Origin of the sequence: Paenibacillus sp. TC-CSREp1, assembly GCF_050171015.1 — a bacterium.
GTDB classification, from domain to species: Bacteria; Bacillota; Bacilli; order Paenibacillales; family Paenibacillaceae; genus Paenibacillus; species Paenibacillus silvae.
This window is the reverse complement of record NZ_JBNOKM010000018.1, coordinates 1-57,671: the sequence shown is the minus strand read 5'-3', so window position 1 is coordinate 57,671 and position 57,671 is coordinate 1. Positions and strand designations below refer to the sequence as shown.

52 protein-coding genes and 1 tRNA gene (1 of these 53 running past the window's edge) are annotated in these 57,671 nt (G+C 47.6%); 7 read left to right on the top strand and 46 right to left on the bottom strand.

The features are described from left to right. From ACQSGY_RS24645 to ACQSGY_RS24580, 14 genes are all read right to left on the bottom strand, one after another. Positions 1-2,279 carry the 5' portion of a methyl-accepting chemotaxis protein gene (locus ACQSGY_RS24645; RefSeq protein WP_427181325.1) on the bottom strand. It extends 10 nt beyond the left edge of the window, so 2,279 of the gene's 2,289 nt are visible here — the first part of the coding sequence; it begins with the start codon at positions 2,277-2,279; its stop codon lies beyond the left edge, outside the window. A gap of 320 nt (positions 2,280-2,599) precedes the next feature. Beyond that, positions 2,600-3,367: a pentapeptide repeat-containing protein gene (locus ACQSGY_RS24640; RefSeq protein ID WP_427181324.1), complete on the bottom strand. Its 768-nt coding sequence runs from the start codon at positions 3,365-3,367 to the stop codon at positions 2,600-2,602. A gap of 95 nt (positions 3,368-3,462) precedes the next feature. Further along, complete coding sequence (locus ACQSGY_RS24635; RefSeq protein WP_145406084.1) at positions 3,463-4,791, bottom strand: peptidase U32 family protein; 1,329 nt, start codon at positions 4,789-4,791, stop codon at positions 3,463-3,465. A 17-nt stretch (positions 4,792-4,808) separates the two neighbouring features. After that, positions 4,809-5,738 carry a peptidase U32 family protein gene (locus ACQSGY_RS24630; RefSeq protein WP_427181323.1) on the bottom strand — a complete coding sequence of 310 codons (930 nt, stop codon included), beginning with the start codon at positions 5,736-5,738 and terminating at the stop codon, positions 4,809-4,811. Positions 5,739-5,752: 14 nt separating this feature from the next. After that, positions 5,753-6,793, bottom strand: coding sequence for an endolytic transglycosylase MltG (gene mltG / locus ACQSGY_RS24625; RefSeq protein WP_289370203.1), 1,041 nt, complete (start codon positions 6,791-6,793; stop codon positions 5,753-5,755). A gap of 75 nt (positions 6,794-6,868) precedes the next feature. After that, positions 6,869-7,183, bottom strand: coding sequence for a DUF1292 domain-containing protein (locus ACQSGY_RS24620; RefSeq protein ID WP_090915530.1), 315 nt, complete (start codon positions 7,181-7,183; stop codon positions 6,869-6,871). Further along, positions 7,184-7,483: a DUF1292 domain-containing protein gene (locus ACQSGY_RS24615; RefSeq protein ID WP_090915532.1), complete on the bottom strand. Its 300-nt coding sequence runs from the start codon at positions 7,481-7,483 to the stop codon at positions 7,184-7,186. A 12-nt stretch (positions 7,484-7,495) separates the two neighbouring features. Further along, on the bottom strand, positions 7,496-7,912 hold the full coding sequence (gene ruvX, locus ACQSGY_RS24610) for a Holliday junction resolvase RuvX (RefSeq protein WP_184186045.1): 417 nt from the start codon (positions 7,910-7,912) through the stop codon (positions 7,496-7,498). Between the two features lie 125 nt (positions 7,913-8,037). Next, positions 8,038-8,298, bottom strand: coding sequence for an IreB family regulatory phosphoprotein (locus tag ACQSGY_RS24605; RefSeq protein ID WP_090915537.1), 261 nt, complete (start codon positions 8,296-8,298; stop codon positions 8,038-8,040). A gap of 129 nt (positions 8,299-8,427) precedes the next feature. Next, positions 8,428-11,049, bottom strand: a complete 2,622-nt coding sequence (gene alaS, locus ACQSGY_RS24600; protein ID WP_289370197.1) for an alanine--tRNA ligase — start codon at positions 11,047-11,049, stop codon at positions 8,428-8,430. 471 nt (positions 11,050-11,520) lie between these two features. Beyond that, positions 11,521-12,588, bottom strand: a complete 1,068-nt coding sequence (locus tag ACQSGY_RS24595) for an AI-2E family transporter (protein WP_216519164.1) — start codon at positions 12,586-12,588, stop codon at positions 11,521-11,523. Between the two features lie 319 nt (positions 12,589-12,907). Beyond that, complete coding sequence (locus ACQSGY_RS24590; RefSeq protein WP_090915543.1) at positions 12,908-13,117, bottom strand: hypothetical protein; 210 nt, start codon at positions 13,115-13,117, stop codon at positions 12,908-12,910. A gap of 10 nt (positions 13,118-13,127) precedes the next feature. Further along, on the bottom strand, positions 13,128-13,649 hold the full coding sequence (locus ACQSGY_RS24585; protein ID WP_111270139.1) for a PRC-barrel domain-containing protein: 522 nt from the start codon (positions 13,647-13,649) through the stop codon (positions 13,128-13,130). A 164-nt stretch (positions 13,650-13,813) separates the two neighbouring features. Beyond that, a complete protein-coding gene (locus tag ACQSGY_RS24580) occupies positions 13,814-14,965 on the bottom strand; it encodes a cysteine desulfurase family protein (RefSeq protein WP_427181322.1) in 1,152 nt (383 codons plus the stop codon). Between the two features lie 147 nt (positions 14,966-15,112). Here ACQSGY_RS24580 and ACQSGY_RS24575 point away from each other — a divergent pair, with 147 nt between their 5' ends. Continuing rightward, the gene (locus ACQSGY_RS24575) at positions 15,113-15,466 is read left to right on the top strand and encodes a hypothetical protein (RefSeq protein WP_427181321.1); all 354 of its coding nucleotides are present in this window, start codon (positions 15,113-15,115) and stop codon (positions 15,464-15,466) included. Between the two features lie 241 nt (positions 15,467-15,707). Here ACQSGY_RS24575 and cymR read toward each other — a convergent pair whose 3' ends face one another. Then, positions 15,708-16,127 carry a cysteine metabolism transcriptional regulator CymR gene (gene cymR / locus ACQSGY_RS24570; RefSeq protein WP_111270142.1) on the bottom strand — a complete coding sequence of 140 codons (420 nt, stop codon included), beginning with the start codon at positions 16,125-16,127 and terminating at the stop codon, positions 15,708-15,710. A gap of 340 nt (positions 16,128-16,467) precedes the next feature. Between cymR and mnmA the strand changes: the two genes are divergently transcribed. Next, on the top strand, positions 16,468-17,592 hold the full coding sequence (gene mnmA, locus ACQSGY_RS24565; RefSeq protein ID WP_184185742.1) for a tRNA 2-thiouridine(34) synthase MnmA: 1,125 nt from the start codon (positions 16,468-16,470) through the stop codon (positions 17,590-17,592). Positions 17,593-17,748: 156 nt separating this feature from the next. Here mnmA and crcB (ACQSGY_RS24560) read toward each other — a convergent pair whose 3' ends face one another. The 4 genes from crcB (ACQSGY_RS24560) to ACQSGY_RS24545 form a co-directional block, all read right to left on the bottom strand. Next, entirely contained in the window at positions 17,749-18,108 is a 360-nt protein-coding gene (crcB, locus tag ACQSGY_RS24560; protein WP_427181320.1) for a fluoride efflux transporter CrcB, read from the bottom strand. Then, on the bottom strand, positions 18,105-18,506 hold the full coding sequence (gene crcB / locus ACQSGY_RS24555) for a fluoride efflux transporter CrcB (RefSeq protein ID WP_427181319.1): 402 nt from the start codon (positions 18,504-18,506) through the stop codon (positions 18,105-18,107). Before crcB (ACQSGY_RS24555) ends, crcB (ACQSGY_RS24560) begins: the two co-directional genes overlap by 4 nt. A 139-nt stretch (positions 18,507-18,645) precedes the next feature. Further along, positions 18,646-19,953 carry a replication-associated recombination protein A gene (locus ACQSGY_RS24550; protein WP_184185736.1) on the bottom strand — a complete coding sequence of 436 codons (1,308 nt, stop codon included), beginning with the start codon at positions 19,951-19,953 and terminating at the stop codon, positions 18,646-18,648. Positions 19,954-20,005: 52 nt separating this feature from the next. Then, positions 20,006-20,926 carry a LysR family transcriptional regulator gene (locus ACQSGY_RS24545; RefSeq protein ID WP_427181318.1) on the bottom strand — a complete coding sequence of 307 codons (921 nt, stop codon included), beginning with the start codon at positions 20,924-20,926 and terminating at the stop codon, positions 20,006-20,008. A 109-nt stretch (positions 20,927-21,035) separates the two neighbouring features. On the opposite strand from ACQSGY_RS24545, the gene ACQSGY_RS24540 reads away from it, so the two are divergent. Beyond that, positions 21,036-21,779 carry an SDR family NAD(P)-dependent oxidoreductase gene (locus ACQSGY_RS24540; protein ID WP_427181317.1) on the top strand — a complete coding sequence of 248 codons (744 nt, stop codon included), beginning with the start codon at positions 21,036-21,038 and terminating at the stop codon, positions 21,777-21,779. Further along, on the top strand, positions 21,776-22,684 hold the full coding sequence (locus tag ACQSGY_RS24535) for a DMT family transporter (RefSeq protein ID WP_427181316.1): 909 nt from the start codon (positions 21,776-21,778) through the stop codon (positions 22,682-22,684). Before ACQSGY_RS24540 ends, ACQSGY_RS24535 begins: the two co-directional genes overlap by 4 nt. Before the next feature lie 105 nt (positions 22,685-22,789). Here the strand turns inward: ACQSGY_RS24535 and ACQSGY_RS24530 are convergent, their stop codons facing one another. The 11 genes from ACQSGY_RS24530 to ACQSGY_RS24480 form a co-directional block, all read right to left on the bottom strand. Further along, positions 22,790-24,976 carry a HelD family protein gene (locus tag ACQSGY_RS24530; protein ID WP_427181315.1) on the bottom strand — a complete coding sequence of 729 codons (2,187 nt, stop codon included), beginning with the start codon at positions 24,974-24,976 and terminating at the stop codon, positions 22,790-22,792. A 245-nt stretch (positions 24,977-25,221) separates the two neighbouring features. Continuing rightward, a complete protein-coding gene (locus ACQSGY_RS24525) occupies positions 25,222-27,006 on the bottom strand; it encodes an ABC transporter ATP-binding protein (protein ID WP_427181314.1) in 1,785 nt (594 codons plus the stop codon). 87 nt (positions 27,007-27,093) lie between these two features. Continuing rightward, positions 27,094-28,392, bottom strand: coding sequence for an NCS2 family permease (locus ACQSGY_RS24520; RefSeq protein WP_427181313.1), 1,299 nt, complete (start codon positions 28,390-28,392; stop codon positions 27,094-27,096). A 370-nt stretch (positions 28,393-28,762) separates the two neighbouring features. Then, positions 28,763-29,521 (bottom strand): tRNA threonylcarbamoyladenosine dehydratase, encoded by a 759-nt coding sequence (locus ACQSGY_RS24515; protein WP_145406694.1) that lies wholly within the window; start codon positions 29,519-29,521, stop codon positions 28,763-28,765. A gap of 18 nt (positions 29,522-29,539) precedes the next feature. Further along, entirely contained in the window at positions 29,540-31,318 is a 1,779-nt protein-coding gene (gene aspS / locus ACQSGY_RS24510) for an aspartate--tRNA ligase (RefSeq protein ID WP_111270154.1), read from the bottom strand. A gap of 81 nt (positions 31,319-31,399) precedes the next feature. Beyond that, positions 31,400-32,653, bottom strand: coding sequence for a histidine--tRNA ligase (gene hisS, locus ACQSGY_RS24505; RefSeq protein WP_145406692.1), 1,254 nt, complete (start codon positions 32,651-32,653; stop codon positions 31,400-31,402). A gap of 955 nt (positions 32,654-33,608) precedes the next feature. Continuing rightward, positions 33,609-34,055 (bottom strand): hypothetical protein, encoded by a 447-nt coding sequence (locus ACQSGY_RS24500; protein WP_111270156.1) that lies wholly within the window; start codon positions 34,053-34,055, stop codon positions 33,609-33,611. Between the two features lie 99 nt (positions 34,056-34,154). Then, positions 34,155-34,661, bottom strand: a complete 507-nt coding sequence (locus ACQSGY_RS24495; RefSeq protein WP_427181312.1) for a type 1 glutamine amidotransferase domain-containing protein — start codon at positions 34,659-34,661, stop codon at positions 34,155-34,157. Positions 34,662-34,916: 255 nt separating this feature from the next. Beyond that, a complete protein-coding gene (locus ACQSGY_RS24490) occupies positions 34,917-35,084 on the bottom strand; it encodes a hypothetical protein (protein WP_184185710.1) in 168 nt (55 codons plus the stop codon). 101 nt (positions 35,085-35,185) lie between these two features. Next, positions 35,186-35,635: a D-aminoacyl-tRNA deacylase gene (gene dtd, locus ACQSGY_RS24485; protein ID WP_216519142.1), complete on the bottom strand. Its 450-nt coding sequence runs from the start codon at positions 35,633-35,635 to the stop codon at positions 35,186-35,188. A 12-nt stretch (positions 35,636-35,647) separates the two neighbouring features. Beyond that, entirely contained in the window at positions 35,648-37,825 is a 2,178-nt protein-coding gene (locus ACQSGY_RS24480; RefSeq protein WP_184186042.1) for a RelA/SpoT family protein, read from the bottom strand. Between the two features lie 314 nt (positions 37,826-38,139). Between ACQSGY_RS24480 and uraA the strand changes: the two genes are divergently transcribed. Next, complete coding sequence (uraA, locus tag ACQSGY_RS24475; protein ID WP_427181311.1) at positions 38,140-39,456, top strand: uracil permease; 1,317 nt, start codon at positions 38,140-38,142, stop codon at positions 39,454-39,456. Between the two features lie 230 nt (positions 39,457-39,686). Here uraA and ACQSGY_RS24470 read toward each other — a convergent pair whose 3' ends face one another. The 6 genes from ACQSGY_RS24470 to ACQSGY_RS24445 all read right to left on the bottom strand — a co-directional run bounded on the left by ACQSGY_RS24470 (position 39,687) and on the right by ACQSGY_RS24445 (position 46,199). Beyond that, positions 39,687-40,202: an adenine phosphoribosyltransferase gene (locus tag ACQSGY_RS24470; protein ID WP_111270161.1), complete on the bottom strand. Its 516-nt coding sequence runs from the start codon at positions 40,200-40,202 to the stop codon at positions 39,687-39,689. 37 nt (positions 40,203-40,239) lie between these two features. Next, a complete protein-coding gene (gene recJ / locus ACQSGY_RS24465; RefSeq protein ID WP_427181310.1) occupies positions 40,240-42,648 on the bottom strand; it encodes a single-stranded-DNA-specific exonuclease RecJ in 2,409 nt (802 codons plus the stop codon). Between the two features lie 38 nt (positions 42,649-42,686). Next, positions 42,687-43,646: a cation diffusion facilitator family transporter gene (locus ACQSGY_RS24460; protein WP_111268457.1), complete on the bottom strand. Its 960-nt coding sequence runs from the start codon at positions 43,644-43,646 to the stop codon at positions 42,687-42,689. Between the two features lie 73 nt (positions 43,647-43,719). After that, positions 43,720-44,628 carry a protein translocase subunit SecF gene (secF, locus tag ACQSGY_RS24455; protein WP_289370147.1) on the bottom strand — a complete coding sequence of 303 codons (909 nt, stop codon included), beginning with the start codon at positions 44,626-44,628 and terminating at the stop codon, positions 43,720-43,722. Further along, a complete protein-coding gene (secD, locus tag ACQSGY_RS24450; protein ID WP_427181309.1) occupies positions 44,618-45,868 on the bottom strand; it encodes a protein translocase subunit SecD in 1,251 nt (416 codons plus the stop codon). Before secD ends, secF begins: the two co-directional genes overlap by 11 nt. A 91-nt stretch (positions 45,869-45,959) precedes the next feature. After that, positions 45,960-46,199 carry a post-transcriptional regulator gene (locus ACQSGY_RS24445; RefSeq protein ID WP_229729699.1) on the bottom strand — a complete coding sequence of 80 codons (240 nt, stop codon included), beginning with the start codon at positions 46,197-46,199 and terminating at the stop codon, positions 45,960-45,962. Positions 46,200-46,449: 250 nt separating this feature from the next. Between ACQSGY_RS24445 and spoVB the strand changes: the two genes are divergently transcribed. Further along, positions 46,450-48,033, top strand: a complete 1,584-nt coding sequence (gene spoVB, locus ACQSGY_RS24440; protein ID WP_427181308.1) for a stage V sporulation protein B — start codon at positions 46,450-46,452, stop codon at positions 48,031-48,033. 2 nt (positions 48,034-48,035) lie between these two features. On the opposite strand, the gene ACQSGY_RS24435 is transcribed toward spoVB, so the two are convergent. Next, positions 48,036-48,788: a YetF domain-containing protein gene (locus tag ACQSGY_RS24435; protein WP_427181307.1), complete on the bottom strand. Its 753-nt coding sequence runs from the start codon at positions 48,786-48,788 to the stop codon at positions 48,036-48,038. Positions 48,789-48,969: 181 nt separating this feature from the next. Here ACQSGY_RS24435 and ACQSGY_RS24430 point away from each other — a divergent pair, with 181 nt between their 5' ends. Then, entirely contained in the window at positions 48,970-49,365 is a 396-nt protein-coding gene (locus ACQSGY_RS24430) for a TIGR04086 family membrane protein (RefSeq protein ID WP_427181306.1), read from the top strand. Between the two features lie 82 nt (positions 49,366-49,447). Here the strand turns inward: ACQSGY_RS24430 and yajC are convergent, their stop codons facing one another. The 9 genes from yajC to ACQSGY_RS24385 all read right to left on the bottom strand — a co-directional run bounded on the left by yajC (position 49,448) and on the right by ACQSGY_RS24385 (position 57,669). Next, complete coding sequence (gene yajC, locus ACQSGY_RS24425) at positions 49,448-49,759, bottom strand: preprotein translocase subunit YajC (protein ID WP_184185682.1); 312 nt, start codon at positions 49,757-49,759, stop codon at positions 49,448-49,450. A gap of 67 nt (positions 49,760-49,826) precedes the next feature. Then, the gene (tgt, locus tag ACQSGY_RS24420) at positions 49,827-50,963 is read right to left on the bottom strand and encodes a tRNA guanosine(34) transglycosylase Tgt (protein WP_111268450.1); all 1,137 of its coding nucleotides are present in this window, start codon (positions 50,961-50,963) and stop codon (positions 49,827-49,829) included. A gap of 34 nt (positions 50,964-50,997) precedes the next feature. Further along, entirely contained in the window at positions 50,998-52,026 is a 1,029-nt protein-coding gene (queA, locus tag ACQSGY_RS24415) for a tRNA preQ1(34) S-adenosylmethionine ribosyltransferase-isomerase QueA (RefSeq protein WP_145406681.1), read from the bottom strand. 93 nt (positions 52,027-52,119) lie between these two features. Next, positions 52,120-54,201 (bottom strand): SpoIID/LytB domain-containing protein, encoded by a 2,082-nt coding sequence (locus tag ACQSGY_RS24410; protein WP_427181305.1) that lies wholly within the window; start codon positions 54,199-54,201, stop codon positions 52,120-52,122. A 116-nt stretch (positions 54,202-54,317) separates the two neighbouring features. Then, positions 54,318-55,328: a Holliday junction branch migration DNA helicase RuvB gene (gene ruvB, locus ACQSGY_RS24405; RefSeq protein WP_111268447.1), complete on the bottom strand. Its 1,011-nt coding sequence runs from the start codon at positions 55,326-55,328 to the stop codon at positions 54,318-54,320. A gap of 55 nt (positions 55,329-55,383) precedes the next feature. After that, positions 55,384-55,998: a Holliday junction branch migration protein RuvA gene (ruvA, locus tag ACQSGY_RS24400; RefSeq protein WP_427181304.1), complete on the bottom strand. Its 615-nt coding sequence runs from the start codon at positions 55,996-55,998 to the stop codon at positions 55,384-55,386. Then, positions 55,995-56,498: a crossover junction endodeoxyribonuclease RuvC gene (gene ruvC, locus ACQSGY_RS24395; protein ID WP_111268445.1), complete on the bottom strand. Its 504-nt coding sequence runs from the start codon at positions 56,496-56,498 to the stop codon at positions 55,995-55,997. The genes ruvA and ruvC overlap by 4 nt, the downstream gene beginning before the upstream one ends. A 249-nt stretch (positions 56,499-56,747) precedes the next feature. After that, entirely contained in the window at positions 56,748-57,440 is a 693-nt protein-coding gene (locus ACQSGY_RS24390; RefSeq protein WP_427181303.1) for a BofC C-terminal domain-containing protein, read from the bottom strand. A 155-nt stretch (positions 57,441-57,595) separates the two neighbouring features. Continuing rightward, positions 57,596-57,669 (bottom strand) — tRNA-Pro (locus ACQSGY_RS24385). Between the last annotated feature and the right edge of the window lie 2 nt (positions 57,670-57,671).

Here is a 57,671-nt window from a genome sequence, read left to right as displayed (position 1 = left end):
AAACGTGACAATGTGTCTTTCAGTTCATTGGATACACTTTCCAGCTTACCTGACAGACTTACTAGCTGGTTACTGATATTTTGCTGTTCACTGCTCAGTGAAGCAACTTCCTCAGAAGTGGCCGAGGACTCTTCAGCAACCGCGCTGACATTGCTCATCGCTTCAGACAATGTAGCCTGAGATTTGCTCAGTTCTCCAATGGAGCCTGTAACCATACCAAGACGCTCCACAAATGCACCCATCTGCTCCTGTACAGAAGCAAAGATCACATTGGTATCCTTCACCGCATCCATCTGTTCCTTGAATAACGGGTAGGCATCAGACAGGGCCGAAACTGTTTCATTCATCTCTGTCATAATTTTGTCCGTAATCTCTCCGACCATATCAATGGACTGTCTGGATTGGGCTGCAAGCTGACGAACTTCATCCGCTACAACCATGAATCCACGACCTGCCGCTCCTGCACGTGCCGCTTCAATGGTTGCATTCAGAGACAAAATGTTCGTCTGTTTCGTAATATTCTGCATAACGTCCAGCACTTTCAGGACAGAGGATGTGCTTTCTTTCAGGGAATCCACTTTCCTCATCAATGAACCGATCATTTCTTCGGTTTTCTGTGTTTTGGTCATCAGCTGATTCAGATGCTGTGTACCCGTCTGACTGGACTTCTCCACATGGCGGGCTGAATCGCCCATCTCCTCATTGGCAGCAATGACATTTTCCATCTGGCGAGAAATGTTGTCTGTCAACTCATTGCCTCTCTCTGCTTCTGTCGCCAGACTGCCTGCACCACCAGCAATTTCTTCTGTCGCTACAGCGATCTCGGATGCAGATACCGCTGTTTTCTTGGAAGCGTTGCTCAGTTCTGCGGCTGTATCTAACACTTCCTGTGCTGTGCGATTGGTTTGCTCCACCAGACTCGTAATCTGCTCCATCATCGTATTAAATGCAGCGGACAACTGTCCGATCTCGTCCTGTGAAGCGAATGGCGTCCTTACTTTCAGATTACCTTTCGCACCCTCCTGCATCAAATCTTTCAATTTGCTGAGTGGACGTGCAATCATGCGAACCATCCATACACCAATTAACACGGCAATAACAGCATCTACAAGTGCCATCCACAGGGTCAGTGTTAAAATACCCTTTGCGTCCTTCACCAGCATGGAGGTCGGAATCAAACCGATGAGCTTCCATGCAGATGTATCCATCGTACTGTATACAGCCAGCATGTTGGTTGCTTTACCATCTACATCATATTCGGCATTGGTACTTCCTGCTGCTTCCGTTAAATCTTTGACAAAGGCCAGGTCTGTTGCTTTACCCGTATGACCCGCAACGGTAGAAGCGACCACTCGATTATCAGGCGCAATTAGTTGTAGCACCGAACCCGGCCCCAGATCCAGTGATTTCAACTGCTCCTCGAGCACCTCCAGCTTTAACTCAATGATCAGCACATAGGACTGTGTCGTGCCCTGCAGGTTCTTCATGGAACGTGCAATTCGGAAGGTTGCCGATGATCCGTCTGTCTTCTCCTCTGTAGGGAGCCAGCGGTATCCGCCTTGTGAAATAAGATCACTGTACCATGGTTCCTGACGTATGCTTCCCATGGATGAACTACTGTTTCCTGTGCCCATCACCGATTTGGATTCATCTGTAGGCACCAGATAAATCGCTTCCATAGATTTATTTGTAAATGCAACATTTGATAACTGCTTATTGATCGAGCTCGTGTTCACAAATGTATCATAGGCAGTCAAATTTGGATCTGACATTTTTTGAAGCAGACTTTGCATTTCTGGATCAAAGAAAATCTGAGTAGACGTATCTACAAATCTCTCCAGAATGATATCAAGCTTCTGTTTGGTTTGATCAATGGTCTCCTGATTTGCTCTCGATGCATTGGCCTCAATCGTATTTTTAGCCTTCGAATAGGACAATAGACCTAAACTCACAACCACAATCATAATTGCTGCAAAAAAGATCAAGAAAAGCTTAACCCCTACAGATTTGACCGGATTCACTTTTCTGATCTGTCTAAACGAAGTTCCTCCGAGCCCTTTCCAATCCCGATTTTTCAGCTGTTTTTTCATCCAATCTGTCTTAAGCCGATTAAGCCGGATTTTACTAAAATCAATCTTGAAAGGCTTTTTAGTGCCTCCTTCTTTTTTGATTTTGACCGGTTTAGCTTTCTTTACCTTCTGTGTCTTATCAGGCTTAGCCTGTTCGGGCTGTGTAAACTGTTCCCCACTGTTTTTATCCTTCTTTTGAACCAATCCCATTCACCTGCCACTAATTTTCTTGTTAGATTTTTATCTCTCCCCTATAAATATGTAGTATTCGACAACATTCCCTCTTTCCCTCCAATTCCTCGGAAATATATTACAACTTTTTTCCTATTTTTCTATAAAAAAATGAGACCCATTTACCGATATAGGGAGGTTTATTATCAAAAAAAGCATCTCCTCCACCTTGTTTCCCGGTGATTTGGAGATGCTTTTTGTTATCCTTTAGTACTGTAGGTGGATTAATGGGTACATTTAGCTACTTGCCTCAAGCGTTCATACAGCCATCCAGAGCAATCGATTAGCATTCATTCTTCTTAAGATGAAGCTTCCCCTACACCCAGACTACTGAAAAAGCGCTCAACAAAAACCTTACCATATATTTTCTTCATATGCGCCGTGTTAAACATATATTGTTCCATAGACTCGAGCTTGCGCAGACTTCGACTCAGTATTTTCCGATCGTCGTCAGACAGTACAAGATCATCGTCGATCTCCTTCAAAGCCTTTTTGACACGTGCGGATATCTGTTCAATATACAGATGATTTTTGGCTTTTGGCGGGATACATTGCGACAGGTCACAGCCGACAAAACGAACTCCGTCAAGGATGCAGTTCTCAAAGTTGGCGATTAGTTTTTGTCTGCCATTTCCCTCAAACGTAATATCCACCAGCTTGCCAGTAAAGGAACAATTGACGATCTTCGCCACTTGTAAAATCCGATCATTGAATCTGCATTTAACAAAAGAACAGTCGATAAAGGTAGCATTTTCTAAGGTCATGCCTCTCATATCGCAGGAGGTAAATTCGCAATTGTTGAAGACAGCTTCGTCTTTGGCCATGCCAACTGAGCGCAAGTCGGAACGAATAAATGTACAATGATCCATTGTACAACCGGCAAAAAATCTCGCATTCGTAAGATCACATGTATCAAATACAAGATGATGCAGGTTACAGCTCCAAAATATCGGTGAACCAACATTCGAGTTTGTAATCGTCGTCCCGCTTATCGTTTCGTGTTCATATCTGACCACATCCGAAAATAACTCGTTGTCTACGGACATTCCAGACTCAAGTCTTCTCATTCCTATCCCCCAATCCACTCCGGAGTGGATTTTTCCGTCCTCTCCGTTCACGTGTAAATGAACAGTTCAACTTATACAAGAAGCAGATATATAATTTACTTCTTTTTTCTCATCATATCAAAGTAGGACACTGGCTGATCCACTTTCATCTTAACCAGCTGTAACGGATGGCGAGCAGCATCAAGCACATTGCCCTCTTCATCCTGAATTTCGCCAACCACCTGTTTGAAAAACGTACCGTTTGGACCGAAAAATTCAATCTCCTGTCCCGGTTTGAAGTGGTTCCGCTGTTGAATCGTTGCCATGCCTGTAGCTGCATCATAATCCATAACGAGACCGGCGAAGTCATAAGGCACTGCCTTCTCTTCAGGCTCGTAGATATGATCCTCGTGATCAGGCGTGTCGTAGAAGAATCCGGTATTCAGCGGACGGTTCGCCGCTTTATTCATCTCTTCCACCCACTCGGGTTTCAGCACATAATTTTCAGGATCAGCCATGTATGAATCAATCGCCTGACGATATACATTGACCACCGTTGCAACATAGTGTATGGATTTCATGCGGCCTTCAATCTTGAAGCTGTCAACACCGACATCAATCAATTCAGGAATGTGCCCGATCATGCACAGATCCTTCGAACCCATTGAGAAGGCGTTATCCTGCTCCTGGAATAGAGGCAGCTGATTTTCACCCAGCTTGAACGGTGCGGGAGCCTTCATCTGCATATCCTCTTCACTTACCCAGACCGTACCCTCTCTTGCGTCCTCGAAGAGATCATATTTCCAGCGGCAGGACTGGCAGCAGCCTCCGCGGTTGGAATCCCGGTCTGTAAAATGGTTCGACAACACACAGCGTCCTGAATAAGAGGAACACATCGCACCATGAATAAAAGCTTCGATCTCGATATCCACATGATTTTTGATCTCTTCAATCTCTTCAAAGCTTGTTTCACGGCCCAGCACCACACGTGGTAGCCCTTCGTCCTTCCAGAACTTCACAGCCTGCCAGTTCAATGTAGACTGCTGTGTGCTAAGGTGCACTTCAAGACCTGGTACGGCACGCAGTGCTACCTCGATGATCGCCGGATCAGCAACGATAACTGCGGAGATGCCTGCATCATACAGGTTCTTCAGGTACGCTTCAATGCCTGCCACATCTTCGTTATGGGCATAAATATTTGTTGCTACAAAAACTTTGGCACCATATTTTTTCGCAAACTCCACACCTTCACGCATTTCTTCAAAGCTGAAGTTGTCCGCATTGGAACGAAGTCCATACGCCTGTCCGCCGATATATACAGCATCTGCACCATAATGAATCGCAAATTTTAATTTTTCCAGATTTCCCGCCGGAGCCAGCAGTTCCGGTTTATCCAGACGGTTACGTTTACCGGAGAACTTCCGCTTGACCGCCACTGTTTCCATCTTGTTCACCTCTTCGATTAATACACTTGTTCTTTGTAGAAAAATCCAAACGACAATTCCCGCTCAGGGTCCTGCAGCTCACGAACTTCCTTCAGCCACTGCTCGTCATATTCATACGATTCCGGGTCAGCTTCATACATGTCGATAGCCTTACGGTACGCCCTAACAACGGCTTCGTTATAAGCAAGAGGTTTCAGCAGCCCCTCAACCTTGAAGCTGTGCACACCTGCCTCCATCATCAGATGAAGATCCTCCAGAATGCAGATATCCTCAGAGCTCATAATATGGGTTCCGTTCATATCCTCATAAATCGGGAATTTCTCATCCCGCCGCTCAGCTTCAATCAGGAACAAGCCGCGTTCCTTGCCGAGATGCCCTTCGACCGGACGCCCCTGGTGAGCCATGTAGCTTTGCACCAGACTGCGCTTGGAGTGATAAATATTGGTCATCCCATGAACCTGCACCTGCGCTTCCACTTTTAAAAATGGAACCATCTCCGTGATCTCGTCCATGTTCAGCTCACGGGCAAGCACAACCCGGCTGGCCCCTTTGGTTCCCCAATAGTTGGCTGTGGCATAGTTCGTGGACGTCATCTCCGCGTTCCAGTGCAAACGGATGTGCGGAGCATGCTCCTTGATCGCAGCCAGTACGGACGGGTCATTAAACTCAACCGCGTGCACATCAGTCCGGCCCAAAGCCTGCACATATTCAGGCAATTCTTTCAGTAATTCATTGGACATCAGGTTGTTCATGGACACAATGACATGTGCGTTATGCTTTGCAGCCAAAGCTGCCACCTCTGCGGTTTCTTCCATACTGAAGCTGCCCGGCAGACGCATGCCAAAGCGGTCATCTCCAATTAACAAAGCGTCTGCTCCGGCCTGAAGCAGCGCTTCGGCCTCTTTTACATTAGCCGCCGTCACAAGCAACTCATGTTTCTTACTCATCTAATCCCCTCCGCTTATTGCGCAGCCTTACTTTTGGCTATATTTTGCTGATGTTCCTTGTATGTCTTGGCAAAGAGATGCCCTGAAGTACCATCCTTTTTCGTTACATAGAACAGATATTCCGAAGCTTCCGGGTTCAACGCGGCGTTGATGGACGCAAGACTCGGACTGGCAATCGGACCTGGCGGCAAACCTTTGTTCAAATACGTATTATACGGACTTTGCACCTTCAGATCCTTGAACAGCAGCCTTGCCTTCGGTTTATCCAGCAAATACTGCACCGTTGCATCAATCTCCAGCTTCATGTCGTCTTTAATCCGATTATAGATTACACCTGACACCAATGCCCGCTCTTTGTCTACAACAACTTCTCGTTCCACAAGCGATGCAATAGTCAACAATTCATGTAGTGAAAGCTTTTTCTCCTCAAGCTTGGCCTGCAAATCAGGAATAGAGTTAACTCTCGTCTCGAATTCTTCCAGCATTCGCTGCATCACATCATGCGTTGTGCTGCCTTTTTTCATTTCGTACGTTTCCGGGAACAAGTAACCTTCGAGTGCATATCGCAGTTCCTCGTCTACTGGTATGCTTTTAATGATCTCCACATCAAAGGCGGATGGCTCATTCGCCAGCTTGAGGAATTCCTTCTTATCCACAATACCCTCTGCTGAAAGCTTGTCCGCCATCTGCAGAACGGTGTACCCTTCCGGTATGGTGAACTTCACCATCTCCTCGGGAACGACATCACCGCTGTTCAATTTATGAATTATTTCATCATACGTTAGACCTGGATTCATGGAGTACTTTCCGGCCATGAATTTACCGCCAAGTTTGTTCCACTTCAAGTACCCTTTAAATGCCAGACTGCTGCGTATCAGTCCTTCTTGCTGAAGCTGATCCGCAATCCGGGAAGTTCCCGATCCGCTTTTGATCTCAAACACGACAGGCTGGGAAGAAGCTTCGACCGGACGCATCATACTCCATATAAATCCGGCAGCTCCCGCGGCCAGAATCAGCAGCACCAACAGCAGTCTCCATATGATTTTGCCTTTCAACAGAGATGCAACTCCTTTACACAACCAAAAAGAGCGGACTGCTCCGCCCTTCCGGTTTTTTCAATTTGAAGCTGATTAATCCTCGTCAATCGGGAGAGTGCACTCATCATAAAGCTCCGAGATGCTCTCCCACTCGTCGTCATCATCAATCGTAACTAATTCCGGCATGATCTGGTCTTCACTGCCAGGTACAACCCGCAGCAGCTCAACTTCGTCATACGGACGCAATGAACTGCGGAGCACCGCGTACTGCTGCCCATGCACTTCAAATTCAGCGAGCAGTTCGTACGGATGTGATTTACCGTTCTCTTCCTCGAGCTCCACATGAGCACCGAATGCCAGACGCAGCGAATCTGTCCATTTCAGGTCCTTGCGATTATATTCCGTCATTTAGTTCGCTTCCTCTTCATCTTCAGCAAGAAATGTATTAAAGGTCTCCTCGACAATATCCCACTCGGCATCATCTTGGATCACGAAAAGTTTGATATCGTCGCCGTCTTCCTCATAACGGAATGCATATACATCCGTCTCGCCATCTTCAGGTTCAACCGGAGCAACCATCATATACTTGGCCTCCGAACCGTCTACTTCGAATTTCATGATGACTTCAAATTCCTCTTCATTACCTTCATCATCTGCAATGTAAATGATCTCGGCTTCTTCTTCCATACCCAGTTGATCTTCAGCCATTGTTGATCCCCCTCACCTTGTACTATTGGCATCCAAATAATTTTGCAAAATCAGGCTGGCGGCCATTTTGTCCACAACCTGTTTGCGTTTTTTGCGGCTGACATCCGCTTCAATCAGCGTACGTTCGGCTGCCATCGTTGTCAGCCGTTCATCCCAAAGGTGAACAGGTAAATTCAGCTCGCCCCGCAGGCGTTCGGCAAACGCAATACATAGTTCACCGCGCGGTCCTACGGTACCGTTCATGTTCTTGGGGAGTCCAACTACAATCTCGCTGATTTCGTGCTCCCGCACCAATTCAGCAATTCGCGTGAACTCACCTTCATCCCGGCGGCGTTCAAGCACTTCCAATCCCTGGGCAGTCCAACCGAAGGCGTCACTCACGGCAACTCCGATTCTGCGGTCCCCGTAGTCCAAACCTAATTTTTTCATCATGCTCTCCCATCCTAAGGCCTGTGCGTAGCAATAGCTCATCGCCTGCTCAGACTTCAGTCTGTCTTCTGTCGGTTCATTGTTCGTTGTTCTGCATGGCTGCAGACCAACGAAAGCGGCGTATATTACCGGTGATTGGCCAGATAGGAACGTACCAGCTCTTCAATCAGCTCGTCGCGCTCCTTTTTCCGGACCAGACTGCGTGCGTTGTTGTGACGCGGAATGTACGCGGGGTCGCCAGATATCAAATATCCAACGATCTGGTTAATGGGATTATACTCTTTATCGACCAGCGCGTCATATACCGTGAGAAGAATCTCTTGTGAAGATGCCTCCTGCTCATCACCTTTCACATTAAATTTAACCGTCTTATCCATGGAGTCCATTGATGACACCTCGCTCCTGCATGAACATGGGGACCATGTCCTGCCGAATTGATTTCTGTTTATATAATAACATATTCTGACTGCCACAAGTACACAAAGGATAAGGCAATTGTGTTTTTTGCTTGTCCTTTACTGGCTAACGAGCGAAACGGCCAGTTTCAGCGCTTCATCCAGCTTACTTGCGTCCTTGCCTCCGGCCTGTGCCATATCGGGACGTCCACCGCCACCGCCGCCGCATACAGCCGCAACTTCCTTGACAATTTTGCCCGCATGCAGACCTTGTTTCACCTGCTCCGCAGGCACTGCAACAACAAAATTCACTTTACCGTCTGCTGGCGCACCCAATACAAGCACCGCATCAGGCAATTTTACTTTCAGCTCATCGGCAACGGTACGCAGTGCATCCATATTTGGTGCATCCACGCGTGCTGCCAGCACTTGTGTATTACCTGCTTGTACGACTTGATCCGTAAGCTGACCCGCTTCCATTGCACTGAGTTTGCTTTGCAAAGATTCAGTCTCTCTTGCCGCTTCTTTCAGCTGCTGATTCAGACCTTCTATCCGCTTAGGCACATCAGTTACATTCGCTTTAAGCAGCGCTGCGGACTGCTTGAGCAGTTCAAGCTGACTTTCCACATACAGATAAGCACCTCGACCTGTTACAGCTTCAATCCGGCGTACGCCAGAGCCTATTCCGCTCTCGCTCACCAGTTTGAAGATTCCGATCTCTGAAGTATTATTTACGTGACAGCCGCCACAAAGTTCCAAACTGTAATCTCCAATCTGAACAACGCGTACGATATCACCGTATTTTTCTCCAAACAGGGCCATAGCGCCCATAGCCTTCGCTTCATCAATACCTTTCAGCTCGATGTTCACGTTCAGGCGATTCCAGATCTGCTCGTTTACTTGACGCTCGATCTCCGTCAGCTCTTCCGGCGTAATGCTGCCGAAGTGAGAGAAGTCAAAGCGCAGACGCTGCGGTTCCACCAGGGAACCAGCCTGATTAACATGCGTGCCCAGCACATCTTTCAACGCTTTATGCAGCAAGTGGGTTGCCGTATGGTTTTTGATAATGTCGCCGCGTTTGGTTGCATCCACCTCGGCTTGAATAACATCTCCCACACGAAGCTCACCAGACTCAATCGTTACCATGTGCACATGCTGCCCTTGCGGAGCTTTAAACAGACCTTGAACCTTTGCTACAGCACTTGCACTGCGAAGCAAGCCCTGGTCACTGACTTGACCGCCGCTTTCCGCATAGAAAGGTGTTCTGTCCAGAATAACCTGAGCGGTCTGTCCCTCGCCTACAGCGTCTGCAAAAGCATCTCCCGCTACAATGGCTACCACTTTTGCTTCCGTCAACAGGTCAGTATATCCAACAAACTCGCTTTTAACCTCCAGGTCGGCCAGCGGTCCGCCTTGAACCTTCATGCTTTCGTTCTCCTGGCGTCCTGCACGCGCACGATCGCGCTGCTCCTGCATCGATGCATCAAAGCCTTCGCGATCTACCGTCAGACCATGTTCAGCTGCATAATCTTCTGTCAGGTCAAACGGGAATCCATACGTATCATAAAGCTTGAACGCCTCCGGTCCGCTAATCACCGTACGTCCTTCGGATTTTGCTGTCTCGCTGATATCAGCCAGAATCGCAAGTCCATCGGACAACGTTTCATGGAAACGCTCTTCCTCGGTTTTGATGACTTTGGCAATAAACTCCTGCTTGTCCACCACTTCCGGATAGTACATGCCCATGACTTCACCAACGGTTGTTGTCAGTTCATACAGGAACGGACGATCCAGCCCCAGCACTTTACCGTAACGAACAGCTCGGCGCAGCAAACGGCGGATAACGTACCCACGGCCTTCATTGCTTGGCAGTACACCGTCACCTACAGCAAAAGCCACCGTACGAATATGATCGGCAATCACTTTGAGTGCAACGTCAATCTCGACACTATCGTTATATTTTACACCTGCAAGCGCAGCTGTTTTTTGAATCATCGGTTGGAACAGGTCTGTATCAAAGTTGGAATCTACATTTTGCAGAATGGAAGCAAAGCGCTCCAAGCCCGCGCCTGTATCAATGTTTTTGTTCGGAAGCGGTGTATAGCTGCCGTCCTTGTTATGATTAAATTGCGAGAATACAAGGTTCCACACTTCCAGGTAACGCTCGTTTTCTCCACCCGGATACATCTCTGGATCATTCATGTCACTGCCGTAGGCTTCGCCGCGGTCATAGAAGATTTCGGTACAAGGTCCGCATGGGCCTTCGCCGATATCCCAGAAGTTCTCATCCAGCTTGATGATCCGTTCTGCAGGCAATCCGATTTTTTCATTCCACAGCTTGAATGCTTCCTCATCTTCCGGATAAACGGTAACGGACAGACGATCCGGATCAAATCCGATCCATTCTTTGCTCGTTAGAAATTCCCAAGCCCAGGTAATCGTTTCTTCCTTGAAATAATCTCCAATGGAGAAGTTACCAAGCATTTCGAAAAACGTATGGTGACGACGTGTTTTGCCGACATTTTCGATATCGTTTGTACGAATACATTTTTGAGAGTTGGCCAGGCGTGGATTCTCAGGCTTCTCCCGTCCGTCAAAGTACGGCTTGAGCGGCGCCATACCTGCATTGATCCACAGCAACGAAGGATCGTTGTGCGGCACAAGCGATGCACTTGGTTCAATTTTGTGACCTTTACTTGCAAAGAACTCAATCCATTTGGAACGAATTTCACTAGCTTTCATACTGGTTGCCCCCATCAAATTATAAGTTCCGCAGCGGTGTCGCTTCGGTTGGTTAACATGAATTCTTGATAACACATGTGTAAAAATAAACACAAAAAACGCCCCTGAATTGATCAGGGACGATGTTATCGCGGTACCACCCTGGTTATTGTTCTCATCTCCAAAAAAGACGAATAAACGAACAATCTCCTCGTTAATGCGAATAACGGTCGCGCCCGGCAGGGTTGTCCTGCACTCCGAAATCAGCTTTCTGCCGCTTCTACTTTCAAGACTTTTCCAGCCAGCGAACTCAGAACATGTCTGAATTCAAAGAAGTCTATTCTCTGAGAAAAGGAACCCTCGGCATACTTCAATTCATCATCGATTTTATTTTGTAAACATACACCCTCATTATATCGACAGAGTCAGCCAGTGTCAACGCGCCGGATAGACGAATCGCAGACATTTCACTCGTTCTGCCATCCTCTGAGCTCATTCCGTTTTCCGTTTAATATAATAAGCGAAAAAGTGCTGCACAATGACCTTGAGTACGGCAAAAACAGGCACTGCCAATATGAGTCCCACAATGCCCGCCAGCTCGCCCCCAACCAGCAGGGCAAAAATAATGGACAGCGGGTGCAGATGCAGGGTACGGCCCACCACCTGGGGCGAAACGACGTTGCTTTCCAACACTTGGCAGAGTGTATTCACGCCAATAACCAGCAGGACCATTTTAAAAGAAACCGTTGAAGCCATCACCACCGCAGGTGCTGCCCCTAGAAAAGGTCCCAGATAAGGCACGATGTTGAACACAGCCACGATGCTTGCCAGAAGCAGAGCATAGGGCATATCAATCACAATATATCCGATGTACGCAAAGATGCCGACGATAATACAAACGATAAATTGGCCCCGAATGTAGTTGCCCAGAGCAGTATCGATCTCCTTCATCACCGAAACAATCGCCTTGCGGCGAGAACGCGGCAGATAAGCCACGATCGTGCGTTCAAACACATCAAAATCTTTTAACATATAAAAAATCAGAAACGGCACGATGAATACGTTAAACAGCACATTGATCGTTGCTCCGATATTGTCCATCAGCACGGTAATGCCTTGAGTGAGCCGATCCTCCATCTGAAAAAACCAGCTGTTCATGCCTGTGCGTATGCTTGGCGGCATTAATTTGTGATCCATGCTATTCATCAGGCTTTGCGCACGCATCGATAATTCCGGCATATGCTCGTTTAATTCCTCAAGCTGCTCGATCAGTACAGGGATGACATTCATCAAAATAACCGCGATGCAGGTGAGGAAAAAAGCATAGATTAACAGCACCGCGATCGAGCGCGGAACCTTGCGTCCACCCAGCATGCTGACAATGGGATTTAGCACATAAGATATAATCAGGGCTACGATGAACGGGGCAAGCACCGTTTTGATGAACCCGTAGATATGTAAAAACAAAGGACGCAGCAGCCAGATAAAATACAAGATAATCAATCCGAGCAAGAGCCAGATCGCATAACGAAACATTTTGTTTTTGGTTAATTGCTCCACCTTAATCTCTCCCCTTGACTGACTCTTTTATCCGGTTGTTGGACTGGCTCTAGAAGTCAGTATATGTAGGAAAGAGATTCTTTATTAACCTAAATCCGGGGAGCTTGTGAGCCAGGCGCATAGAAGTTTATTTACGAAAACAAAAAAACGCCCCTTCATTAAAGAAGGAGCGCATTTTGCGAAAATGTACAGCATATCATTATACATGTCCCGTATGAGCATATGTAACTGCATCTATATCCATCTGTCGCCGAATTGCGACAGCTTTTATTGACATGTGTTGTCATAAAACCGCATATAGAGGAAGTTATGCCGCGATTTAAGAAGAAGCATGAATGTGAGGAAAGTCTTGCGGCAGCTCTTCTCCAAAGAAAAGATCATCCAGGGAGCTTAACGTGCCGTCCTCTTCCACCTGATAAACAGACATTTTCTCACCGTTTACCGTTAATTCAATAAAGCATCCCCAGCAATAAAACTGATGGGAGCCAATTTTTCCGATATCTTTTGAACTACAATTTGGACATTTCATATTCATTCACCTATCCATTAACAGAATGAATGGCATTTTCCAAGCGCTGCTCACTCAGCGGCGGCACCATAATGGCACTTTCTCCGATAGACATATCACTTGTACATGGCAGCCATTTACGGCCCTCGATCAGATCGGACACAAAACCGTCCGTAATTTCAATCCCTATTATTGTATTTCCCAACTCCTGGTCAAAATAAACATCAGAGACTCGTCCGAGCAGCAAACCTTCTTCGGTGAGCACGGACATCTCCTTCAACTTCGAGCGACCAAGGAGGTATGTGTACTTTATGTCGTCGGCCCCCGTCTTGCGGACGGCCTGTTGATTACGGATCATGACGGCATCTTCGCCATAGGCAACGATATCTTCCCATCGCACCATTTTGACATGATTGGTAAACAGGCCTTTGTTCTCAAGTTCAATGCCTTCAATCTCCCAATCATCATTCACAATGAAATCCTGGATTTTACCGACCTGCTTCCCGTCCTCGACATCAAAAACGGCAAGTCCGATCATTTCCTGAAGCTTCATCGCTGGGTCCCCCTCATCTTCTTCACATTGTATAGGCGCGGCGTTACTGCTAGGTATGCCCAAAGTTGATGAGTGGCAATCAGACGCCGATCATCAAACCGCTTCTATGCAACCGATGAAAATGGAACTTCTCCCCTCCTTCTGTTCCAAGTATATAGAGCCCCTTAGGGTCTATTACGCAGGCGTTCGAGAATGGTTCCAATTTTTTCGGCGGTTATGATGATTTCTTTTGTAGTATTACCCAAACCCCAGCTAAATCGAATCGCAGACTGCAAAAATGCCTCCGGCAAATTCATCGCTTGCAGCACATGAGATACTTCCAGCGAGCCAGAAGTACAGGCCGAGCCGCTTGCCACGGCAATACCCTCCATATCCAGATTCATCAGCATCGTCTCGGTAGTTACCTCAGGGAAGCTGATATTGAGAATATTGGGAAGAACGTGCTCTGCATGGCCGTTCACATGAAAATGTTCAGTTCCAACATGAAGCGCAAGCTGATCGAGCAGCAGCGTTCTCAGTTCCAGATCATGCTGAAGGCGCGCATCCGCTTGCTCGGTTATAATCTTGAGGGCTTCTGCAAATCCTGCGATACCTGCAATATTCTCCGTACCTGCGCGACGTTTGCGTTCCTGCAATCCTCCGTGCGCTCTTGCCTCCAAGGTAACCCCGCGTCTGACATACAAGGCACCGACACCTTGAGGTCCGTTAATTTTGTGTGCCGAGAAGCTCATCAGATCTACAGGCAAGTCTCTGCAGGAGATTGGCTGGCTGCCCAGTGCCTGAACCGCATCGGTATGAAACAAAATTCCATGCTCGCGTGCGATTTCCCCAACCTCACGAATGGGCTGAATGGTGCCAACTTCATTGTTAGCATACATCATTGTAATCAGCACCGTGTCTGGACGAATCGCTTCCCGCAGTTCCTCCAGTCTTATGCGGCCGTATTCATCTACACCCAGATAAGTCACATCGAACCCCTGGCGCTCCAGCTCCTGGCAGGAATGCAGCACAGCATGATGTTCAATCAAGGTAGTAATTACATGTTTTCCTTGATCCGCTCGCGCAGCTACTGCACCGAAAATCGCCAGATTGTCACTCTCCGTGCCGCCACCTGTGAAAACAAGCTCGTCCGGAAAGCAGCCCAAGGATGCCGCGATCACATCTCTCGCTCCACTGACAGTCCGTTTGGCTTCCCGTCCAAAAGCATGAATACTGGATGCATTACCATACTGCCCGGTCATAACCTTCATCATCGCTTCAGCGACTCGTGGATGCATAGGGGTCGATGCGGCGTGATCCAAATAAATACGTTGCATTGCTGTCACCTCACTGGTTGTTAAAGTTCATTATGTCATTGCATTTCTTAGTCTGGTATAACAAGTCCGATTGACAAATTAATCAAATGTGAACCTGTCGCATCATCGTGTATAATGTAAAATATAAATTTGAAAGGAAAGATAAGCATGAGTGATGCGATCCTTAATCAAATTCTGAATCAGCTGCAGCAGATGGACAAACGTTTTGATCAAGTAGATCAACGGCTCGACAAAATGGATGAACGATTTGACAAAATGGATGAACGACTTGATTCGTTTGATCAAAGACTCAGTACCATTGAAGAGCACACCAAGAACATCCCATTACTTCAGCAAGCTGTTCTGGAAACGCTCGATATCACCAAACGCCTGGAGGCATCTCAAATTACGTTAGAACGTAAAGTGACCTCCGAGTTAAACACCCACCAGCACAGTATAGATATACTAAACCGCCGTCAGTTGCGTATGGAAGCAGATATTGAGACGTTGAAAAGCCGTTAGAGAATGCACAGCATGACGCTCTAACATTGATCAAGTTGCGTGTGATCTGGCGGCTTTTCCTTGTTTCATTTAATGCTGATGTACATATAATATTTCATCCAAGATTCACATGAAGATTCAATTAACAAGGCTGATAATACACCAAAATAATCACGAAATGCTTTAATCTCTGTTGGCACGGCTAAAGCCCCCATGTTGGGGGCTTTAGTGTGTCGTCTGGATGATCAACTCATATCGCGGTCTAGATGTAGAACATGTAGCTATCTTTTTTATCCTGATCCTCGAAGCTGATTAAATCTTTCAACGTTGTTGAATCAAGCACATCTGCAATGCTGTCACGAATGCGAAGCCAAAGATCACGCTTTGCCGGGTCATCTTCTTCTGTAAAGTCTACCGGAGAGATTGGTCCTTCAAGTACACGAATAACATCTCCCGCAGTTACCGTTGCAGCATCACCTGCCAAAATATAACCGCCATATGCGCCGCGGATACTCTTGACCAATCCGGCATTGCGCAAAGGTGCGATCAATTGCTCCAGATAATGCTCCGAGAGCTGGTTGCGCTCGGCAATGCTTTTGAGTGATGTAGGGCCTTCGCCAGTTCTGGCAGCCAGCTCCATCATGATTGTGAGGCCGTAACGGCCTTTTGTCGATATTTTCAAAGGAGTCACCTCTTTCAATTTTCAGAAAAACAAACTGGAATGTAAATTAAATATGTTCCCGTGTAATGTTCTCACTGTGGTTCATGATCATCTAATCCATAAGTCCGCCTGGCAGGAACACAGAAAACAGGTCCTTCTGTTCTAATTCACCGTATTCCGATCATAACCCTCAAGTAATGTTAACATAATTGCATGCGTTATGGAAAAGAAAGATTGACGATTTTACAAAATGTGCGCCTGGAGTGGACACTATCCAAAATTGGCCGGGTGTATCGTAAGTTGAGCCGGGTTATGCTAGAATAGAAACGAAACACATTTATATATAGAAGTGGTGATAACGATGTCCAAAGCAAATGAAAATACACGGGTCGTCGTTGGCATGTCCGGAGGTGTAGATTCATCTGTAACCGCATTGCTTCTCAAAGAGCAGGGTTACGATGTCATCGGCATTTTCATGAAAAACTGGGATGATACGGACGAGTTCGGCCACTGTACCGCTGAAGAGGATTCAGAGGACGTGCGCCGGGTATGCGAGCAGATCGGCATTCCATATTACACTGTCAACTTCGAGAAAGAATACTTTGATAAAGTATTTACCTATTTCCTTGATGAATATAAGTCAGGTCGTACGCCGAATCCGGATGTCATGTGTAATCGTGAGATCAAGTTCGGTGAATTTCTGAACAAAGCGCTGGATCTCGGTGCAGATTATGTAGCTACAGGTCACTATGCACGCCTCATTGAAGAGGATGGCGCTTTCAAGCTGCTGCGTGGTGTTGACAACAACAAGGATCAGACCTACTTCCTGAACGCTCTTAATCAAAAGCAGCTATCCAAAGCCATGTTCCCGATTGGTCACCTGCCTAAACCGGAAGTACGCAAAATTGCTGAAGCTGCCGGTCTGTACACAGCCAAGAAAAAAGACAGCACGGGTGTATGCTTCATCGGCGAACGCAATTTCAAGGAGTTTCTAAGTAACTATCTTCCAGCCAAAGGCGGAGACATGGTTGATATCGTAACTGGTGAAGTTAAAGGGCGTCACGACGGTCTGATGTACTACACCCTTGGTCAACGTCAAGGACTTGGCATTGGCGGTTCCGGCAACGGCGAGCCTTGGTTTGTCGCAGACAAGGACCTGGAGAAGAATCAACTGCTCGTGGTGCAAGGTGATGCTCATGCCAGCTTATACTCTACCGGCTTGACGGCAACAGGCGTTAACTGGATCGCAGGTGCAGAGCACACGCCAAACGTTCCATTCCGGTGCACAGCCAAATTCCGTTATCGTCAGCCAGACCAAGGCGTGACATTGACTTGGCAGGAAGACGGCAGTGTGGATGTGCAGTTTGATCAGCAGCAAAAAGCGATCACACCAGGACAAGCTGTTGTTTTCTATGACGGCGAAGTATGTCTCGGCGGCGGTACCATTGATCAGGTGCAGAAAGTACCCGTTCCGGCCATGCAATAACATGCCGGACTACCATGACGGATTGACTGTTATCATTATGCACAGCATGAGCGAGTCAATCCCATGTAATCCTACAAAAAAAGCCGTCTTTCATGTAATACCATGAAGGATGGCTTTTTTCCTGCTTTTTTTTGCAAAAAAATTAAAATGCATTCCTTATGCAGTGAGCGAGACACCTGCCAGACAACCTGATACACCCAGCACAACAGAGCTTGCCACATACAGCAACGCTTTACCGTATCGTTCCCGTCCCATCAGCGTTAAGGTTTCATAACCAAAGGTAGAGAAGGTGGTATATGCTCCGCAGAAGCCCGTGCCCCATACAACCCACATTTCATCAGGTAACCTCCCTGCTTGATGGCTGCCGTACAACAGACCCAGAAGCAGAGAACCACTAACGTTGATCAGCCAGGTTCCCCAAGGGAATACGGTTCCGAGTTTACCTGAAATCACCTTGCCCAGGCTGTAACGAAGCAGCGCTCCCAGCACCCCGGCCAGTCCAATCCATATGATCATCGGATATCCCCCTCTTGTTTTGAAGATGCGAGCATATGATTTCCCAGCTTGATGCCAAGGGTGCAGAGCAGAAGTCCCGCCGCAATGCTAACAAAAAGATAAGCCGCAGCTTTAATCCATTCTCCACCCTCGGATAACCGAACGATATCCAGTGTAAATGTGGAGAACGTAGTGAGCGCTCCAGTAAATCCTGTGCCGATGGCGAGGCGAAGCCTCGGTGTAATTTTTTCAGGTATAGCGATGGTAAAAAACCACCCCAGGAACAGACAGCCTGCCACATTAATGAGCAGCACTGCCCATGGAAAACCCGTATTGGCAGCAGGTATCGCAAGTTGAATGGCATATCTCGTCAATGTGCCTATAAAGCCGCCTGCCCCGATATATGCTAACTCTCTCATCTGTGTACATCTCCCGGATCAAGCTTTGGAATCAATCGTTGGTTAACCTCTAATAATCGAAATAGCTACCGGACCGAATTTGCCTGATTGAACTTATATGATCCAAATTGGCAATTTCAGCTTGAGACTGCAAGCGAGATTATAACTCTCTGCGCCGCTGCTGATTCAGCCTGATCTTCGACTCATTCCCCTGCTCTGTCGCTTCATAAAACACTCGGCGAGATAGCTGCTTTGGCAAATACTCCTGCTTCACATAATGACCCGGATAGTTATGCGGATATTGATATCCCTCATGCCCCAGCTTGGCGGCTCCCGAATAATGTGTATCTCTCAGATGCAAGGGCACTTCAGCCGATTTAACCTCATCAATCGCACTCATCGCTTTGGATATCGCAGTGTACACCGCATTGGACTTCGGACTTTCAACTGCAAACAGAATCGCTTGCGCAATATTCAGCTTGGCCTCAGGCCAGCCGTTATTACGGTAAGCATCCAGTGCACCAATCGCCTGTGTCATCGCCTGCGGATTGGCCAGTCCAATGTCCTCACTGCTCGCGGCAATCAGGCGGCGAATAAACGTCATCGGGTCCATACCCAGCTTCTCCACCGCATACAGAAACCAGAACAGTGCTGCATCGCTCGAACCGCGAATGCTTTTGTGAAAAGCAGACAGCACGTCATACTGTGTAGACTCATCTGCCTTGACAATAGGACGGCGAATCGACTCTTCCGCAACCGCAAGGGTAATGTGAACCGTTCCATCCGGCTCAGGCGGTGTAGTGAGCGCAGCCAGCTCCAGTGCGTTCAAGGCACGGCGAATATCGCCGTTGGCCATCGTTGCAATGTGCTCCAGCGCTTCATCGTCTGCTCGCAGCTCCATAAATCCAAGCCCCTTATCCGCATCACTTAATGCTCTGCGCATCGCCACCATAGAGTGCTCCTTGGTTAGTGATTCCAGCTGAAACAGAGTGGAACGACTCATCAAGGCTCCGTTTACATAATGAAAAGGGTTCTCCGTCGTTGCGCCGATAAAAATAATCGTGCCCTTCTCCACCGCTGGCAGGAGCGCGTCTTGACGTGAACTGTTGAAGCGATGCACCTCGTCAAGAAACAGAATCGTCTTGCTTCCGTACAGCTGTTTGTTGGTCTGCGCCTGCTCAATCACTTCGCGTACATCCTTGACCGAAGCATCCACGGCATTCAACCGAACGAATTGTCCCTGCGTGTGCTGAGAGATAATGTGGGCAAGGGTCGTTTTGCCGCAGCCTGGCGGACCATAAAGTAGAATGGATGAAATCTGATCGGCCTCAATGGCCCGGCGCAACAGCTTTCCGGGGCCAATAATATGCTCCTGCCCGATGTATTCATCCAGATGCTCAGGCCGCATACGATCGGCTAACAGTCTCGCCTGCGGCTGTGTATCCTGTTGAAACGAAAATAAATCCATGTATAGTTCACTTCCTTAACGGATTGCCAATTTTAATGCTGCATCTAAAACATCACTTGCCATGCAGCAGTGCATGTTCTGAGCTATTCTCAACCAATGAATCTCCACTCGCTATCATATCACATCCCTGAGGCAGCATGGCTATAAATGCTCCAAGCGCGCTGCTGACAAACGCATCCTTGCGTGTAATAAAACGTGTCATCATGCGATTCATTCCCTCAGGAAGAGCATGCTTGCGCAGCGTGCCATTTTGAAGATGCTGGTGAATAACAATTTCGGGCAGCAAGGAGATGCCCATGCCTGAAGTCACGCCGCTTATAATGGCTTCCAGTGTCCCGAATTCCATAATGACAGGGCGATGGACACCGCTCAGAAGCATCCAGTCCTCCAGAATTTTACGATAAGAGCAGCCTATGCTGTACACCAATATCGGCTTCCGTATCAGTTCCTCCTTGGGCAAAGGCCGGGAAGAAACAACAAACAGCTCCTCGTCAAATACATCGACAGATTTAATATCAGGATGATCACAGGAGCAGCCGATAAAAGCTCCTTCCAATTCATAGCCGATTACCTGATCAATCAGCGTCTGGGAATGCCCCGTCGCCAGTGCCAGTGAAACGTCAGGGTACTGACTATAATATTGTGCCAGCAGACGCGGCAGCCTTACCGCAGCAGCTGTCTGGATTGAACCAATATGCAAAGGACCAGAAGGTGTATTGGTAGCCTGAAGGGCTCTGGAGGCATCATTTAACAGGCCAATAATTTTATCCGCATAGGTGAGCAGCATCTCGCCCGCTGGTGACAAGGTCATTCCCCGATTGTGGCGGATGAACAATGGCGTGCCTACCTCAGATTCCAGATGCCGGATGCGCGCCGTAACGTTGGATTGCACATACCCCATCTTGGCAGCAGCCCGGGTCAGATTACCTTCTTGTGCCACACATTGAAATATTCGCAGGTCTCCGCTCTCCATCCATCATCCCTCCACTCTGACATCATTCAAAATGATGTCCAGTTCATTAGTAATCATTATACTCCATACACAAAGCGCACTACAATGAATTCAGAAAGGAGTGTTCAACATGACATACTGGACAGATCGAATCGTTTTGATTACAGGGGGAGGAACAGGCATTGGCCGGGCTGTCAGTTCAATGCTTGCGGAACGAGGTGCACGGGTGGTGCTGAATTATTCTCGCTCCAAGCTGGCTGCCGAAGAAGCAGTACAGCATATTCGGAATCAAGGTGGGCAGGCCTTAGCTATTCAAGCCAATGTTGCCAGGGACAAAGAAGTACGCCGAATGGTTAGAGAGATCGCTGAAACGGTTGGACCCGTTACGGATCTGGTGAACAGCGCCGGAATGACCTATCATATCCCTTTAGAAGACCTCGAAATGGTGACGGATGAGGTTTGGAACGAACTCCTTGATGTGAATGTGAAAGGCATGTTTCACTGCGCTCGTGCTGTAACCGAAGGCATGATTCATGCTGGTGGAGGGGCCATCGTTAATCTGGGCAGCATTGCAGGCAGCACTGGCAAGGGCTCATCACTTCCGTATGCTGTATCCAAAGCAGCAGTTCATGGCCTGACTTTATCTCTGGCCCACGCCCTCTCTCCTCATATTCGCGTAAATGCGATCATTCCCGGAGCGGTTGCAACACGCTGGTGGGCTGGCAATGAGGAACGAATGCATCAGCTCGGCGGGCAATTACTGCTGAAACGAATCGCTTCACCCGAGGATATCGCCCATATGATCTGCGCTGCCCTTGAGCAGCCATCGATGACAGGACAGCTTATTACGATAGATGGCGGGCAAACATTATGAGCACCATAAACCGCAATTCAACTGCATCGGTCCAAGTACCCTCTTTCCTCAATCCGGTAAAATATACTCTATTGATTATCATAACCACACTTATCATGGGAACTTCTTTTCCTGTGGGGAAAATAGGTATGGCGTATGCACCGCCATTTCTTCTTATGGGACTACGCTACATTCTGGCGGGTGGTTTGATGGCCCTGGTGCTGCGCAAGCGTCCTTTACCACGGAGGTGGCAGGCATGGGTTAAAATCATGCTTATCGGACTGTTTCAATCGGCCGGAGTGATGGGCTGTGTCTATTACAGCATGAACTGGATTACTTCCAGTGAATCAGCGATCCTTACGTTTACGAATCCGCTCATTGTCATTGTTTTCAGTGCATTGCTGTATGGCATCACCTATCGGTTAAGCCAATGGATCGGCGTGATTGCGGGGTTTGCTGGGATTTTACTTACTTTTGGCTTGCATATGAGCTTTACCCCTGGAACGTGGATCGGTTTGGCTGGTGCAATATTCTTTGCTGTTTCCACACTGCTGATTAAACGTTGGGGCATGCATTTTGATACATTTGTGCTTACGGCATATCAGATGCTCGCGGGAGGGCTCGTTTTACTTCTGCTGAGTCTGTGGGTGGAGCAGCCTCATTTTACAGTTACGGCCGTTTCTATCCTGTCTCTGTTCTATCTGACGCTGATCTGCTCCGTCGTGCAGTTTTCTCTCTGGTTTTATTTATTGCAGAACAGTGATCCTGCCCAAACCAGTTCCTATCTGTTTCTCGCCCCGTTTTTCGGCGTACTATCGAGCTGGTTGATGTTAGGGGAACACATTCAATGGTTTGTCTGGACTGGAGGTATACTGATTGGGGTCGGCATCTATCTGGTGAACCGTCACTCTCCGTCATCGTTGTAATCCTTTTTATATTAAAAAAAGCAAAAAAGGCATGCGTTCGGGACAACTCCCCGCACGTCATGCCTTTTGATCTATACATTATACGAACTTTGGCAGCTCCTAATGCTAGGATGCATCTTCGTCCGGCCAACCCTGGATCGTAACTTGCTCGCCTTCGGGATTATGCGTTGCCGCCGCATACTCGGGCATATTTCCATCATGGAATAACCACAATTCATGCAAAGCCCGTGTACAGCCGACGTAAAGCAGTTTGGCATCACCGGCACCCGGCATATAATGCTGCTGATCTACATCAGCGACAATGGCTGCATCGAATTCCAGACCTTTGGACAGATAAACTGGTAAAATGGAATGTCCGCCGCTGTACTGCTTTTTGCCACCGTCGATCAGATTTAACTCCCAGCCCGCCGACTGCAGCTCCCGATGAAGCTCTTCAGCCTCATGCAGTGTTCTCGTCAGAATAGAAACCGTACGATAGTCTTTGGTCGTCAGCATCTTCAGAGCACGCTCCAGACTGCGTGTTCGTCCTTCGCTTCCATAAGCAAGCGTGCGCACCGGATCACCGCTACGAAACACCGGGATGGCCGTAATGCCACTCTTCACACCCAGCTCCAGAATCGTATTGGCATAGTCAATGATTTCCATCGTGGAACGATAGCTTCGGGTTAAGGCAAAATACGCATTCTGCTCCTCTGGAAACAGTGAGCTCATCTCTTCCCATGCGTGCACACCGCGATATTCATGAATGCCCTGAGACAGATCGCCCAGAATGGTAAAGGAATGCCCTTTCACGAACTGATCCAGCAGTGCCACATGAAATGGTGAAAAATCCTGTGCTTCATCGATGACAACATGGTCAAATCGCTGGGACCCTTCAATATCATTCACCAGTGTATGAATATATACAAGTGCAGGCAAATCCTCTTCCCGAATGACGTCCTGCTTCAGGTCGGCTCCCGTCTGTTTCATCACAGCTTTCGGAATCAATGCACTCAGCGACGCAGGCACAGCCCCGCCTTTCACGGTCTTGAACAGCTGTTTGTACAGCGTCAGCGGATTGTACTCAGGCCATTTTTTAGCGTAAGCCTTCTCGCGTGTCGCCGCCTTTTTCTTGCGTTCTTTACGCACCGTTTCAGGCATCGCCTTTTTCAATTCCATCTCAATCCAGCGATGAATACGTGCCATAACCCGCTCTTTGCGCTTTGCCAGTGGATAATGTTTGTATTCTGTGCCAAACCAGTTCTCGATCTCCTGTTTGCCGAGCACTGCACCGTCCCACGGACTGAAATCAACATCCGGCACGGATTCCGCTTCCATCCCGGATAACCATTCCCGAATCAGCTCCATGAAACGAATCGAACCTTTGAAACGTCCCGGCACCTCATCATTCAGTTCAGGACGTGCGGCAGGCGTTTCAAACCACGTATGCAGCGTCTCTGACGTATCCGCAAGCGGCATATCCAGTCCGAGCAGATTCATCGCCCAATCCGGGAAGGTGCGCTGCTGAATATCACCTACACCGAGCTCTGGCAGTACATCCGAGATATAATCGAGGAACATATGGTTGGGTGCAAAAATAACCATTTTCTCGGCCGATACCTGCTCTTTATATTGGTACAGCAAAAAAGCAAGACGATGCAGGGCAACCGTGGTTTTCCCTGATCCGGCAACCCCCTGGATGATCAACGCGGTGTTTCTCGCCGCCCGAATGATCTGATCCTGCTCGGCCTGAATCGTAGACACGATATCCCGCAGCTTGTTATCCTTGTTTTCGCCAAGGCGGTATACAAGGAATTCGTCAGATACCGCAGGCTGGTCGCTGTCACGGTTATATGTATCTGCTACCCGTTCCAGTATGCGCTGACGAATCACCACATTTCGTTTCAAATACACCAGACCTTCGATCAGGCCTTCCGGGGCTTCATACGTTGCGGAGGCTTCGCCTCCTGTGAAGGAGTAAAACAAACTTGCAACCGGAGCCCGCCAATCGATGACGAGCGGATGCTCTCCCACCTCTTCGCGATCCACACCGATTTTGCCAATGTACAGCGGTTTCCGTTCCCCGCTGCCCTGCTCTTCGAAATCCAAGCGTCCGAAATAGGGTTGCTGCGCACTCTTGGACAAGGCTTGACGGCGTTCTTCGCGTCCGGCTTCCAGCACTTGTTCCGTGAAGTCGTGGCCGGTATACACCGGGAAATTCCGCAGCCGTTCCAGCTGGCGATCCACTTCTTCCATCGTTTGCTCTAACCTGTACTCTTCTTCTTGATAGGCACTTTGAAAGCTGTCTTTCATGTTTCAGTTACCTCCTAAGAAATATATGTTTTGTTCTACATCGCCAATCTCTGACAACGCAAAAGGAAACCTACTATATCACATAAAAAGGGAAAAAGCTACAGTAACATCACTTAACAAGAAAAACCGTGTCCCCGCCTATGCAAAATGAATGCACGAGCGAAAGATCAACGGTTTCTGGATGAGAAGCTGGCTGCTTGATATTATTGAGATCTATAATAATCAGGCTCAATCCAATCCATATGCTAATTTTCTCCATCCTGTGCCACAAACTGCTTCTGCGCCAGTTCACGATAGACTGGATGCGTGCTGATCAACTCTGTGTGAGTTCCTGTCCCGGTAACATGTCCGTGCTCCAGCACGACAATCTGATCGGAGTCCACCACCGTAGATAATCGATGTGCAATAACAATGGTCGTTCTGCCTTCCATCAGATTGGACAATGCCTGCTGCACTTCGTATTCCGAGGTGCTATCCAGGCTGGAGGTCGCTTCATCCAGCATCAGAATGTCCGGGCTGCGCAGCAGCGCACGAGCAATAGCAATTCGCTGACGCTGCCCGCCGGATAACTTGATGCCGCGTTCGCCCACTTCCGTATCATAGCCTTGCGGCAGCTTGTCAATAAAGTCCGCGGAATATGCCATTTCTGCCGCTCTTCTGATCTCTTCCATCGTCACCTCACGGTCTAAACCGTAGGTAATGTTGTCTTTGATCGTGCCTGCCATCAGCGGACTTTCCTGCGATACATACCCGATCTTGTTACGCCAGGAAGCGAGGGAATACTCGCTGATCGCTTCTCCCCCATAGGAGATGTAGCCCGAATCTGGGAGATAGAACTGCTCTACCAGCGAGAAAAGCGTGGATTTGCCACTGCCGCTCGGGCCAACAATCGCTGTCACCTTACGGGTCGGAACGGTCAAGTTAATACCGTGCAGCACCTCTTCCCCTGTAACATAAGAGAAATGTACATTGTGAAATATGATTGTATCATTCCCGCGAGGAGCCTGCTTGGTACTGTGATCCGGTTCTACGTCATCCGCAAGTATAGCTTGAATACGCTCGGTGGCACCGACTACTTTTTGCAAACGTGAATATAAAGTTGTGAACTGTCCCATCGGCATAATGACCTGGAAAAGCAGCAGAATGAACGCAACTAATTCCCCTGGCGACAGCAGGCCGGAAGCTACACGCATCCCCCCAACACCAAGGATGACAACCAACACAGCCGTCATGACAAAAGTAAACAAAGGACCAATCAGCGCCAGAATACGCGCTTCCTGTAACCCAAACGCAAACATTTTGCGAATGCGGGAATCTCCCGCCTCTGCTTCCTGCTTCTCGGTTCCATACGCTTTGACCAGTCGAATTTCACTAATGACCTGACTCAACACGGAGGTAAGTCCGGCCATCTCATCCTGCTGTTTTTTGGAGATTTTGTACATTTTCCGGCCCACGGGCATGAGAATCAGCATGGTCAACGGCACCAGACTCAGAATAATGAGTGACATCACCCAATCTAGATAAAATAGAAGCGCCACACCACCGATGACAGCAACGATGTTGGAAACAAATGAAACCAGATAATCCGCAATCAGGGTCATAATCTGGCTTGTATCATTCGTAATCCGGCTCATCGTGTCCCCGGTGCGGTTGCGGTCAAAATAAGGCATACGCAGCGATAACACTTTGTTCCACAGCTTGGTGCGAAGCGTAGCTACAACACGCTGGCCCGCATAATTCAACATGTAGATGCTGATACCGGAAGCGATGGCTTGAATGACAAAAGCCCCGAGTAACAGAAAAATAACCGTTTTATTCAGCGCTGATGTGGTCAGCCCATCAATGAGACCTTTGGTCATCAAGGGAACGATTAATCCTGCTGTCGTTTGAATCAATGTCAGGATGAGAGCCACAATCAGAACCAGTTTCGGTGGATTCGTGGAAGCGATGAGCTTGACGAAATCCTTGAATCCTTTCTTCCCTACTTTGGGCTCGTTTGAATCAGACTCCAACTGCTGCTGTTCTTCCATTCCCGCTTCCTCCCGTTCTCTCCATTATCCCTTTCTCCCGTTCTTCCATCATCCGTTCCTCCTGCTCTTGATCAGTTCACCTTCGTTTTACAGAACACCATGCAGCACAAAGTTCGCCAGAAACAGGATCGAGATGCCGTACATCACCACTGGCACTTCTTTCCCTTTCCCCGCAGCCAGCTTGGCCAGCGGATAGGCAATAAATCCAAACGCCATGCCATCCACAATGCTGTATGTAAAAGGAATCATCACCATAATCAGAAATGCTGGAAACGCTTCGGTAAAATCACTGAAATCCATATCCTTCACACCCTGTACCATCAAACCGCCGATGATGATCAAAATAGGTGCAATCGCACTGTCGGGAATATAACCGAGCAGCGGAATAAAGAAAAAAGTCGCTCCGAACAGCACAGCTGTCACAAGCGGGGTTAAACCTGTGCGGCCACCTGCAGCAATGCCTGCTGTTGTCTCGGCTGCCGCCACTGGCGGACTGCTGCCAAAGATGCCTGCCAGCACCGTGCTGATCGATAACGCACGCAGGCTGCCCTTGAAACGTGCCGGACGATCAATCATGTTGGTCTGGGCCGTAATCAGTCCGATATTTTCAAACACAACAATCAATAACAGCAGAAATACAGCAATCCAGAACGCAATATCTGCCAGCTTCATCAGAGACAGTTGACCGAACAAGCCACCGTATTGACGCAATGCATCCAGCGCGGATACCGATTCACCGGGATGCACTGCTCCAAGCAGGTAGGCAAGCCCCGTCCCGATCAAAATACTGATGAGAAGCCCGCCCTGCACATTGCGTATGAATAAAATAACTGCAAGCACAAGGGTTACACAGGCTGTGATCACATTCGGATCATTGAAATGTCCGATCGCAACAAAGGTTGTCTGGTGGGCGATGACAATGCCACTCTTTTGCAGTCCGATAAAGGTTAGAAATAATCCAATCCCTACGGTAATGCCGTGCTGCAGATTTTTAGGAATTGCCTCGCTGATTATTTTATATAACGATGTAAAGGCAACAATAGCAAACAGCACACCCGTAACAGCCACAACAGCAAGCGCTTCCTGCCATGTCAGCTTCATCGAGTGCACAAGTGTATATGTGAAGAACGCATTGATCCCCATGCCGGGTACCACCACAATAGGTGATTTACCGCCAAACGCCATCAGCAGACATCCGGCAATGGACGTGAGCAGTGTACCGACCATCGCTGCCTGCAGCGGCATTCCGGCATCGGAAAGAATGGTTGCATTGACCATCACAATATAAACGACAGCAAAATAGGAAATGGCCCCCGCCACAATCTCCTTCTTCCACTGATCCTCTGGTGTCATGCCCAGCTGCCTGGACATCCATCCGTGTTTCATTCGTTCTGTTCCCCTCTCTCTATTTATAAATTCAACTAAAGAATGTTTACACTTGCCACTCCGATGACAGAATAACCTTCCGATCGCTGTTATTCCCAGATTTCTTGCATTTCCTTCTCCAAAGGCAAAATCCGGTGATAAATGCGAACGCTTCGCTTCTCCAGCTTTTTTCTGTCCTCTCCGTTCTCATGTAAAAATTAAGTTGAACCTATATGCCGCAAATCATTATGTATGTATCATCACGCAGCACACCATATCATACACTCTTTTCGCGGGGAAGTACAAGCAGACACCAAAAAACGCAGATGCACCGCACCTGCGCTTGATGGTAAACCTTTTACATTTTGAAGAGTTAACTGGTTGTTTTGATCTACGCCTCTGACTTCTCCGCTTTTGCAAGCAGGTCTTTGACAGCTACACTGACCATAATCAGCCCGGCTACCGGTGGAACAAAGGCGTTACTCGCTGGTGGCTGTTTCGCTTTGCGAATCTCCGGCGCATTCTCAGGCACAATTTTCTGTGTCACGTCTGCACGCGGCTTGAGCGGCTCCTCGGTGGAGAAAACCACCTTTACGCCTTTTTTAATACCGTCTTTACGCAGCTTGGTGCGTACTACACGGGCAATAGGGTCCATCGACGTTTTCGAAATATCCGCAACCTGGAACTTCGTCGGGTCCATTTTATTGGCAGCGCCCATGCTGGAGATGACCGGAATTTTGCGTTTCAGGCACTCTTTGATGAGATGCACTTTATAGATAATTGTGTCAGAAGCATCAAGCACATAGTCCAGCTCGTACTTGAACAGTTCCTCATACGTTTCCTCGGTATAAAACATGTTCAGCGCAATCGCGTCACATTCCGGATTGATCAGTTTCACGCGTTCTACCATCAGGTCGGCTTTTTTCTGACCTACAGTGGTGGTAAGTGCATGAATCTGACGATTGATGTTGGTGATATCCACCACGTCTTTGTCAATCAGGATGATTCGGCCAACACCGCTGCGGGCAAGTGCTTCTACAGCAATACCGCCCACACCGCCGATGCCGAGGACAGCTACCGTACTATTTTTGAGCGTATCCAGACCTTCAGGTCCGATTGCAAGCTCTGTTCTTGAAAATTGATGGAGCATTGAGAATCGATGCCTCCTTTATTTCTTTTCCGCGACTGGTTTACGTGCCACACGGATGTGAAGTTGTTCCAGCTGTGATCCATCCACTTCGGAAGGTGCATTCATCAGCAGATCCGTTGCACTTGCCGTTTTAGGGAAGGCAATCGTTTCACGCAGATTTGTGCGTCCTGCCAGCAGCATCACGAGACGGTCCAGACCAAAGGCAATACCGCCATGTGGTGGTGTACCATATTCGAATGCTTCGAGAAGATAACCGAATTTGTCGTTGGCTACTTCTGGTGTAAGTCCGAGCGCAGCGAACATCTTCTCCTGTACATCACGTTTGTAGATACGCATCGAACCGCCGCCGACTTCATAGCCATTCAGTACAAGGTCATAGGCTTGAGCACGGATCGCGCCCGGATCAGTGTCGAACAGATGAACATCTTCGTCTTTTGGACGTGTGAACGGATGGTGTTCTGCCACATAACGTTTCGCTTCTTCATCATAGCCGAGCAGCGGGAAGTCCACAACCCAGGCAAACTTGAATTTGCTGTCATCGATCAGACCAAGTTGACGTCCAATTTTCAGACGCAGGGCACCGAGAACATCAGCAACCACTTTTTTATTGTCAGCGGAGAAGAGCAGCAGATCGCCTTCTTCAGCGCCAGTACGTTCTTTTACAGCTTCAATCTCTTCCGGTGTAAAGAACTTCACGATTGGCCCTTTGAATTCGCCGTCTTTCACTTGAATCCAAGCCAGACCTTTGGCACCGTAACGGGCAGCAAATGGTCCGAGATCATCGATCTCTTTACGGCTCCATGTGCCGCAGCCTTTAGCGTTCAGCACTTTTACTTCTCCACCTTTTTCGATGACGGAAGCAAATACTTTCACACCACTGTTTGCTACGATATCGTTCATTTCCACCAGTTCCATGCCAAAACGCAAATCCGGCTTGTCGGAACCGTATTTGCCCATGGCATCAGCATACGTAATCCGTTGGAATGGCAATTCCAGCTCAATGCCTTTTGTTTCACGCAGCAATTTCGCCATCAATTGTTCCATCATTGGCAGCAGGTCATCCTGTTGCAGGAAGGACGTCTCGATATCGACTTGAGTGAACTCAGGCTGACGGTCTGCACGCAGATCCTCGTCACGGAAGCAGCGAGCGATCTGGTAGTAACGCTCAAGTCCGCCGACCATCAACAATTGTTTATAGATTTGCGGAGACTGTGGCAGAGCGAAAAATTCACCTTCATGCACACGGCTTGGTACGAGATAGTCACGCGCACCTTCCGGGGAGCTCTTTGTCAGGATTGGTGTTTCCACTTCAACAAACTCTTCTCCGTCCAGGAAGTCACGGAATACTTTGGACGCTTTGGAACGCAGCTTCAATGTTTCAAACATTTCCGGGCGACGCAGGTCCAGATAACGATATTTCAAACGCAGGGACTCATCGACCTCAACCCCATCTTCAATGAAGAACGGAGGAGTTTTGGCTGCATTCAGCACTTCGATTTCTGTAATTTGAACTTCGATCTCACCTGTTGGCAGGTTTTTGTTCACTGTCTCAGGATCACGTTTAACAACTTTACCCGTTACGGCGATGACATACTCGCTGCGTACGCGATCTGCAATCTGCAGTGCTTCACCAGAATAAGCAGGGTTGAACACGACTTGTACAATGCCGCTGCGGTCACGCAGATCGATAAAAAGTACGCCCCCCAGGTCACGGCGGGTCTGTACCCAGCCGTTCAATGTTACGGTTTCACCGATGTGTGCGTTAGTTAATGCGCCGCAATGATGACTTCTTTTCATAATCAAACTCCTCATTATATATATTTCCGTTCTGTTCAGGCAGGCTCAGACCTTACTTGTACGTCCCGGTTAATTCAACATTTATTGGTTTCCGCGTACCGCTGCGACCAGATCATCCAGCTTCACCGTCTGCTGTTCCCCTGTATCCATCGCTTTCAATGCAATCTCGCCGCGCTCCAGCTCGTCATCCCCAAGAATCGCTGTGTAGCGAGCTTTGAAACGATCGGCCGATTTCATCTGAGCTTTCATTTTACGGCCCAGATAGTCACGTTCACCAGATAAGCCCGATTGACGCAATTTAAACAGCAATCGATTAACCTCGCGATCCGCAGCTTCACCCAGAGCAACAAAGTACACATCCAGCGGAGCCAGTGTTGTAACTTCAATGTTCTGGTGCTCCAGAATCAGCTGGATGCGCTCCAGTCCGATACCAAAGCCGATGCCTGGCTGATCTGGCCCGCCGATATCACCGACAAGACCGTTGTATCTTCCGCCGCCGCCGACGGTATCAATCGCCCCGATGCCTTGTGCTTTAAGCTCAAAAGCGGTCAGGGTGTAATAATCCAGCCCGCGCACCAGACGGTTGTTCACCGCGTAGTCTACTCCGAAATCATCCAGATACGCCTGCAGCTTGGCAAAATGACTGAGCGATTCTTCATCAAGACTGTCCAGAATGGACGGCGCCCCAACGAATTTATCCTGGTCCACCTTGCAATCCAGTACACGCAGCGGATTACGCTCCATACGGGATTGGCAATCCTTGCACAGGCTGTCCTTCATCGGTCTCAGGAAACCAAGCAGTGTCTCGCGGTATTCAGCACGACTCTTGGCATTACCCACCGAATTGATCTCCACCTTGACATCCTTCAGGCCAAGCTCCACACAAAGCTGGTACCCCAGTGCAATGACCTCGGCATCAATTGCCGGATCTACCGCACCCAGAGCCTCTACTCCGAACTGGTGGAATTGACGCTGGCGACCTGCTTGCGGACGTTCATATCGGAACATCGGTCCAATGTAATACAGTTTGCTTACATCCGGCTCGCCGTACAGCTTGTTCTCCACATAAGCGCGGACTACGCCTGCCGTGCCTTCCGGCCGAAGTGTCATACTGCGATTACCTTTATCATCAAAGGTGTACATTTCTTTCTCTACGATATCTGTCGTTTCACCTACTCCACGTACAAACAAGGACGTCTGCTCGAAGATGGGTGTGCGAATCTCGCGGTAATTAAAACGACGGCACAGGTCACGTGCTTTTTCTTCGACGTACTGCCATTTCTCGACTACACCGGGCAGCAGGTCCTGCGTTCCTGTTGGTTTCTGAAAAGCCATCTGTATCCCTCCAGCATTGATTTTCTCTGTAAACGTTAAGATATTTCACGAGTCCCACTACGCAGACAGAACAACCTTTCAATCGCTGTTATCCCCAAATTTTTCTGATCTAACTTTAGAAATGTTTAAAATTCGGTGATAAAGGCGAACGCTTCGCTTTTCCAGGTTTTTTCTGCCTGCTCCGTTCTTCGTGTAAATCTCATATCTCAATTTGAATAACAAAAAAATCCCTCGCCCTGTTTGCTCCTATCAGCAAACAAAGGGACGAGAGATTGTAATATACATTCACCCGTGGTACCACCCACATTCCGGAAGCCTGATCCAAAGCCGTTCAGGTTGTCGTCTGCTGAGTCAGGATGGTTTAAAATGCCTCCCGGTTCAAACAGCTCTTCCGCTCTACGTATAACGCACGTCATGCGCAGGCCGGCTACTAAGATCCGCAGATATCTCTGCCTTGTTCGCCGTCTGTTCTCGGGGAAGTCATTCGTCCGCTCATCAAGAGAATCCTTACAGCCTTGGGATTCCTCTCTGGTCATGTGGGCACGGAGTACTTGGTCCCGTCATCAAATCAGTCATAGGTTTCAAAAAACGACTTTAGTTGACTATAGTCAACGTATTATTTTCTGATTGTAATGAACCGCAGTACTAAAGTCAAGGGTTAACATGTCAAGATAGAAAAAAAATAACCTGCACACGGTGTGCAGGTCCAAAGGATATATAAAAAAAGGGGGTCATGTGTGTTATTATAAACGCACATTGTTAAAGGCTTGTGTTACTAATATTACAGGAATATTACAAAAATGATAGCGCTTTAATTACGGATTATTCCACAATAAATTTGCTAATCTGTCAGCAAATTTGCAGATGCACTGGAAATCAGCGCTAAACCAAAGGCCCTTACGCCTTCCCGTCACTAAGTGGCAGGGCAACGTAAGAGCCTTTTTATATTTATAGATTAATCCAGTTCTTCCACATAGGCATGGTTGGAGCGAAGCTTATGAACGATTGCATCATAGTCTTCATCCCTGACTTTGGCAGACAGAACATAATGCAGGTCATCATAATCGGCCGAAGTTACTTCTGCGGCATCCAGCATATCTCCGTCCTCATTCACTCGGTTGCGAGGATCACGTTCGGCGTCACGATTGACATCGGTGACCACCGGAATCACATTTTCGCTAGCCGGAACCCCCGGAGCTGCTCCTACACCCATTGCACCATTCGTGCCTACACCACCAGCCGTATTATAAGGAACCAGTGGAACCATAACTCGTGTATCCCTGCCAATGGCAGCATCCAGTTGACCTACCTCAAGCTGCTCGGTATGGAACGTTAATAGTGAAGTTCTTGCACCCTCTGCCTCATCTTCGGTTCGAAAATACGCCTGAATATGTTTTGCCATGTCAAACCCTCCCTATAAATTAATATTTTTTTCCTTTGTGGAATGAAATATATCAATTAGAATGCCATAAATTTTTAAAATTTAACCTTTTGAGGTCGCTTATATTACTTTCATCAATTCGCGAACAAATGCCAGTTCATCATCGGGTGTACGGGATGTAATGTAATTACCATCCACAACAGCTTCATGGTCCTTGAACTCGGCCCCTGCGTTTACCATGTCATCCTTCAATGGTGGATAGGATGTAATGGTTCGTCCCTTGAGCAGATCTGCACTGGCCAAGATTTGCGGACCGTGGCAGATTGCAGCGATGGGTTTCTTGGCTGCATTGATTTCTGTAACAAACTTCAGGATGTTTGCGTCTGTTCGCAGATTTTCCGGCGATGAGCCACCTGGAATAACGACGGCGTCATAATCTGACGCATGAACCTCTGAGATCGCTTTGTCCGTTGTGTAGGAAGCTTTGCCTCCCTTGCCTTGAAGTGTTTCACCGGCTTTTAATCCGATAATGTGCACCTCATGTCCCGCCTTTTTCACCTCATCGTACGGAACCTTCATTTCTGAATCCTCGAACTCATTCGCAAGCAAAAAAGCAACTTTACTCATGATCTATGGTCTCCTTTCCGTATTCGAATGTGATCAAACTTGGAGAAAAAGCTTTTATCCTTTGGCACGTCTTTTGTGCCTCGTTCTGTTATTACCCCAAGCAGCAGCTTTTATAACAATCAATACATTCAATACATTTGCAATTGAGTTTGCTGCTTGCATTCGGGAAGGTGAGACCTGATTGATCACAGCAAAAAGCCCCGGATTGCCAAACAATCGGGGCTTTGATCATACCTGTTTTGTTAAATGCATACGTTATGGTCGTGGATGATACTCCTGGTGGTCTTTATCTGAAGTTTGCAGCATCCACATCGTGGTCACATGAGCTGCCGCAGAGCGGGCCAGGTGAAGTGACTCAGCCAGATTGCCAGGGATCAGCAATGGCTCGATCCGTGTCTTGGTTACTTTTGCAGATTGGCGCATAATAAGAGAAACTCCTTTGGTCAACAAAGATACCTACAATGTGATACCAACGTTTACTTATCTCTCATTATGGCCTCTTCACTGCGCAATTATGCGCAAGTTCAGTCCCGCAAAGGACTTTCCACCATCAAGGTAACCGGGCCCCAGTTCGTAAATGTAACGTCCATCATCGCTCCAAAACGTCCGGTCTCCACCTGAATCCCTTTATCCCGCAGCAGTTGATTAAATGTCTCATATAACCGCTCAGCCGCATCAGGACGGGCTGCTGCAGCAAAGCTTGGGCGTTTGCCCTTGCGGCAATCCCCATACAGCGTGAACTGCGAGACAGACAAAACTGCCCCGCCTACATCGAGCAAACTGAGATTCATTTTCTCCTGCTCATCCTCAAAGATGCGAAGCCCGCTAATTTTGTCTGCCAGATATATCGCATCTTTCTCGGTATCCTCATGAGTAATGCCCACAAGCAGCATCAAACCGGATTCAATTTTGCCTGTCAGTTCATCCCCTACCGTAACCTGAGCCTCTTTACAGCGTTGTACCAGCACTCTCATCGTACAGACTCCTTACTGCATAATCCGGTGCACAGAATAAACGTCCTTCACCCGTTTGATTCGTTCAACTACGGAATGCAGATGGTCTGTATTGCGAATCAGAATGGTGACGTGCACCAATGCCAATTTATTTTTATCGGTCCGTCCGGTGACGGCTGATATGCTTGTTTTACTTTCCGAAACAGCCTGCAGCACCTCATTGAGCAGTCCATTGCGATCATGGCCGGTAATCTCAATGTCGACACTGTAGCTGGATTCGATATTTTCCTCCCACTCGACTTCAATCACCCGTGCTGCTTCTTCTCCATCCGCGCTTGAAGGAATATTCGGACAGTCACTGCGGTGAACCGATACGCCGCGCCCACGTGTAACATAACCAATAATGTCATCCCCGGGCACCGGGTTACAGCACCGTGCGAAACGAACCAGCAGGTTGTCAATGCCTTTGACACGGATACCGTTCGTAGGTCTGTTTCTACGTTCTGGTGCAGGCTTCAACTCACGCATCTCGGAATTCAATTCCAGCAAGCTGGATTCTTCCTGTTCCTTGCGGAGTTTTTCCGTAGCTTTGGTAACAATCTGCGCGGCAGTAATTCCACCGAAACCTACTGCTGCGAGCATATCATCAATATCGTTAAACGCAAATTTCTTGGCCGCTTCCATCAGCTTGTCATCCGTCATCCACGCAGATGGATCCAGTCCCATACGCTTCAGCTCACGCTCACAGCTTTCCCGGCCCTTTTCCACGTTCTCCTCGCGGCGCTCCTTCTTGAACCACTGCTTGATCTTGGCCCGAGCATGAGAAGACTTCGCAATTTTCAACCAGTCCTGGCTAGGACCATAGGAATGCTTGGAGGTGAGAATTTCGATAATGTCACCCGTTTTGAGATGGTAATCCAGTGGCACAATTCGGCCATTGACCTTGGCCCCAATCGTCCGATTACCAACCTCGGTATGAATGCGGTAAGCAAAGTCGAGCGGTACAGAACCGCTTGGCAATTCGATGACTTCACCTTTTGGCGTAAATACAAATACCAGATCAGAGAAGAAATCCATTTTGAGCGATTCCACAAATTCGGAAGCGTCCTGTGCTTCATTTTGCAATTCGAGAATTTCCCGGAAAAAGGTAATCTTGTCTTCAAACTGAGGACCTGTTGCCGTTCCTTCTTTGTAAGCCCAGTGCGCCGCAATACCAAACTCGGCGGTACGATGCATATCCCAGGTGCGAATCTGTACCTCGGTCGGCTCACCATTCGGTCCCACCACCGTTGTATGCAAAGACTGATACATATTCGCCTTCGGCATGGCAATATAGTCCTTGAATCGCCCAGGCATAGGCTTCCATAACGTGTGGATAATACCCAGCGTAGCATAACAATCCTTGATATTATCCACAATAATACGAATGGCAAGCAGATCATAAATCTCGTTAAACTGCTTGTTTTTTGTCGTCATTTTTTTGAACACACTGTAGATATGTTTCGGACGCCCTGACAGATCTGCCTGAATGCCCATTTCTTCAAGTTTGCTCGTGATGCCGTCCATCACCGTGTCTATATATTGCTCACGTTCTGCACGTTTCTTGTGCATCAGATTCGCGATACGGTAGTATTGCTGCGGATTCAAATAACGGAGGGCGATGTCCTCCATTTCCCATTTGATTGCAGAGATCCCCAAACGGTTGGCAATCGGACAGAAAATCTCCAGCGTCTCATACGAGATTCGGCGCTGACTCTCTTCCGACTGAAACTTGAGGGTCCTCATATTATGCAGACGGTCAGCCAATTTAATCACAATGACACGGATGTCCTGTGCCATGGCGATGAACATTTTGCGGTAGTTCTCGTTCTGCTGTTCTTCCTTGGAGCGGAACTGGATTCGTTCCAGCTTCGTCAAGCCGTCAACAAGCATGGCGCACGTATTGCCGAAATGACTGCGGATCTCTTCAAGCGACACCGTAGTGTCCTCGACTACATCATGAAGAAGCGCTGCAATAATGGAGATGGTGTCCATCTGCATGTTCACAACAATATCGGCAACCGCAAGCGGATGCAGAATATACGGTTCTCCCGATTTTCGCGTCTGTCCGTGGTGGGCCTGATCAGCAAATTCGTAAGCCTCTCGTATGCGCACCAAATCGGGTTCTTTGATATATGCCCCGGCCTTCTCGAGTAATTGCTCTATGCCCATTCTGATCTGTTCCGTGTCCTTTCTATACAAAATGGAACCCGTGACAATACATCAACACAGGTTCCCCGTAAAAGTAATTTCCTATAATTATGACGCTTCGCCCGTTTCCCGTCAACTAGTGACGAATAAGAGCGTTTATCCAATTTTTTTAACTGTCCGGTTGGTAAACATTATTGCCGTTATTTGCTGAAATAGAAGGGAATTCTGAAAAAACGAACGTTTTACAAGCCAATCCTGAAAAATGTTATTGATTATTTGCACGAAACTCTGTAATCTATTGAAAGTTTGTGTATCGGAAAAGGAGATGAGATTCTTTGCAACGCGAAATTCAGGTTAATCAGAAGATGGCGTTTGGCCCTGGCTCATTATTGAGCCTGCAGCATTTGTTTGCCATGTTTGGCAGTACGGTACTCGTACCTAACCTTTTTGGAGTAGATCCAAGCATGATCCTGTTAATGAACGGAATTGGTACGCTGCTCTACATTCTGATGTGTAAAGGAAAAATCCCGGCATACCTCGGATCAAGCTTCGCTTTTATTGCTCCTGTAATGGCCGTATTAAAAGGACATCCTGAGAACGGATATTCCATGGCACTCGGAGCATTCATCGTAACAGGCATCGTATTTTGTATCGTAGCCCTCATCATTAAATATGCAGGCACCGGCTGGATCAATGTAGTATTCCCTCCAGCAGTAATGGGCGCGATCGTTGCCTTGATTGGTCTGGAGCTTGTACCTGTCGCCGCCCAAATGGCAGGTTTGATTAATTCAGATCCTGTGAACAACCCTGGTTGGGTGCCTCAAGCCAAACCCATTATTTTATCCATGGTAACCTTGGGAATTACGGTGATCGGAGCTGTTACGTTCCGCGGATTCCCCAAAATTATTCACATCCTGATCGGTATCGTGGTCGGTTATATTCTTGGATATTCTATGGGCCTCGTAAATACAGACAAAATTTCTGACGCTAATTTTATTTCTCTTCCAACTATAACAACACCTGCATTCGATTGGTCAGTAATTCTCACAATTTTACCGGTCGCACTCGTTGTAATTGTTGAACATATCGGTCATTTGCTGGTTACTAGCAGCATTGTAGGCAAAGATTTGTCCAAAGATCCTGGTCTGCATCGCTCGTTGCTGGGTAACGGTGTATCTACGATTCTTTCAGGCTTCGTCGGATCAACACCGAATACAACGTATGGTGAGAACATCGGTGTTATGGCGCTGACTCGTGTGTACTCGATCTATGTCATTGGCGGCGCTGCTGTCATTGCCATCCTGCTCTCATTCTCGGGTACATTCTCGGCACTGGTTGCGAACATTCCTGTACCTGTTATGGGTGGTGTCTCCTTGCTCCTGTTCGGAGTTATTGCGGCATCTGGTCTGCGTATTCTGGTTGAACAAAAAGTCGATTTTGCCAAACCGACAAACCTGATCCTGACTACACTGGTACTGGTCATTGGACTCAGCGGTACGGAAATTTCCTTCTATGGTGTGCATTTGAAGGGTATGGCGCTGGCTACAATTGCCGGAATGCTTCTAAGCCTGCTGTTCAAGCTGTTTGAAGTGCTCGGTCTGTTAAACGAAGAGACTCAGAAGCAGCCTGTCGTCGAAAAAACACCTGACTGAGCACAGAACGCTTAAACAAAGAACGATTCGAATACAGATTCATGCAAGCTCATCTCAACCTCAGAACGTATAATTTTAAAAAAAGTACTCAAAAAGCCTGTCTCTCCCAACTATTACTTGGAAGAAACAGGCTTTTTGCCAATCATTAATGCTGTATATTATTTCCCGGGAAACGCGGAAGTTAAACTTCATTGGCTCACAGCCATCCAGAACCACACGGGATTGCGCTTTTAGTAGTTCATTAACGTGAACACGTTCATGTTCTCAGGCAGCTTTGCTCTGCCATTCAGATCGTTCAGCTCAATCAGGAATGCAGCACCGACCACATTACCACCGAGCTGCTCAATCAAATTGATGGAAGTTGCAATCGTTCCCCCTGTTGCGAGCAGATCATCTGCAATCAGGACATTTTGTCCTTTTTCAATTGCATCAGTATGCATTGCAAGTGTATCCTTGCCATATTCGAGATCATACCCTGCTTCAATGGTCGCTCCAGGCAGTTTTCCACTTTTGCGAATTGGAGCAAATCCAACACCAAGAGCGTATGCGAGTGGGGCGCCCACAACAAAACCACGTGCTTCAGGTCCAGCAATAACATCAATTTTGAGATCAGCCACCATCTGTTTCAATTCATTGATTGCATTGCGGTACATTTCTCCATCTTTCAACAACGTGGTGATGTCCTTAAAGCTGATTCCCGGTTGTGGAAAGTCAGGAATGACACGAATATACTCTTTAAAATCCAAAATAATCTCCTCCTAAAATAAATACACAAACTTCCATCTAAGATACGCCCTTCATCCGGGATATCATCCATTGTGTCAGCTGAGGTGTCGATGCATCCAGCATCACCTGCTCCGTCTCGGCCATATGTTCAAGCGCCTGATAGTGGCGTGCTGAAGTCAGTTCACGTTTCGGCGGATTGTCCGCGACCGTAATCATTCCATCCTTTCGTGTAATAAAGGACAGCTCTTCGAAAACATTCAGCATCATCGTAATCATACGCGGAGAACAGCCGCACTGACGGCTGAGCACAGGAATAATTTCTTGTTCCACCACGGGTTCTGCTTTCCATTTGAACACCAGCATATAAATACGCTTGAACAGTTCTCTGGAAGGCATCTGAAGGCGATCCAGGCGGTTGCCTGATCCGTGCAGAAGGATGATATTCTCAGCTCCGCTGAACAGAGCCAGCATTGCATCAAGTTGTTCCGGAGTTTCCGGCGTATCAAACACAAATAACGTTCGCACTTGTTCCTGTCCATACTGCTCTGCAGCAGCATTACACGGAAATAGCCCGACCTTTCTATCATATACCCAAAGGCACGGTTCATACAATGAATTTCCCTCAGAAACATTCGTTTCCTTACGAACAATCGCTCCAATTGAACCTGCCTTATAACGCAGATGTACGTCCAGGGCGCTCAGGAAGTGTTTCATTGCATGTAACGGATCAGCATGCCCTCGCATATCAAATACCTGAGCATGAGGGACATGGATGTCCTGCAGCATTAGCTGTGGCTTCCTCATGCCATTCCACTCATTAATGGACAATTCGCCCATCACATCAATGACAGAACCCGGGGTGAGAAATTCAGCCAAGGCTCCCTTGCCAAAAGCAACAGTTTCCAGCTGCTGTCCTTCTTGCTCCAGCACCAGTTTCAGATGGCGTTTATCCCGCCCCATCGTCCGTGTTTCTTTTACAGTTACATTTCGGAATACAAAACGCGGCGATGGATTGCTCATACCAAACGGCTGCAAACGGTCGATCTCCTGGATCACCTTGATTGGAACGTCACGAATTGCGCATTCATCATCAGCCAACCGCTGAGGTACAAAGTCCTCCTCCGTCAGTACAGCTGCAGCATATTTATTCAAACCTGTCTCCAGCTGCTGCAATTGCTCTCGATGAAGTGTCATTCCCGCTGCCGCAGGGTGCCCGCCATAGTGGTCCATGTACTGTTTGTTCGCTGTAAGTGCCTCATAGATATCCAGGCCATCGATTGACCGCGCGGAGCCTTTGCAAACCCCACTCTCGGGATCAATGCCAAGAATCAACGTCGGTCGGTAATATCTCTCCAGTAATTTGGAAGCAACGATGCCTACCACACCCACATTCCAGCCCTCACCAGCCAGTACGATCACATCCGGCACCGATCCTGAACGCGACTCGATTTTCTGTTCCAGCTGTGTTGTCGCTTCCTGTAGTATGCCCTCTACGACCTGCTGTCGCTCCCGATTCAACAGATCAAGCTGTCCCGCAAGTGTATGCGCCTCATCCAGATTCTCTGTCGTAAGCAGGGATACGGCTCTTCCGGCATGATCCAGCCGACCGCTGGCATTAATACGCGGAGCCATGGCAAAAGCAATATTAACAGAAGTCACCTGGCTTTGGTCCACACCACTGATCTCCAGCAAAGCACTAACCCCCGGCAATTTCGAACCTCGCATAGATTCCACACCGTAACTGACAATCACCCGATTTTCGCCTTCCAGCGGCATCAAATCGGCTACTGTGCCAATTGCAGCAATTTCCATCCATTCACCAGGTACTTCACCAATAAGCGCCTGAGCAACCTTCAGAGCCACACCCGCTCCCGCCAGACCTTTGAAAGGGTAAGGACAATTCGGCAGCTTGGGATTGATTAAGGCGTAGGCATCCGGCAACACTTCAGGGGGTTCATGGTGATCCGTTACAATCACCTCGATGCCAAGTGTAGAAGCATAGGCAATTTGTTCCACAGCACTGATGCCGGTATCGACGGTAATAATCAAAGTAACCCCTTGCTGATGAGCCCAGTCCAGGGCATGGTTATGGAGTCCATAACCTTCGTTGGAACGATGTGGGATATAGATATCATATGAGGCTCCCAAATGACGCATGAGATGAATCATTAGCGAGGTACTGGATACCCCGTCAGCGTCATAATCCCCATATATTAAAATATGTTCTTCTCGCTCCAAGGCAAGCTTGATTCGAGGAATAGCCTCTTGCATACCCAGCAGCAGATATGGATCATGCATCTGATTCAGATCAGGATGCAGAAATCGTTCTGCCTCTTGTTCAGTGTGCACACCTCGGCTGACAAGCAAACGTCCCACCAGAGGTGACACGGAAAGCGCCTGCGAAAGTCCCGCAGCCGCCTCCAGATTAATATGTGGTGTGTTCCACCGATATTGCGAATAAAGCAATGATAACGCTCCTTTCCTGATCTGCGTAACCCGCGCCATTACTGAATTAATGTCGCTTCATGATCCGGCAGTTCATGATTGGATTTATAAGGATATCCAGGGTCATAAGGTACAGCCTGCACCTGGACTTCTTTGACATGACTGAATCTTGTTAACAATAACGTCTTTGCTCTATTCGCGATCTCTTGCGCCTCCAGAATAGAGATTCTGGGATTCACACTAATCACCAGTTCAATGGTAACGTCATGCTCCTGCTCCCGTGCAATCAAATGTTCAATCGTAATAATGCCGTATACCCGTTGAACCGTTTCCTTGAAATCCGTTGCATCCTCCTGCTCCAGTTCCTGAACAAGTGAGCCATACACCGTGTCTACAATCATTCGATATCCTTTATAGAAAATGAAGCCGGAAGCAAGTATAGCCGTAATCGGATCAAGATAAAGCAGCAGGTTTAATCCGGTCTCTTCCCCCGCCATAGAGCCGATAATTCCAATTAGAACGATAAGTGAACAATATAGTGCTCGACGATGCTGAAGCGCATATGACATCGCTTGAGACTGATTTCGTTTGCGAAACACCCGATATTGAAATTGAAAAATGGCTTCTTTCACCGCCAGCGCTGCAACAGCAATCAGAAGCACGGACCTGCCGGGTGCCTCAATTTCATCGCTGGATAGAGTTCCTAATGCCGATATTGCCAATTGCAGGCCTCCCATCAGGATTAACACCGCTAACAGAACAGTCATGCCAGGCCGTGCGGCACGTGCATGCTCTCTGAGACGCTCCCTTTGCACCTTGTCCTTGGACTTTACAGATTTCGAGGGGAACAGACCGACCAGGGAAGAGGCAGCTTCTGAAGCAGAATACAGGCCGTCTGCCAGCAAAGATTTGCTGTTGGCCATGTAGCCTGCTCCTGTTTTAATGACGGCAAGTGCCATATTTCCGACGATACCGCTCCATGTCGCCGCATGTGCAGACGGGCCAGGTTCTCTTGTCATGTGTATTCCCCCTTAATTCTGTACTTAACGCTGCAAAACCGCGCCTAGCAGACGCGGCTTTACATTTCGATGTTTAGTTAGAAGCTTTCGCTGCTGTTTTTGGTTTGCCAACTTGTTTACCTTTAAGCACCAGCCAGAGCGGAGCTGCGATGAAAATGGAAGAGTAGGCACCGAACAATGTTCCGATCACCATAGCAAGGGAGAACATACGAATAGACTCTCCACCGAAAATGAACAAACAGATTGAAGCGGCAAATACCGTAAACGTTGTATTCAAGGAACGAGTCATCGTTTGAGCCAAACTGTGGTTCACAACCTCACGCAAATCGGCTTTGGTTGTCTTCTTGGCAAAACGCAGGTTTTCCCGAATCCGGTCAAAGATAACGATCGTATCGTTAATTGAGAAACCAACAATCGTCAATACTGCTGTAATAAAGGTCAGATCGACATCCAGACGGAAAATGGAGAAGATACTGATAACAACAAATGCATCATGGAAAAGGGCAATAACCGCTGCAAGTCCAAAGCGCCATTCAAAGCGAATCGCAACATAGATCATAATCCCGATACTTGCAATAAGTACAGCATAGATTGCATTTCGTTCCAATTCCTTGGCCATTTCAGGATCGACCGTATTCACCTCATAAGATGCTTTCGGATCAAGTTTACTAAATTCCTGCTTGAACTTACTTTCCTGATCTTCAATCAGAACATTCGAGAAACGAACATTGACCCGATCAGCGCCCGGCGTGATGTGCACATCGCTCTCATTGACACCCATATCCTTAATAATCGGATCAATCTGCTCCGTTGTGATCGCTTTGGATACTGTGATATCCACATTGGAGCCTGATTTGAAATCAACCGCATAGTTCAAACCTAGTGCCAATAAACTTACAATCCCTGCTATTGTCAAAATAATTGAAAATGTATAGGCTATCTTACTGCCTTTAACGTAGTCATAATTCCAATTAAAGCGCACGAATTTCACTCTCCTTCACTCCGAAATACTTAGGCTTCTTGAGCACGTTACCCCGTACAAGCAAGGTTAACAGGAAGCGGGAGAAGAAAATATTCGTGATGATGCTGGTCACAATGTCAAAAATCAGTACGAGTGCAAAACCTTTAACCGCCCCAGTACCCAGGAAGAACATCACAGCCGCTGCAATAATCGTTGTGATATTGGAGTCGATAATTGTACGGAAGGAATGTTTACCTCCGGCTTTAACAGACGAAAGGATGGATTTGCCGCTCCGCATCTCTTCCTTGATCCGTTCGTACGTAATGATATTTGCATCGACCGCCATACCTATACCCAGGATAAAGGCTGCAATACCCGGAAGGGTAAGGACAAATTCACCGAGATAGAAGATCGCAAGCACTAACCATGTATGAGTAATCAACGCAAAGCTAGCAATGATACCTGGTACGCGGTACAGCCCAATCATAAAGACAAGAATGATGACAGAGCCAATCAAACCGGCTTTGATCGTCTGATCCAGAGACAATTTACCAAGGGTGGCTCCAACGCTTTGAGAGTACTTCTCGGTAAGTTTCAAAGGCAGTGCACCCAGGTTAATGGTATCACGCAGCTGGTTCGCTTCTTCACGGGTAAATGAACCTGAAATCTGAGCAGAACCATCGGTCAGTTGCTGTCCAACTTTTGGTGCTGAAAGCAACGTGTTATCTAGATAAATCGCTAGAGGCTGTCCAACCAAACGCTTGGTAATTTCAGAGAATTTGGCTTTATCCTTCACTTTAATATCGATCACCGGCTGATTCATATTCGTAAAAACAACCTTAGCTGCATTTTCGACAAATTCATTACCGCGAAGCTCAATTTTGGAGTACTCGCCTTCCTTGTCATTCTCTGCTTTACTTCGGAAGGTCAGAACAGCTGGTTCTTTCATTTTGGCTCTAACCTCGGCCTCATCCGTAACCCCTGCCAGTTTCAACCGAATACGGTTGGTTCCCTCCGTAGTTACTTCCGGCTCGCTGGTTCCGAGCGCATTGGCACGGCTTTCAAGGCTTTTGGCTGTTTGCACCAGAGAGGCTTTGCTGACTTGCTGCCCTGCTTCGAGCGGCTCTGCTTCATATAAGATCTCGTAGCCTCCTTTTAAATCGAGGCCCAAGCGTATATTTTTGAGCAGCTCCGGACTTGTACCCACCATAACCCCTGTGGTGACAAGCACGACCAGAATGAAACTGATAATTCTTTTCATGCCGTTCCTAGATCCCCTTTCGTTCTCAATATTCCTATTATAGCGATGCCGTAAAAAGCAGTCAATTTTCAACAAAAAAGATCCCTTTCGTTTAGAAAGAGGACCCCCGGTATGCAGACACGGTCATAAAGTTCATAAAGCTTGTTGCTTTCAGTGACAATATGTCGTTCACCAGTTGGTGAAGCGGTGGAATGCCCTGTTTTTCGTATTTATGACTGACGCAATTCCAGACATCTTTGCTGGTGACATATTGGTAACCGACAAGCCTTAATTCCTCTGCCTTGCTTCGGCAGAGTATCTCTATGGACTCTTCCAACTCCACATCATTCATTTCTTCCAAGTGGGGAGCCTCCCTTCTTACATCCAAGCCTCTCTGCGGCATCGATACTACATCATTCGACCTCACCCGATCATATTCCTTCTTGCGGGTGATGGTTCTTTTTGTTAATCGTGTGCAAGTTGTCATGAGATGATAAAACCCCTGCATAGGATGAAATACAACGGCTTTGTCCCATTAATGAGGATGACCTGTACATTCAATGAGGATAACCTGTACCTTCAACCGGGAGAGAGGGGTAGTTTTGAAGAAACAGACATTTATTCAGGGAGCCATGATCCTGCTCGCGGCAGGTATAATCAATCGCATTCTCGGCTTCATTCCGCGTATTGCACTGCCACGGGTCATCGGTGCAGAGGGTGTTGGCATCTATCAACTGAGCTATCCCTTCTTTATCGTGCTGGTCACGCTGATTACCGGCGGTATTCCTTTAGCTGTAGCCAAGCTTGTCGCAGAAGCCGAAACGGGTGCTAACCGTTATTCGCCTCAGCGTATTTTGCAGATCAGTCTTAGCTTTACACTCACGCTTGGTGTCGTTTTTATGTTTCTATGCATCGTGTTTGCCCCGTGGATCACTCAATATGTACTCACGGACGAACGGGTATACCATACGTTTGTAAGCATGAGCCCTATGATTGCCATTATTGCCGTTTCGGCAGTGTACCGGGGGTACTTCCAGGGCAAACAAAATATGATGCCTACAGCCGTGTCATCCATTGTGGAAACCATCATCCGTATTATTTGTGTTATCTGGTTTGCATGGCTGCTGCTGCCTCACGGGATTGAACATGCAGCCGCGGGGGCCATGCTGGGCGCTATGGTCGGTGAACTGGGTGGTATGCTTGTTCTGTTATGGAACTATGCAAGGGCTAGAAAGGAACTGCCTTTATCGAAAAATCGCACGGAGCAGTCCGTAGAAAATGAAACCTCTCAGGGGGGCCTGATCCGGCGACTGCTTGCTATATCCGTTCCCGTTACTGGGGGGCGTCTGGTCGGCTCGTTATCCTATCTCGCAGAGACCATTGTAACAGCCCAGAGTCTTGCCATTGCCGGAATTGCCAAAGGACTCGCTACTGCTCAATACGGTGCATTACAAGGCATGGTCATACCGCTGCTCTTGCTGCCTGGGGCATTGACCTCTTCTCTCGCTACCTCTCTGGTCCCTTCTCTGTCAGAAGCTTCTGCCCGGGGGGATCGCGCGCTCATTCATAAAAGAATGCATCAGGCTCTGCGGCTTGCGCTCGTCACCGGTGCACCGTTTTCCGTCTTTATGTATGTGCTTGCCGAACCGATGTGTCTGGTGCTTTATAACGATGCATCGATTGGAAGCATGCTGAAGCTGATGGCTCCGTTTGCATTATTTATTTACATTCAGGCTCCGCTCCAGGCTGCATTGCAGGCGCTCGATCGCCCAGGCAAAGCATTGTTAAATACGTTTATCGGTGCTGTTATCAAAATTTCGTTAATTCTGATGCTGGCTTCACAGCCGGAATACGGTATTTTCGGTGCGGTCATTGCAATCTGCATCAATTCTATGGTGGTAACCTTATTACATGCACGCAGTGTTCGCATTCTTTTGAATTTTCGCTTCAAGCTGCTGGATTGGGTTAAAACAGGAGCCGGCATGTTCATTATGGGTGCAGCGACCTTGCTCGTTTACGAACACACGGCAGCCATGTTCCCTTTTTGGTTACGCATGACTCTAGCCCCAGCCGCGGGTTTAATTGTGTATTTACTCATCATGGGTATGACCAAAATGATTGATTTCCATGATTTATCACGTACCCCGCTCATTGGTTCATGGTTCAAACGCCGCTCTGGAAAATAGATTCACTTCTTATCTTCACGAGGGCTGATATATATTTTACCGTTATGGTCGATGGAGCATATAAATACATCCTTGAAATCCATAATGCCCTTTTGTTGGATTTGATTTTTCAACCAGAAGCGAGTTTTCTCGATCATCTCCAGATTTTCATCCTGAACCTTGCCATCCATAATGAGTGGAACAGGCAGCCCTTCATATTTAATGTTGGGGAAACCTTTTAATTTGACGCTGCCTTTTTTGTCGGTAGATGAATTACCTGAATCCGAACCGGAGGAAGCCCTCCTATTACCTGCACTTTGATCCTTAGGAAATACCGTCAGCTTGCCCGTTGTCTCCAGCAAAGCAAAATCCACATCTTCTATGCTGTCTATGTTTTGTTCCCGCAGCTGCTGCAGCAGGTCATCCAGATTGTAACGCTGCTTTTTCATTTCATCCCGATGAAGCTTGCCTTTGGAGATAATAACCGTAGGTTTTCCATCAATCATCAGACGCAGCCTGCGGCTCTTTAATCCGAGGTAAGCCATGCCAACCTGCATAACAATAACGGTCAGCATCGGAGCAATACCATGGGAGAGCGGTTTTTTGATATCTTCTATGACAAAAGCAGCCATCTCCGCGAGCATGATCGATACAACCAGATCAAACATCGACAGCTTGCCGATCTCCCGTTTACCCATAATGCGAATCGCGCAATAAACCAGAAAATACATGAGGATCGTTCGGAAGATATGCGGGCCAACTTCAGTGAAATTCATAACAGGAACCTCCTTCGAATCTCAGCATTTGGACAGACAGCGGAAGTGCAATCCCTATTTTGACCTGAACCTGACAGGCTCATGCAGAAATAATCCGTTTATTTAATGGAAATCGGCTCATAAGTACGTAGGCTTGACCATACACTGTATTAATTTCAAACTTGTACAAGGGGGTTGCTTCATGCAATTGATTCGCCGCTTGTTCTCATTTCGGATGTCCAATCCAATTCTGTCTGGCCTCTGTCATGCTTTTGTCTGGATGTTTGTCGGCGCTTTAATTCTTTCCTTCTTCCTGTGGATGAGCGGCATGCGAGAACAGGACCTCTCTACTTATACCTACGTTGCTCATGGCTTGTCTCTGATCATTGGCGGTTTCATTGCGGGCAAACGGTCGGGCGAGAAAGGATGGTACTACGGGGGGCTTACAGGCATCGTATACGGACTTCTCGTGCTGCTCATCGGCTTCCTTGCACTCGATGCTTCCTTCAACTGGAAGGACAGCCTGCAGCTGCTCAGCGCTTTTTTGCTTGCCGCGTTCGGAGGTATCTTCGGTGTAAACACTCATCGTTCTTCCTGAGAATACAAAAAGAGAACCGGATCTGCTCAGATCCGATTCTCTGTTCGGGAATATGCCAGGCATATTCTCATCATGTATAAAATTATTGAGCCGTTTCCCGGCTTACAGCACTGCTGATGGCGTTGCGGTCAAATGTAAGTTTGGTTACATCGTTAACACGCAATACAACCACATCGTCTGTAATTTCCGCAATTGTACCATGAAGGCCACCAATCGTTACGATTTTGTCGCCCTTTTTCAACTGGCTCAACATTGCATTACGTTGTTTTTGCTTTTTGTTCTGTGGACGGATCATCAGGAAGTAGAAAATCGCGACCATCAGCACCAAAGGTACGATCAACGAAAAAATTCCACCACCTGCATTTGTAGCTTGAGCAGTCATTGTCTGAAACATCAAAACTCCCCCTTATCAACTATACGTACAGATATTGCTTGTTACATCGGCTCCGCAAAAACCTCAATCAGAAACCTTTGTCATTGTCATGCAGACCATATTGATCGAAAAATTCATCCCGGAAATCAAGCAAACGATCTTCCATTATGGCTTTGCGCACATTCCGCATCAAATTCTGTAGGAAATGAAGATTATGGATCGTTGTAAGACGCAAACCAAATGTTTCATCTGCCTTAATCAGATGACGCAAGTAAGCTCTGGAATAGTTGCGACAAGTGTAGCAATCACATTCCGGATCAAGCGGCCCGAAATCCGTTGCAAACTTGGCATTGCGAACGACCAGACGTCCCTGACTTGTCATCGTTGTTCCGTTACGGGCAATTCGGGTTGGCAGCACGCAGTCAAACATGTCCACTCCACGAATTGATCCCTCAATCAATGCATCGGGTGAACCTACCCCCATCAAATAACGTGGTTTATTGGCAGGCAGCAAAGGCACTGTATAATCCAATACACCATACATCAAATGTTTCGGTTCTCCAACACTCAGTCCACCAATAGCATACCCCGGGAAATCCATGGAAGTCAAATCAGCCGCGCTTTGACGGCGCAGATCCTCATGCATGCCTCCCTGTACGATTGCAAACAGGCCTTGATCGTGCGGACGAGCATGACTTTCAAGACAACGCTCTGCCCAGCGGCTTGTTCTTTCAAGTGACTTTTTCACGTATTCATACTCAGCCGGATATGGAGGGCACTCATCAAACGCCATCATAATATCCGATCCCAGTGCATTTTGAATTTCCATAGCGACTTCCGGGGAAAGGAACTTTTTGTCTCCGTTCAGATGGGAGCGGAAGTGTACGCCTTCTTCCGTAATTTTGCGCATTTCACTAAGAGAAAAAACTTGGAACCCGCCGCTGTCCGTCAAAATAGGACGGTCCCAGTTCATAAACTTATGCAAACCGCCTGCCTGGCGGATAATTTCATGCCCGGGTCTAAGGAACAAGTGATACGTATTACTCAATATAATCTGAGCATCCATCTCTTTCAGTTCTTCAGGACTCATCGTTTTTACCGTTGCCTGCGTGCCTACCGGCATGAAGGTTGGTGTCTCAATAACGCCATGGGGGGTGTGCACACGCCCCAGACGCGCACCGGATTGTTTACACGTTTTGATATGTTCGTACGTAATTGCTGCCATTGGTTATAATCATCCTCTAAAATTTAATCGTTGATTAATAAATCAGCATCGCATCGCCAAAGCTGAAGAAACGGTATCGCTCCTTGATCGCTTCAGCATAAGCATGCATTATGTTTTCACGCCCCGCCAGCGCACTAACCAACATGACAAGTGTTGATTTTGGCAAATGGAAGTTAGTAAGCATCCCGTCAATAACCTTGAAGGTATACCCCGGATAGATAAAGATGCTCGTCCAGCCGCTGCTCTCCTGCAGCACACCATCTTCGAATTTACTTCCCACGGTCTCCAATGTTCTGCAGCTGGTTGTACCTACTGCAAATACTTTATTGCCACGTGCTTTGGTTTCGTTAATCAGATCCGCCGTCTCCTGAGATAAAGAGTAATACTCCTCATGCATCACATGATCCTCAACCACATCAACAGACATCGGTCTGAAGGTGCCTAACCCGACATGCAGCGTTATAAAGCCGATATTCACACCTTTGGCGCGAATCTGATCGAGCAGCTCATCAGTAAAATGAAGCCCTGCTGTCGGTGCAGCAGCGGAACCTTCGTGTTTGGCATATACCGTTTGATAACGCTCACGATCATCAAGCGTTTCTTTGATATATGGCGGCAGCGGCATTTCTCCCAGACGATCCAAAATCTCCTGGAAGATGCCGTTGTACTCAAACGTTAGCGTACGCGCTCCCATTTCACCGACTTCATTAATCACGGCCTTGAGCTCATCACTAAACACGATGACCGCGCCATCTCTCAGCTTTTTACCTGGCTTGACCAGTGCCTCCCACTTGTCACCTTCCACATTTTTGAGGAGCAGTACCTCTGCTTTGGCACCTGTATCTTCTTTGGTACCAAACAGGCGGGCAGGCAATACACGGGTATCATTCAGAATCAGTGTATCTCCCGGCTCCAGCACGTTGAGAATATGAGGAAAATGGTGGTGTGCAACTTCACCCGTCTCTTTGTTCAAAGTAAGCAAACGAGAAGCGGTGCGATCCAGCAATGGTGTCTGTGCAATTAGTTCCTCTGGTAATTCAAAATCATATAAGTCCACATTCATGTTCTACTCATTCCTTAACACATTCATATTCTTTCAATTCATTATTGACCTAAGACCCTATTGTTTATTTCATTTCGCTAACATCATATAGTTTTATTCTTTGACAATCGTCGCATTTTTATAATAGTGTTTCAATATTGTCTGGTAATCATACCCTTCATCAGCCATCCCCTTGGCTCCCCATTGGGATAGACCGAGCCCATGGCCGTTACCTTGACCGATAAACATAAAAGTCTGCCCCTGTGTTACAGCTCTCGCTTGACCATCTGCACTCATCACAACCAAGGCATTGCTCGAAGAGGTTCCCGTGCCAGATGCTGATAACACAGCAGTTCCCTGTGATCCCGTTTTGCTAGCTTTGTTACCGTCAGCGCCTAATACAGTATAACTTCCGGTCCCAGCAATATCAAATAAAGTGCTCGGCAATCCACCTAATGCAGAGCGGTACGTATCCGCATATTTGACCGTCAACGGTTGCCCGTTGGCTATAACTTCAAGGGCTCGCCCGGATGGACCACGTTTGCTTACTTCCAGCGTTGAGATGGAGGAAGGAAGGGCCGTTGTCGTTTTACCTTGCAATGTCTTGAGCAGCTGTGCCGAGGTAAATGGTCCCCTTACCCATGCATAATCATTGGATTGAGCCACTTTGGCCAATACAACAACCTCTGTTCCAGGATTAATTTTGGCTACAGGTTCAACATTGGATTGGATCAGCGGGATAGGTCTTACATTCGTATTTTGAGCCGTTACGGTTACTTTGGAAAGACCCGCTTCTGTCTTTGTTGTTAGTTGTTTTACATTGTCCTCACGAATATATCCGCTCACACCTGAACTCAGAAGTACATGATACCAGGATTGAAGTCCAGCTTGGGCAGATTGATCCCCCCGACTCTCCACATTAGTGAAGACCCCTGCGCCACCATTCCATACCTCGGAAGGATGGGCCGTTTGACCACCCGCATTAGAGGAAAATACGGCTTCTACAATTTTGCCTCCGCTTTTAACCACTTCTCCGGCAGTGGCATCTACAGCGCTCGTTACTTTATCGTTCTCTGAAGTCATTCCGTTATATGCCTGACTCAGTGTGGTATCCACAACATTGGCGATTTTGAAACGCTCCCCTTGCTGCAGTGCATAGGAACGAGCAGCGACCGCTTGCACTTTCAGAGCTTCGGCTGGCCAGGAAGAGTAGACCTCGGCACCCACAACCGAATACAAGTACTGTTCCAGTGCTACAACGTTAACCAAAGCCAAATCACCGTTAACGATGCTGATCTCCATATCCCCGCGATAGGTTCGTTGTGAGCGCTCCACAACTTTTATGCCGTTGCCTGTTCCTTGCACAAGCACTTTAGCGTCTTTGCCTGCGATTGTATAATGCGGAGCAGTAATCAGCTTGTCTGTACTCAATCCCGCATCCTGACGAATAATGAGCCCGCCACTGTCACCTGCAGGGGAAAGGTTAACACCGGCTGTACTCGTTTCGATAAGCTGCTTTAATGAGGATAACTCTGCTGCAGATGCAGCTTCGCCAACCCAAACTGTATATGCCTGGCTTCCGTCCAGTTGAAGCACAGGATAAGCTGTAAAACCTGCTGACATCAAACTCACCTGCGCCGCCTCAGCTTCCTGAAGAGAGCTGTAGCTGCCTGCTTGCAAACGTTCGCTGCCTGTTACAACAGGTTTCTGCCCAGCCAATTGAGCTGCAGCTGTTTTTTGTACTCTTTCAACGGCTTGTCCTGCCAGTGCTGCTGTTCCATAATTTCCCGTATACAGCTGATAAAGTGTTTTGCCATTGAAAGATGCTGTGAATAATAACGGTTTATCTGCGGTCGCCTGAAGCAGCTTTGCAGCCGCAGCGGCTGTTTTGAAATCAGTCGTTTCCAGCACTTTTACGCGAAATCCATCTGCACTGAATCGTGCTTGTCCGGATGGGATCGTCATGTTAGTGCCTCTCTCCGACTGAAGGCCCCACTGTCCGCTCGCTTCAAGTGTGATAAGTGGGGTTGTTAATTTATATGTGCTCCCTAAATTGGCAAACAGAGCTACCCTGATCAACTGCGCATCATTGCCATCAGCATAAGCAGGCAGTTGCAAACATCCTGCTGTCATTAGAGCAGCCGCCAGTACTTTCAATCGACGACTCCACTTTCTCGTACGTATTGCTTTTCCCACCTTCAGGCTCCTCTCTATATATGTCTTTCGTTTATAACGGTTCGTCTCATCCCATTGTGTAACTAGAAATTGGCACTATCCTCTGATCCACATCTCCCCACAGAAAATGCTTATTCTTACTTGCCATCTCTTGGAGGAACAGGCAAGCCCAGATGATGATAGGCAAGGTCCGTTACAACTCTGCCTCTTGGTGTCCTTTGAATCATACCGATCTGCAGCAGATAAGGTTCGTATACATCCTCAATGGTCTGAGGCTCCTCCCCAATCGTAGCCGCAATGGTGTCCAGCCCGACCGGCCCTCCGCGAAAACTGTGGATCATTGATTTAAGCATCTTATGATCAATTTCATCCAGACCACGTGGATCAATCTGTAATCGCTGCAATGCCTCTTCTGCCAGTGATTGTGTAATAATACCGTCACCACGCACCTGTGCAAAATCACGGACTCGTTTCAATAAACGGTTAGCAATACGTGGTGTCCCGCGTGACCGCAAAGCGATCTCTTCTGCGGCATCGCCGACAATCTCTACACCTAAAATTTCAGTAGAGCGTGATACGATGTATGCCAACTCATCAACTGTATAAAATTCCAGGCGGCTAATAACGCCAAACCGATCACGAAGAGGAGCAGATAATAACCCCGCGCGCGTAGTCGCACCAATCAACGTAAATGGCGGCAAATCCAGACGAACAGAACGTGCACTAGGACCCTTGCCAATCATAATATCTAACGCCGAATCTTCCATCGCTGGATACATAACCTCTTCAACCGTACGATGCAGGCGATGAATCTCGTCAATAAACAAGACATCTCCCTCTTGCAGATTAGTCAGCAACGCAGCCAGATCACCGGGACGTTCGATCGCCGGACCTGAAGTTGTTCTGAGGTTTACGCCAAGTTCATTGGCAATGATATTAGCAAGTGTTGTTTTACCAAGTCCCGGAGGACCGTATAACAGCACATGATCCAATGCTTCATTTCGTAATTTAGCCGCTTCAATATATATTTTAAGATTTTCCTTCACCTGGTTCTGCCCGATGTATTCATTCAAATAACGGGGACGAAGACTTAATTCAACGTTCTGGTCCTCCATCATCAGGTTCGCGGATATAATCCGTTCATCCATACGTTTCTCACCCTTTTCTTGCAGGCTGCAACTCTATTATACTATGAAAAATAATTTATCCGGTAAATAACATCTGCAGCGCACGCTTCATCAGCACATCCACAGAATCCGCCGTAGTCACATTTTTTTTCAGTTTCAGCCATACCTTATCCAATTCAGTATCCGTGTATCCAAGCGCCTTCAGGCCTTCGCGAGCCTCATCCCATGCAGATCCGCTTCCAACCTCTTCAGATGGCGGTGCGAACAATCCTGTCTCGTACGCTGCCGTACCGAAACCATCCAGCTTGTCTTTCAGATCCAGAATCATACGCTGCGCTGTTTTCTTACCGATGCCTGGCAGCTTTGTCAAGAACGTCAAGTTCTCCTGATAGATCGCGGTGACTACATGATCTGGCGTGCCCCCCGCAAGAATGCCCAAGGCCACTTTCGGTCCAATGCCTGATACTTCAATCAGCTTGCGGAACAAACGCTGCTCCTCTCGCGTTACGAAACCAAATAGCAGCATTGCGTCCTCACGAACATGATGATGGGTATATACCGTTATTTCACCTTCTTGTTTCGCAAACGCATAGGGATTTGGACAGAATACACGATAACCTACGCCATGAACATCCAGAACAATATAATCACTCTCAACATGTATGAACTGTCCTCTTAGAAAATCAATCATTTTCGCAATACCTCATTCAACTTGGAATTTAATGTATAAGAATGTGCATGACACACGGCAACAGCCAGCGCATCTGCCACGTCGTCCGGTTTGGGAACAACTTGAAGGCGAAGGAACATTTTCACCATCTCCTGCACCTGTTTCTTCTCCGCTTTGCCATAGCCCACAATGGCCTGTTTGATCTGCATCGGGGTATATTCTGCAATCGGCAGACCCTTCTGAGCAGCAGCAAGCACCATGACCCCTCTGGCCTGGCTGACAGACATCGCTGTAGTGACGTTCCGGTTAAAAAAAAGCTTTTCCAGTGCTACCGCGTCCGGTTTATATTTGTCAATTAACTGCACCATGCCCTCATATACGTGAAGAAGCCGCTCCTCTTCAGGAGTATGAGCCTCTGTCTGGATACATCCATATTGCACGGGCACAACCTTGTTCCCGATTTTATCCACAAACCCGAAACCCACAATCGCAATCCCCGGGTCAATCCCCAAAAAACGCAAAACCATCTCTCCCTTACAAAAGCGAACATATGTATCGTTCATTTCATTATAACAAAAGATAAGCCGCACGGCAGGAAAAACTTTAACTATGCTAATACTTGCTGTTTTTCGTTTGTATTCTGCAAAATGTTTTACATTTTGCAAGTCTTCCTAGAGCACGACAAAAAGGACATCTGATGATGTCCTTTCGTCAAAGTTATTTGACTTATCACCTATTTGGCTTCGGTGCTCGACTTATTATCTCAACGTTTAACCGCCATTTCGCAGCAGTCGATGCTTTTCGTCCACAGCAAAATCACTGAATGTTGAAATAACACTGTCATACTCATCCTTATCCTGAACACGAATCCCTTCCTGCAATTGCTCTAAAACGCCATCAGGCAGTGAACTCTCCAGCGTGCCTACATCCAGCTGAAAAAACGTACGAATCACGTTCTCTTCCGCTGGCTTGCCCTCGTACAAATTAAGATTTCCGGCAGCATCAATGCTGATGTATGCCTGCTGTTTGCAGATCGGTGAGAGGTCATCTACACGCTGCTTCAGCTGCAAGATATCCGTTGAGGTGACTTCAGCCTCCCACTCTGGATGTTGAACAAGTAATACTTTTAACTGAGGTATATCCATTCTCCCTAATTGTTCTGTCTCCACACCGCAGATATATTCAGTTTGCAAAATAACACGGATTAAGTTTGTTCTCTCCGTCTTGAGCTGGTTTACAAGTGTCTCAATCTCCTGCTCGGTTCGGGTACCCTGCTGAACTGGGCCCATAACACTCACAGCTTCCCCGAAATTCGTTGTTAATAGGCGCTCTACCGCAGCAGATATAGTTAAACCACGGTATGCTAATATCGTAATCGCTATGATCGCGCCGGCCATCCACAACGTTCTTCTCCATCGCCGCCAGCGCTTCTTGAACTGTTTTCTGAAGTTGAGCCTGCTCACATAAACCCCTTCAATCCCTTTTTAAACCTATTGTGACCTAATGTATAACGCTTTATGCAAAACAGGTAGCCGGGACTCAGCAATGATTGTTTTGCAGCTAAAATGTATTATAAAACAGCAAAAGCACTATCCGTTAAGATAGTGCTTTCCAAAGATCGGGATGACACGATTTGAACATGCGACCCCCTGGTCCCAAACCAGGTGCTCTACCAAGCTGAGCTACATCCCGTT

What these genes read in the sequence shown, in the direction of transcription:
- ACQSGY_RS24535 (WP_427181316.1), top strand. Translation starts at nt 21,776, where the DNA reads ATGAGCACCATAAACCGCAATTCAACTGCATCGGTCCAAGTACCCTCT.
- ACQSGY_RS24550 (WP_184185736.1), bottom strand. Translation starts at nt 19,953, where the DNA reads ATGGATTTATTTTCGTTTCAACAGGATACACAGCCGCAGGCGAGACTG.
- tgt (WP_111268450.1), bottom strand. Translation starts at nt 50,963, where the DNA reads ATGGCAGCAATTACGTACGAACATATCAAAACGTGTAAACAATCCGGT.
- aspS (WP_111270154.1), bottom strand. Translation starts at nt 31,318, where the DNA reads ATGAAAAGAAGTCATCATTGCGGCGCATTAACTAACGCACACATCGGT.
- ACQSGY_RS24620 (WP_090915530.1), bottom strand. Translation starts at nt 7,183, where the DNA reads ATGACGGAATATAATCGCAAGGACCTGAAATGGACAGATTCGCTGCGT.
- alaS (WP_289370197.1), bottom strand. Translation starts at nt 11,049, where the DNA reads ATGAAAGCTAGTGAAATTCGTTCCAAATGGATTGAGTTCTTTGCAAGT.
- queA (WP_145406681.1), bottom strand. Translation starts at nt 52,026, where the DNA reads ATGAATGTGGACTTATATGATTTTGAATTACCAGAGGAACTAATTGCA.
- ACQSGY_RS24480 (WP_184186042.1), bottom strand. Translation starts at nt 37,825, where the DNA reads ATGGGCATAGAGCAATTACTCGAGAAGGCCGGGGCATATATCAAAGAA.
- dtd (WP_216519142.1), bottom strand. Translation starts at nt 35,635, where the DNA reads ATGAGAGTGCTGGTACAACGCTGTAAAGAGGCTCAGGTTACGGTAGGG.
- ruvX (WP_184186045.1), bottom strand. Translation starts at nt 7,912, where the DNA reads ATGAAAAAATTAGGTTTGGACTACGGGGACCGCAGAATCGGAGTTGCC.
- ACQSGY_RS24435 (WP_427181307.1), bottom strand. Translation starts at nt 48,788, where the DNA reads ATGAATTTCACTGAAGTTGGCCCGCATATCTTCCGAACGATCCTCATG.
- ACQSGY_RS24545 (WP_427181318.1), bottom strand. Translation starts at nt 20,926, where the DNA reads ATGGAGAGCGGAGACCTGCGAATATTTCAATGTGTGGCACAAGAAGGT.
- ACQSGY_RS24445 (WP_229729699.1), bottom strand. Translation starts at nt 46,199, where the DNA reads ATGAATGATGTGGAGTTGGAAGAGTCCATAGAGATACTCTGCCGAAGC.
- ruvB (WP_111268447.1), bottom strand. Translation starts at nt 55,328, where the DNA reads ATGGATGAACGGATTATATCCGCGAACCTGATGATGGAGGACCAGAAC.
- ACQSGY_RS24500 (WP_111270156.1), bottom strand. Translation starts at nt 34,055, where the DNA reads ATGGCAAAACATATTCAGGCGTATTTTCGAACCGAAGATGAGGCAGAG.
- crcB (WP_427181319.1), bottom strand. Translation starts at nt 18,506, where the DNA reads ATGAGAGAGTTAGCATATATCGGGGCAGGCGGCTTTATAGGCACATTG.
- ACQSGY_RS24495 (WP_427181312.1), bottom strand. Translation starts at nt 34,661, where the DNA reads ATGAGTAAAGTTGCTTTTTTGCTTGCGAATGAGTTCGAGGATTCAGAA.
- crcB (WP_427181320.1), bottom strand. Translation starts at nt 18,108, where the DNA reads ATGATCATATGGATTGGACTGGCCGGGGTGCTGGGAGCGCTGCTTCGT.
- yajC (WP_184185682.1), bottom strand. Translation starts at nt 49,759, where the DNA reads ATGTTTCAGACAATGACTGCTCAAGCTACAAATGCAGGTGGTGGAATT.
- ACQSGY_RS24525 (WP_427181314.1), bottom strand. Translation starts at nt 27,006, where the DNA reads ATGGAAGAACAGCAGCAGTTGGAGTCTGATTCAAACGAGCCCAAAGTA.
- ACQSGY_RS24635 (WP_145406084.1), bottom strand. Translation starts at nt 4,791, where the DNA reads ATGGAAACAGTGGCGGTCAAGCGGAAGTTCTCCGGTAAACGTAACCGT.
- ACQSGY_RS24490 (WP_184185710.1), bottom strand. Translation starts at nt 35,084, where the DNA reads ATGCGCCAATCTGCAAAAGTAACCAAGACACGGATCGAGCCATTGCTG.
- ACQSGY_RS24605 (WP_090915537.1), bottom strand. Translation starts at nt 8,298, where the DNA reads ATGGACTCCATGGATAAGACGGTTAAATTTAATGTGAAAGGTGATGAG.
- ACQSGY_RS24515 (WP_145406694.1), bottom strand. Translation starts at nt 29,521, where the DNA reads ATGCTCCATCAATTTTCAAGAACAGAGCTTGCAATCGGACCTGAAGGT.
- ACQSGY_RS24520 (WP_427181313.1), bottom strand. Translation starts at nt 28,392, where the DNA reads ATGAAACACGGATGGATGTCCAGGCAGCTGGGCATGACACCAGAGGAT.
- ACQSGY_RS24530 (WP_427181315.1), bottom strand. Translation starts at nt 24,976, where the DNA reads ATGAAAGACAGCTTTCAAAGTGCCTATCAAGAAGAAGAGTACAGGTTA.
- ACQSGY_RS24430 (WP_427181306.1), top strand. Translation starts at nt 48,970, where the DNA reads ATGCAATTGATTCGCCGCTTGTTCTCATTTCGGATGTCCAATCCAATT.
- ACQSGY_RS24640 (WP_427181324.1), bottom strand. Translation starts at nt 3,367, where the DNA reads ATGAGAAGACTTGAGTCTGGAATGTCCGTAGACAACGAGTTATTTTCG.
- ACQSGY_RS24615 (WP_090915532.1), bottom strand. Translation starts at nt 7,483, where the DNA reads ATGGCTGAAGATCAACTGGGTATGGAAGAAGAAGCCGAGATCATTTAC.
- ruvA (WP_427181304.1), bottom strand. Translation starts at nt 55,998, where the DNA reads ATGATTGATTTTCTAAGAGGACAGTTCATACATGTTGAGAGTGATTAT.
- ACQSGY_RS24460 (WP_111268457.1), bottom strand. Translation starts at nt 43,646, where the DNA reads ATGACAAGAGAACCTGGCCCGTCTGCACATGCGGCGACATGGAGCGGT.
- mnmA (WP_184185742.1), top strand. Translation starts at nt 16,468, where the DNA reads ATGTCCAAAGCAAATGAAAATACACGGGTCGTCGTTGGCATGTCCGGA.
- ACQSGY_RS24585 (WP_111270139.1), bottom strand. Translation starts at nt 13,649, where the DNA reads ATGAAGCTTCAGGAAATGATCGGACTTGCCGTTTTTGATGTCGAGGAC.
- secD (WP_427181309.1), bottom strand. Translation starts at nt 45,868, where the DNA reads ATGAAAAGAATTATCAGTTTCATTCTGGTCGTGCTTGTCACCACAGGG.
- ACQSGY_RS24575 (WP_427181321.1), top strand. Translation starts at nt 15,113, where the DNA reads ATGAGTGATGCGATCCTTAATCAAATTCTGAATCAGCTGCAGCAGATG.
- ACQSGY_RS24590 (WP_090915543.1), bottom strand. Translation starts at nt 13,117, where the DNA reads ATGAAATGTCCAAATTGTAGTTCAAAAGATATCGGAAAAATTGGCTCC.
- ACQSGY_RS24540 (WP_427181317.1), top strand. Translation starts at nt 21,036, where the DNA reads ATGACATACTGGACAGATCGAATCGTTTTGATTACAGGGGGAGGAACA.
- ACQSGY_RS24580 (WP_427181322.1), bottom strand. Translation starts at nt 14,965, where the DNA reads ATGCAACGTATTTATTTGGATCACGCCGCATCGACCCCTATGCATCCA.
- hisS (WP_145406692.1), bottom strand. Translation starts at nt 32,653, where the DNA reads ATGGCTTTTCAGAAACCAACAGGAACGCAGGACCTGCTGCCCGGTGTA.
- ACQSGY_RS24630 (WP_427181323.1), bottom strand. Translation starts at nt 5,738, where the DNA reads ATGAGTAAGAAACATGAGTTGCTTGTGACGGCGGCTAATGTAAAAGAG.